51 protein-coding genes, 1 tRNA gene and 2 pseudogenes (1 of these 54 cut by a window edge) are annotated in these 56,756 nt (G+C 60.4%); 26 read left to right on the forward strand and 28 right to left on the reverse strand.

Annotated elements, in window-relative coordinates:
• The 3 genes from HU766_RS13170 to gloB form a co-directional block, all read right to left on the reverse strand.
• Positions 1-11, reverse strand: partial view of an extracellular solute-binding protein gene (locus HU766_RS13170; protein ID WP_202883658.1) — the 5' portion only. It extends 1,819 nt beyond the left edge of the window; only the first 11 of its 1,830 coding nucleotides appear in the window; its start codon is at positions 9-11; its stop codon lies off the left edge, out of view.
• Between the two features lie 165 nt (positions 12-176).
• Positions 177-1,607: a lytic transglycosylase domain-containing protein gene (locus HU766_RS13175; RefSeq protein WP_186657368.1), complete on the reverse strand. Its 1,431-nt coding sequence runs from the start codon at positions 1,605-1,607 to the stop codon at positions 177-179.
• A 100-nt stretch (positions 1,608-1,707) separates the two neighbouring features.
• Positions 1,708-2,487, reverse strand: coding sequence for a hydroxyacylglutathione hydrolase (gene gloB / locus HU766_RS13180; protein WP_186657510.1), 780 nt, complete (start codon positions 2,485-2,487; stop codon positions 1,708-1,710).
• A gap of 85 nt (positions 2,488-2,572) precedes the next feature.
• Here gloB and HU766_RS13185 point away from each other — a divergent pair, with 85 nt between their 5' ends.
• The 4 genes from HU766_RS13185 (at position 2,573) to HU766_RS13200 (ending at position 7,051) form a co-directional block, all read left to right on the forward strand.
• The gene (locus HU766_RS13185; RefSeq protein ID WP_186657371.1) at positions 2,573-3,346 is read left to right on the forward strand and encodes a methyltransferase domain-containing protein; all 774 of its coding nucleotides are present in this window, start codon (positions 2,573-2,575) and stop codon (positions 3,344-3,346) included.
• Positions 3,347-3,359: 13 nt separating this feature from the next.
• Positions 3,360-3,806, forward strand: a complete 447-nt coding sequence (gene rnhA / locus HU766_RS13190) for a ribonuclease HI (protein ID WP_186657379.1) — start codon at positions 3,360-3,362, stop codon at positions 3,804-3,806.
• Between the two features lie 51 nt (positions 3,807-3,857).
• The gene (gene dnaQ / locus HU766_RS13195; RefSeq protein ID WP_186657382.1) at positions 3,858-4,616 is read left to right on the forward strand and encodes a DNA polymerase III subunit epsilon; all 759 of its coding nucleotides are present in this window, start codon (positions 3,858-3,860) and stop codon (positions 4,614-4,616) included.
• A gap of 185 nt (positions 4,617-4,801) precedes the next feature.
• Positions 4,802-7,051, forward strand: a complete 2,250-nt coding sequence (locus HU766_RS13200; protein ID WP_186657385.1) for an Orn/Lys/Arg decarboxylase N-terminal domain-containing protein — start codon at positions 4,802-4,804, stop codon at positions 7,049-7,051.
• Here the strand turns inward: HU766_RS13200 and HU766_RS13205 are convergent.
• Positions 7,035-7,253, reverse strand: coding sequence for a hypothetical protein (locus tag HU766_RS13205; protein ID WP_033699199.1), 219 nt, complete (start codon positions 7,251-7,253; stop codon positions 7,035-7,037). The genes HU766_RS13200 and HU766_RS13205 overlap by 17 nt on opposite strands.
• Before the next feature lie 156 nt (positions 7,254-7,409).
• Here HU766_RS13205 and HU766_RS13210 point away from each other — a divergent pair, with 156 nt between their 5' ends.
• Positions 7,410-7,967 carry an NAD(P)H-dependent oxidoreductase gene (locus tag HU766_RS13210; RefSeq protein ID WP_033699197.1) on the forward strand — a complete coding sequence of 186 codons (558 nt, stop codon included), beginning with the start codon at positions 7,410-7,412 and terminating at the stop codon, positions 7,965-7,967.
• Positions 7,968-8,004: 37 nt separating this feature from the next.
• On the opposite strand, the gene HU766_RS13215 is transcribed toward HU766_RS13210, so the two are convergent.
• The 16 genes from HU766_RS13215 to HU766_RS13290 form a co-directional block, all read right to left on the reverse strand.
• Positions 8,005-10,056 carry a TonB-dependent receptor gene (locus tag HU766_RS13215; RefSeq protein WP_186657389.1) on the reverse strand — a complete coding sequence of 684 codons (2,052 nt, stop codon included), beginning with the start codon at positions 10,054-10,056 and terminating at the stop codon, positions 8,005-8,007.
• Between the two features lie 127 nt (positions 10,057-10,183).
• Positions 10,184-11,653 carry an NADH-quinone oxidoreductase subunit NuoN gene (gene nuoN, locus HU766_RS13220; RefSeq protein WP_033699194.1) on the reverse strand — a complete coding sequence of 490 codons (1,470 nt, stop codon included), beginning with the start codon at positions 11,651-11,653 and terminating at the stop codon, positions 10,184-10,186.
• Between the two features lie 7 nt (positions 11,654-11,660).
• Complete coding sequence (gene nuoM, locus HU766_RS13225; RefSeq protein ID WP_033699192.1) at positions 11,661-13,193, reverse strand: NADH-quinone oxidoreductase subunit M; 1,533 nt, start codon at positions 13,191-13,193, stop codon at positions 11,661-11,663.
• A 40-nt stretch (positions 13,194-13,233) separates the two neighbouring features.
• A complete protein-coding gene (nuoL, locus tag HU766_RS13230; protein ID WP_033699189.1) occupies positions 13,234-15,087 on the reverse strand; it encodes an NADH-quinone oxidoreductase subunit L in 1,854 nt (617 codons plus the stop codon).
• Positions 15,084-15,392 carry an NADH-quinone oxidoreductase subunit NuoK gene (gene nuoK, locus HU766_RS13235; protein ID WP_003251446.1) on the reverse strand — a complete coding sequence of 103 codons (309 nt, stop codon included), beginning with the start codon at positions 15,390-15,392 and terminating at the stop codon, positions 15,084-15,086. The genes nuoL and nuoK overlap by 4 nt, the downstream gene beginning before the upstream one ends.
• A 3-nt stretch (positions 15,393-15,395) precedes the next feature.
• Positions 15,396-15,896 (reverse strand): NADH-quinone oxidoreductase subunit J, encoded by a 501-nt coding sequence (gene nuoJ, locus HU766_RS13240; RefSeq protein WP_012313764.1) that lies wholly within the window; start codon positions 15,894-15,896, stop codon positions 15,396-15,398.
• 10 nt (positions 15,897-15,906) lie between these two features.
• Entirely contained in the window at positions 15,907-16,455 is a 549-nt protein-coding gene (nuoI, locus tag HU766_RS13245; protein ID WP_027592814.1) for an NADH-quinone oxidoreductase subunit NuoI, read from the reverse strand.
• Between the two features lie 11 nt (positions 16,456-16,466).
• On the reverse strand, positions 16,467-17,474 hold the full coding sequence (gene nuoH / locus HU766_RS13250) for an NADH-quinone oxidoreductase subunit NuoH (RefSeq protein ID WP_186657391.1): 1,008 nt from the start codon (positions 17,472-17,474) through the stop codon (positions 16,467-16,469).
• Positions 17,471-20,185 carry an NADH-quinone oxidoreductase subunit NuoG gene (nuoG, locus tag HU766_RS13255; protein WP_186657397.1) on the reverse strand — a complete coding sequence of 905 codons (2,715 nt, stop codon included), beginning with the start codon at positions 20,183-20,185 and terminating at the stop codon, positions 17,471-17,473. The genes nuoH and nuoG overlap by 4 nt, the downstream gene beginning before the upstream one ends.
• 132 nt (positions 20,186-20,317) lie before the next feature.
• Entirely contained in the window at positions 20,318-21,697 is a 1,380-nt protein-coding gene (gene nuoF / locus HU766_RS13260) for an NADH-quinone oxidoreductase subunit NuoF (RefSeq protein WP_186657409.1), read from the reverse strand.
• Complete coding sequence (gene nuoE / locus HU766_RS13265; protein ID WP_027592810.1) at positions 21,694-22,191, reverse strand: NADH-quinone oxidoreductase subunit NuoE; 498 nt, start codon at positions 22,189-22,191, stop codon at positions 21,694-21,696. Before nuoE ends, nuoF begins: the two co-directional genes overlap by 4 nt.
• Positions 22,192-22,193: 2 nt before the next feature.
• Positions 22,194-23,975: an NADH-quinone oxidoreductase subunit C/D gene (gene nuoC / locus HU766_RS13270; RefSeq protein ID WP_033699182.1), complete on the reverse strand. Its 1,782-nt coding sequence runs from the start codon at positions 23,973-23,975 to the stop codon at positions 22,194-22,196.
• Positions 23,976-24,054: 79 nt separating this feature from the next.
• Positions 24,055-24,732, reverse strand: a complete 678-nt coding sequence (locus HU766_RS13275; RefSeq protein ID WP_012313769.1) for an NADH-quinone oxidoreductase subunit B — start codon at positions 24,730-24,732, stop codon at positions 24,055-24,057.
• 10 nt (positions 24,733-24,742) lie between these two features.
• Complete coding sequence (locus HU766_RS13280; RefSeq protein ID WP_003251427.1) at positions 24,743-25,156, reverse strand: NADH-quinone oxidoreductase subunit A; 414 nt, start codon at positions 25,154-25,156, stop codon at positions 24,743-24,745.
• 722 nt (positions 25,157-25,878) lie between these two features.
• Entirely contained in the window at positions 25,879-27,204 is a 1,326-nt protein-coding gene (gene aceA, locus HU766_RS13285) for an isocitrate lyase (protein WP_033699180.1), read from the reverse strand.
• Positions 27,205-27,694: 490 nt separating this feature from the next.
• A complete protein-coding gene (locus tag HU766_RS13290) occupies positions 27,695-28,429 on the reverse strand; it encodes a secretin N-terminal domain-containing protein (RefSeq protein WP_033700171.1) in 735 nt (244 codons plus the stop codon).
• Positions 28,430-28,575: 146 nt separating this feature from the next.
• Between HU766_RS13290 and HU766_RS13295 the strand changes: the two genes are divergently transcribed.
• Positions 28,576-30,297, forward strand: a complete 1,722-nt coding sequence (locus HU766_RS13295) for a S8/S53 family peptidase (RefSeq protein ID WP_186657419.1) — start codon at positions 28,576-28,578, stop codon at positions 30,295-30,297.
• An 84-nt stretch (positions 30,298-30,381) separates the two neighbouring features.
• The gene (locus HU766_RS13300; RefSeq protein ID WP_186657421.1) at positions 30,382-31,824 is read left to right on the forward strand and encodes a SulP family inorganic anion transporter; all 1,443 of its coding nucleotides are present in this window, start codon (positions 30,382-30,384) and stop codon (positions 31,822-31,824) included.
• A 171-nt stretch (positions 31,825-31,995) separates the two neighbouring features.
• Here the strand turns inward: HU766_RS13300 and fusA are convergent, their stop codons facing one another.
• Together fusA and HU766_RS13310 are read right to left on the reverse strand one after the other, a co-directional pair.
• Entirely contained in the window at positions 31,996-34,107 is a 2,112-nt protein-coding gene (fusA, locus tag HU766_RS13305) for an elongation factor G (protein WP_033699174.1), read from the reverse strand.
• Between the two features lie 73 nt (positions 34,108-34,180).
• Entirely contained in the window at positions 34,181-34,606 is a 426-nt protein-coding gene (locus HU766_RS13310) for a hypothetical protein (RefSeq protein WP_186657424.1), read from the reverse strand.
• A 183-nt stretch (positions 34,607-34,789) separates the two neighbouring features.
• Between HU766_RS13310 and HU766_RS13315 the strand changes: the two genes are divergently transcribed.
• Complete coding sequence (locus HU766_RS13315; protein WP_033699169.1) at positions 34,790-35,092, forward strand: hypothetical protein; 303 nt, start codon at positions 34,790-34,792, stop codon at positions 35,090-35,092.
• Between the two features lie 3 nt (positions 35,093-35,095).
• Here HU766_RS13315 and HU766_RS13320 read toward each other — a convergent pair whose 3' ends face one another.
• On the reverse strand, positions 35,096-36,340 hold the full coding sequence (locus HU766_RS13320; RefSeq protein ID WP_047581219.1) for an aspartate aminotransferase family protein: 1,245 nt from the start codon (positions 36,338-36,340) through the stop codon (positions 35,096-35,098).
• Positions 36,341-36,473: 133 nt separating this feature from the next.
• Positions 36,474-37,370: a transcriptional regulator GcvA gene (gene gcvA / locus HU766_RS13325; RefSeq protein ID WP_033699165.1), complete on the reverse strand. Its 897-nt coding sequence runs from the start codon at positions 37,368-37,370 to the stop codon at positions 36,474-36,476.
• A 257-nt stretch (positions 37,371-37,627) separates the two neighbouring features.
• On the opposite strand from gcvA, the gene HU766_RS13330 reads away from it, so the two are divergent.
• The 3 genes from HU766_RS13330 to HU766_RS13340 all read left to right on the forward strand — a co-directional run bounded on the left by HU766_RS13330 (position 37,628) and on the right by HU766_RS13340 (position 40,490).
• Positions 37,628-39,010, forward strand: a complete 1,383-nt coding sequence (locus HU766_RS13330) for an amino acid permease (RefSeq protein WP_033699163.1) — start codon at positions 37,628-37,630, stop codon at positions 39,008-39,010.
• A 199-nt stretch (positions 39,011-39,209) separates the two neighbouring features.
• On the forward strand, positions 39,210-39,707 hold the full coding sequence (locus tag HU766_RS13335) for a PaaI family thioesterase (RefSeq protein WP_186657428.1): 498 nt from the start codon (positions 39,210-39,212) through the stop codon (positions 39,705-39,707).
• 87 nt (positions 39,708-39,794) lie between these two features.
• On the forward strand, positions 39,795-40,490 hold the full coding sequence (locus tag HU766_RS13340; RefSeq protein WP_186657431.1) for a glutathione S-transferase N-terminal domain-containing protein: 696 nt from the start codon (positions 39,795-39,797) through the stop codon (positions 40,488-40,490).
• 51 nt (positions 40,491-40,541) lie between these two features.
• Here HU766_RS13340 and HU766_RS13345 read toward each other — a convergent pair whose 3' ends face one another.
• On the reverse strand, positions 40,542-42,158 hold the full coding sequence (locus HU766_RS13345) for an inorganic phosphate transporter (protein ID WP_186657434.1): 1,617 nt from the start codon (positions 42,156-42,158) through the stop codon (positions 40,542-40,544).
• 128 nt (positions 42,159-42,286) lie between these two features.
• On the opposite strand from HU766_RS13345, the gene HU766_RS13350 reads away from it, so the two are divergent.
• The 7 genes from HU766_RS13350 to HU766_RS13380 all read left to right on the forward strand — a co-directional run bounded on the left by HU766_RS13350 (position 42,287) and on the right by HU766_RS13380 (position 46,894).
• The gene (locus HU766_RS13350) at positions 42,287-42,673 is read left to right on the forward strand and encodes a DUF488 family protein (RefSeq protein ID WP_186657438.1); all 387 of its coding nucleotides are present in this window, start codon (positions 42,287-42,289) and stop codon (positions 42,671-42,673) included.
• Between the two features lie 19 nt (positions 42,674-42,692).
• Positions 42,693-43,118 carry a GNAT family N-acetyltransferase gene (locus HU766_RS13355; protein ID WP_186657441.1) on the forward strand — a complete coding sequence of 142 codons (426 nt, stop codon included), beginning with the start codon at positions 42,693-42,695 and terminating at the stop codon, positions 43,116-43,118.
• A 121-nt stretch (positions 43,119-43,239) separates the two neighbouring features.
• Complete coding sequence (locus tag HU766_RS13360) at positions 43,240-43,629, forward strand: helix-turn-helix domain-containing protein (protein WP_186657444.1); 390 nt, start codon at positions 43,240-43,242, stop codon at positions 43,627-43,629.
• Positions 43,630-43,692: 63 nt separating this feature from the next.
• On the forward strand, positions 43,693-44,331 hold the full coding sequence (uvrY, locus tag HU766_RS13365) for a UvrY/SirA/GacA family response regulator transcription factor (protein WP_027916239.1): 639 nt from the start codon (positions 43,693-43,695) through the stop codon (positions 44,329-44,331).
• A 5-nt stretch (positions 44,332-44,336) separates the two neighbouring features.
• Positions 44,337-46,160 carry an excinuclease ABC subunit UvrC gene (uvrC, locus tag HU766_RS13370; protein WP_047581216.1) on the forward strand — a complete coding sequence of 608 codons (1,824 nt, stop codon included), beginning with the start codon at positions 44,337-44,339 and terminating at the stop codon, positions 46,158-46,160.
• A 33-nt stretch (positions 46,161-46,193) separates the two neighbouring features.
• Positions 46,194-46,754, forward strand: coding sequence for a CDP-diacylglycerol--glycerol-3-phosphate 3-phosphatidyltransferase (gene pgsA, locus HU766_RS13375; RefSeq protein WP_033699146.1), 561 nt, complete (start codon positions 46,194-46,196; stop codon positions 46,752-46,754).
• 64 nt (positions 46,755-46,818) lie between these two features.
• Positions 46,819-46,894, forward strand: a tRNA-Gly gene (locus HU766_RS13380).
• A 419-nt stretch (positions 46,895-47,313) separates the two neighbouring features.
• Here HU766_RS13380 and HU766_RS13385 read toward each other — a convergent pair.
• Both HU766_RS13385 and HU766_RS26205 read right to left on the reverse strand, forming a co-directional pair.
• Positions 47,314-48,600: pseudogene (locus tag HU766_RS13385) on the reverse strand (IS3 family transposase); the annotation flags it as partial.
• A gap of 75 nt (positions 48,601-48,675) precedes the next feature.
• Positions 48,676-48,817, reverse strand: a pseudogene (locus HU766_RS26205) (IS3 family transposase); the annotation flags it as partial.
• A gap of 381 nt (positions 48,818-49,198) precedes the next feature.
• On the opposite strand from HU766_RS26205, the gene HU766_RS13390 reads away from it, so the two are divergent.
• The 8 genes from HU766_RS13390 to HU766_RS13425 all read left to right on the forward strand — a co-directional run bounded on the left by HU766_RS13390 (position 49,199) and on the right by HU766_RS13425 (position 56,187).
• A complete protein-coding gene (locus tag HU766_RS13390) occupies positions 49,199-49,945 on the forward strand; it encodes an ArpA protein (protein ID WP_186657446.1) in 747 nt (248 codons plus the stop codon).
• A 13-nt stretch (positions 49,946-49,958) separates the two neighbouring features.
• Complete coding sequence (locus tag HU766_RS13395; RefSeq protein WP_186657460.1) at positions 49,959-50,414, forward strand: VOC family protein; 456 nt, start codon at positions 49,959-49,961, stop codon at positions 50,412-50,414.
• Positions 50,414-50,860 (forward strand): DUF3291 domain-containing protein, encoded by a 447-nt coding sequence (locus HU766_RS13400; RefSeq protein ID WP_186657462.1) that lies wholly within the window; start codon positions 50,414-50,416, stop codon positions 50,858-50,860. The genes HU766_RS13395 and HU766_RS13400 overlap by 1 nt, the downstream gene beginning before the upstream one ends.
• 9 nt (positions 50,861-50,869) lie before the next feature.
• Complete coding sequence (locus HU766_RS13405) at positions 50,870-51,748, forward strand: iron-containing redox enzyme family protein (RefSeq protein WP_186657465.1); 879 nt, start codon at positions 50,870-50,872, stop codon at positions 51,746-51,748.
• A complete protein-coding gene (locus HU766_RS13410) occupies positions 51,745-52,977 on the forward strand; it encodes an ATP-grasp domain-containing protein (protein ID WP_186657468.1) in 1,233 nt (410 codons plus the stop codon). Before HU766_RS13405 ends, HU766_RS13410 begins: the two co-directional genes overlap by 4 nt.
• Before the next feature lie 66 nt (positions 52,978-53,043).
• Positions 53,044-54,246, forward strand: coding sequence for a cation:proton antiporter (locus tag HU766_RS13415; protein ID WP_238338611.1), 1,203 nt, complete (start codon positions 53,044-53,046; stop codon positions 54,244-54,246).
• 40 nt (positions 54,247-54,286) lie between these two features.
• Complete coding sequence (locus HU766_RS13420; protein ID WP_186657486.1) at positions 54,287-55,150, forward strand: DMT family transporter; 864 nt, start codon at positions 54,287-54,289, stop codon at positions 55,148-55,150.
• Positions 55,151-55,236: 86 nt separating this feature from the next.
• Positions 55,237-56,187 (forward strand): LysR family transcriptional regulator, encoded by a 951-nt coding sequence (locus HU766_RS13425; protein WP_186657487.1) that lies wholly within the window; start codon positions 55,237-55,239, stop codon positions 56,185-56,187.
• Positions 56,188-56,650: 463 nt separating this feature from the next.
• Here the strand turns inward: HU766_RS13425 and HU766_RS13435 are convergent.
• The coding region (locus HU766_RS13435; RefSeq protein WP_186657489.1) for a transposase domain-containing protein at positions 56,651-56,756 on the reverse strand (106 nt) is incomplete at its 5' end.

The raw sequence follows: 56,756 nt of genomic DNA on the forward strand, positions 1-56,756 counted from the left end.
GGACGTATCAAGTCGGCATCCGATCCAGAGGCGTTGGGCTTTGATCGAGTACAGTAACAGCTTGGTGGGGTTGGAAAAAGAGAGGTTTTGAAGGCGGTTGATCGTTTGAGGAAAGCTAAACCTGCAGGAGCGGCCTTGCGTCGCGAAAGGGCCGCAAAGCGGCCCCTGGCATTACATCAGTGAGAGAGGTAAACGGTCAGCGTCTGCCCTGGCTTGAGCGCATGCCCGCTGCGCGGGTTCCAACGCTTGAGGTGTTTCATTTCGACATTGAAACGCTTGGCCACCAGGTACAGCGAGTCACCCTTGCGTACTTTGTACTGGGTCGAGCGTTTCGAGGACGCCGCCACCCGGTTACCGGCGGCACTCGGCGCATTGCCGCCGCGCAGAGCCAGTACCTGGCCGGCCCGGAGGCCGTTGCCGGACATACGGTTCCAGCGCTTGATGTCCCTGACCGATACGCGATTCGCCTTGGCAATGCTGCCCAGGTTGTCGCCACGCTTGACCCGGTAGCTGCGCGCTGCCACCGGGGCCTTGGCTTCGGCCACGGCGCGGGCGAACACGGCCTTGTTCGGCTGCAGGCTGATCAACTGCTCAGGCTTGAGGTTGGACAGGCTGGCGGACAGCAGTTGCGCCTTGGCGGTGGGCACCAGCAATTGCTGGGGGCCGTCTACAGTCATGCGCTTCTTGAAGGCCGGGTTTAGCTGGATCAGCTCGTCTTCGTCGATGTCGGCGAACGCCGCAACGCGCGAAAGGTCGAGGCGATCATTGATGGCGACCGCCTCGAAGTAGGGTTCGTTGGCAATCGGGTTCAAGTTGACGCCATAGGCGTCCGGAGTGGACACCACCTGCGACAGGGCCAGCAGTTTAGGCACGTAGTCGCGGGTTTCCTGCGGCAGGGGCAGGTTCCAGTAATCGGTTGGCAGGCCGAGCTTTTCGTTGCGTTCGATGGCGCGGCTGACCGTGCCTTCACCGGCATTGTAGGCGGCCAGGGCCAGCAGCCAGTCGCCGTTGAACATGTCGTGCAGGCGGCTCAGGTAGTCCAGCGCGGCGTTGGTCGAGGCGGTCACGTCGCGACGGCCGTCATAGAAGTTGGTTTGGCGCAGGTTGAAGTGGCGGCCGGTGGACGGGATGAACTGCCACATGCCTGCCGCATGGGCGCGCGAGTAGGCCATCGGGTTGTAGGCGCTTTCGATGGCTGGCAGCAGCGCCAGCTCCAGCGGCATATCGCGTTCTTCGAGGCGCTCGACGATGTAATGCAGGTAGAGGCTGCCGCGCTCGCCGGCGCTTTCGATGAAGCGCGGGTTGCTGGCGAACCACAGGCGCTGCTGCTCGATGCGCGGGTTGACGTCGATGCTGTCCTGCAGGGTGAAGCCCTGGCGCATGCGCTCCCACACGTCCTGCGGCGCCTGCTCGGCCGGCTTGATCAGCAGCGGGGCCGGCTTGTGCTTGATCCGCGCCTGATAGTTGTGCGCGCGAACGCTATCGGATTCGTCGAGCTGACGGGTGCTCTGGCAGCCCACCAACGTGGCGGCCAGGGCCAGCGCACTGATTTGGGCCAGACGCGTCAGGGCGACGGAATGAGAGGTTCTGCGGCTACGGGAAGACATCGGCTGGGACAGGTATCCGGGCGAAAAATTTCGGCGATTCTAGAAACCGCTACCGGCCTGGTCAACCTTTGACCCTCACATGCGATATATCTTGAGGTTATCAGAAGGTGTCCTTCCAAGACCTCAAGGCAGCAAAAACAGCGACATGCGTGGTGTTTGAATGTCCCTTCCATTCGTCTGCTTTTTGTTTAACGGATGTTTCAGTCGTGCGAATAAAGGGGTTGGTAAGCCGTTCCAGGCCAATCGTTGATGGCAATGTGATGCGATTGTCGGCGCGTAGCCGGGTAACCTCGTCGAAGCGCTGCAGAACGTGCGGGTTTTGTGGCTCCACCGCCTTGGCAAAGCGCAGGTTGCTCAGCGTGTATTCGTGGGCGCAATACACTTCGGTGTGCGCCGGCAGGGCGGCCAGGCGCTGCAGGGAAGGGTGCATCTGTTCGGCAGTGCCTTCGAACATGCGCCCGCAACCGGCGGCGAACAGCGTGTCGCCACTGAACAGCAGGGGTGTGGCTGGTTGCGCTGAGTAAAAGGCGATATGCCCCAGCGTATGGCCGGGTACGCCGATGACCTGGAACGCTAGGCCCAGCACGCTGATTTCATCGCCGTCCGCCAGTGCAGCATCGCGGGCGGGAATCTGCTCGTTGGCCGGGCCGTAGACCTTGGCGCCGGTCAATTGCTTGAGCCGTTCGACGCCGCCGACATGGTCGTTGTGATGGTGGGTCACGAGGATATCGCTCAATACCCAGTCGGGGTTGGCCGCCAGCCAACGTTCCACTGGGCCGGCGTCGCCGGGGTCGACCACCGCGCAACGGCGTTTGGCAGTATCCTGTAACAACCAGATGTAGTTGTCGGAGAAAGCGGGTAGAGCATCGATCTGTATCATGGTGCGGATCCGTATCGCCAAGCGTGGGACATGAGGGCATCTTAGCCGCGATGGCGTGGCACGAGAACCTTCGAGGGAGAACGCAATGACCGACCAAGCCTTTGCCCAGGCCGACCCCGATTGGGTCGAGCTGATCAGCCTGGCCCGTGAGTGGTTCAATGGCCCGCTCGGCCAGTTGATGCTCAAAGAAGAGGAAAAACTGCTGGAAGAAGAGCTGGGGCGCTTCTTTGGCGGTTACCTGGTGCACTATGGGCCCTGTGCCGAAGCACCGCCCAGCGCGCCCCAGGTGCAGCGCAACGTGCGCCTCGGGGCACCCTTGCCGGGCGTGGAAATCGTCTGTGAAGAGCAGGCCTGGCCATTGAGCGAGCATGCTGCCGACGTGGTGGTGCTGCAGCATGGCCTGGACTTCAGCCTCACCCCCCATGGCTTGTTGCGCGAGGCCGCCAGCGCCGTTCGCCCGGGTGGGCACCTGCTGATTGTCGGCATCAACCCCTGGAGCAGTTGGGGCATGCGCCACCTGTTCAGCCATGGCGCCCTGCGCAAGGCCCGCTGCATCTCGCCTTCGCGGGTTGGCGACTGGCTCAACCTGCTCGGCTTCGCGCTGGAGAAACGCCGCTTCGGGTGCTATCGTCCGCCGCTTGCCTCGCCGGCCTGGCAGCAACGCCTGGCAGGCTGGGAGCGGGTGGCGGGCGGCTGGCAAATTTCCGGCGGCGGCGTGTACCTGCTGGTGGCGCGCAAGATGGTGGTCGGCCTGCGGCCGTTGCGCCTGGAGCGCCGCGAACCCATGGGCAAACTGCTGCCGCTGCCGCTGGCCAAGGTCAACCGTACGGCGGCCAATCCTGATACTGAAAAGCACTGAACAAGAGTGGTACATGAGCGATAGCGTCGAAATGTTTACCGATGGCGCCTGCAAGGGCAACCCTGGCCCTGGCGGCTGGGGCGTGCTGATGATCTACAAGGGCGTCGAGAAGGAACTGTGGGGCGGCGAACGCGAGACCACCAACAACCGCATGGAGCTGATGGCCGCGATCCAGGGCCTGATGTCGCTCAAGCGTGAATGCGAGGTAGTGCTGACCACCGACTCGCAGTACGTGATGAAAGGCATCAACGAATGGATGGTCAACTGGAAGAAACGGGGCTGGAAGACTGCAGCCAAGGAGCCGGTGAAAAACGCCGACCTCTGGCAGTTGCTCGACGAACAGGTCAACCGGCACAAGGTGAGCTGGAAGTGGGTGCGCGGCCACATCGGCCACCCGGGCAACGAACGGGCCGACCAGCTGGCCAACCGCGGGGTCGATGAGGTGCGCACCCAGCGTTGAGCTGGGGTACAATCGCGTCCTTTGTAACTGATGCAAGTTGGAGCCCCCCGCGTGGAGCAGCAGCAAGATAAACGCCTGGTCATTCTCGATACCGAAACCACCGGCATGCCGGTCAGCGAAGGCCATCGCATCATCGAGATCGGCTGTGTCGAGGTCATGGGCCGTCGCCTGACCGGGCGGCATTTCCACGTCTACCTGCAACCGGACCGAGAGAGTGACGAGGGCGCCATCGGCGTTCACGGCATCACCGACAGCTTCCTGATCGGCAAGCCGCGCTTCGCCGAGGTTGCGGATGAATTCTTCGAGTTCATCCAGGGCGCCACGCTGGTCATCCACAACGCGGCGTTCGACGTTGGCTTCATCAACAACGAGTTCGCCCTGCTGGGCCAGCACGACCGCGCCGACCTTGCGCAGCATTGCACCATCCTCGATACCCTGCTGCTGGCGCGTTCCCGTCACCCGGGGCAGCGCAACAGCCTCGACGCGTTGTGCAAACGCTACGACATCGACAACTCGGGCCGCGAGCTGCACGGCGCACTGCTCGACTCGGAACTGCTGGCCGACGTTTACCTGGCAATGACCGGCGGCCAGACCAGCCTGTCGCTAGCCGGGCAAGGTGCTGACGGCGACAGTGACGGGCAGGGCGGTGGCGGCAGCGAGATCCGCCGTATTACCGGCCGTGCACCTGGGCGGGTGATCATGGCCAGTGCCGAAGAGCTGGAGGCGCATGCCGAACGGCTGGCGGCGATCGCCAAATCGGCGGGGGCGCCGGCGATGTGGCAGGCGTTGAGCGAGGCACCTGCATCTTGACCATGCGCCCTTTGTAGGAGCGGCCTTGCCGGGGCGCCGGACCGGTCGGAAAGGGGCGCGTAGCGGCCCCGTCAATCTCTGCAGCGACATAGAACCTGGGGCCGCTACGCGACCCTTTCGCGACGCAAGGCCGCTCCTACAACTACCCTGAAAAGGACACCCCGTCCTGCAGAGGTAGCTGCCTGATGTACAAGGACCTCAAGTTCCCCATCCTCATCGTCCACCGTGCGATCAAGGCCGACAGTGTTGCCGGTGACCGCATCCGGGGTATCGCCGAGGAGTTGCGCCAGGACGGCTTTGCCATCCTGGCCGCAGCGGACCACGCCGAAGCGCGCCTGGTCGCGGCCACCCACCACGGCCTGGCCTGCATGCTGATCGCCGCCGAGGGCGTGGGCGAGAACACTCACCTGCTACAGAACATGGCCGAGCTGATTCGCCTGGCCCGTTTGCGCGCACCTGACCTGCCGATTTTTGCGTTGGGCGAACAGGTCACCCTGGAGAACGCCCCCGCCGAGGTCATGAGCGAGCTGAACCAGTTGCGCGGCATTCTCTATCTGTTCGAAGACACCGTGCCGTTTCTTGCGCGCCAGGTGGCACGCGCCGCCCACAGCTACCTTGACGGCCTGCTGCCGCCGTTTTTCAAAGCCTTGGTGCAACACACCGCGCAATCCAACTACTCCTGGCACACACCGGGGCACGGCGGCGGTGTGGCCTACCACAAGAGCCCGGTGGGCCAGGCCTTTCACCAGTTTTTTGGCGAAAACACCCTGCGTTCGGATTTGTCCGTTTCAGTGCCGGAGCTGGGTTCGCTGCTAGACCACACCGGCCCCTTGGCCCAGGCAGAGGCCAGGGCTGCACGCAACTTCGGCGCCGACCACACGTTCTTCGTGATCAACGGCACCTCCACTGCCAACAAGATCGTCTGGCACGCCATGGTCGGCCGTGACGACCTGGTGCTGGTGGACCGCAACTGCCACAAATCGGTGGTCCACGCGATCATCATGACCGGGGCCATTCCCATTTACCTGTGCCCCGAGCGCAACGAGCTGGGCATCATCGGCCCGATACCCCTCAGTGAGTTCAGCCCCGCATCGATCCGGGCGAAGGTCCAGGCCAACCCCCTGGCGCGTGATCGCGGGCAGCGGATCAAGCTGGCAGTGGTCACCAACTCCACCTACGACGGCCTGTGCTACCACGCCGGGATGATCAAGCAGACGCTGGGGGCGAGTGTCGAGGTGCTGCACTTTGACGAGGCCTGGTTCGCCTACGCGGCGTTTCACGAGTTCTTCGAGGGGCGCTATGCCATGGGCACGGCTTGCGCGGCTGACAGCCCGCTGGTGTTCAGCACCCACTCCACGCACAAGCTGTTGGCGGCCTTCAGCCAGGCGTCGATGATCCATGTGCAGGAGGGTGCCAGCCGCCAGCTGGACCGTGACCGCTTCAACGAAGCGTTCATGATGCACATCTCGACGTCGCCGCAGTACAGCATCCTAGCGTCACTGGACGTGGCCTCGACCATGATGGAGGGGCCGGCCGGGCGCTCGCTGTTGCAGGAAATGTTCGACGAGGCGTTGAGCTTTCGCCGGGCGCTGGCCAACCTGCGCAAGCATATTGCCGCTGCCGACTGGTGGTTCAGCATCTGGCAACCGCCAGCGGCAGAGGGCATACAGCACCTTGCCGCGCAGGACTGGCAGCTTCAGCCGGGGGCTGAGTGGCATGGTTTTGGTGAAGTGGCGGGCAACTACGTGTTGCTCGACCCGCTGAAGGTGACCTTGGTCATGCCCGGCTTGAGCGCAGGGGGTGTGTTGGGCGAGCAGGGTATTCCGGCGGCGGTGGTCAGCAAGTTTCTATGGGAGCGCGGCCTGGTGGTGGAAAAAACCGGCCTGTACAGCTTCCTGGTGCTGTTCTCCATGGGCATCACCAAGGGCAAGTGGAGCACCTTGCTGACAGAGCTACTGGAGTTCAAACGCCACTATGACGGCAATACCCGGTTGAGCGCCTGCCTGCCGAGTGTGGTGGCAGCGGACACTTCACGTTATCAAGGCATGGGGTTGCGCGAGCTGTGTGACCAGCTTCACGAGTGCTACCGCGCCAATGCCACGGCCAAGCAGCTCAAACGGTTGTTCACAAGCTTGCCGGAGGTTGCCGTCAGCCCGGCACGGGCCTATGACCAGATGGTACGCGGCGAAGTGGAGGCGGTGCCGATCGAAGCGCTGCTCGGCCGTGTCGCAGCGGTGATGCTGGTGCCGTATCCGCCCGGCATTCCATTGATAATGCCGGGAGAGCGGTTCACCGAAGCGACCCGCTCGATACTCGACTACCTGGCGTTTGCCCGAGCTTTCAACGATGGCTTCCCGGGTTTCGTTGCCGACGTGCATGGCCTGCAGAACGAAAGCGGTCGCTACACCGTGGACTGCATCAAGGAATGCGAATGATCTCGACGCCGGTCTGTGCCAGCTCGAAACGGTTTTCGCCCAGGTGGTTGACGCGGTCGCCGATTGCCAGGCGGTAGGTGGTGATCGGTGCGCCCAGCGCGCTGCCGTCGACCTGGAGGGTGGACTCCTGGAACTCGTGGACGGGGTAGATGCGGCCTTCGGCGTCACGGGCGTGGAATTGGCCGACCATTACTGCTGCCATTTGGGTGAAAACCTCTGAATTACGTAGGAAATATCTGCAAACATAGACCGTACAAGATACCCGGAAGTTTTCCCCTCGTGGAAAAAAAACCAAAGCGGCGAGAAACGGTCATCTATAACTACAACGTCTCTTAGCCAGCAAAGGTTGGAAAACGCCATGAGCCAGGTGTATTCGGTAGCGGTTGTCGTCGGCAGCTTGCGCAAGGATTCCTACAACCGCAAGGTAGCCCGCGCACTTTCGGAGCTGGCGCCGTCCAGCCTTGCCTTGAAGATCGTCGAGATTGGTGACCTGCCCCTGTATAACGAGGACGTCGAGGCCAACGCACCTGAGCCCTGGCAGCGCTTTCGCGAGCAGATCCGCGGCAGTGATGCGGTGCTGTTCGTCACGCCGGAGTACAACCGTTCGGTGCCGGGTTGCTTGAAAAATGCCATCGACGTCGGCTCGCGGCCCTATGGTCAAAGCGCCTGGAGCGGCAAACCGGCTGCGGTGGTGAGTGTGTCGCCGGGGGCGATTGGCGGTTTTGGCGCCAACCATGCCGTGCGCCAGTCGCTGGTGTTTCTCGACATGCCCTGCATGCAGATGCCTGAGGCGTACCTCGGTGGCGCGGCCAACCTGTTCGAGGATTCGGGCAAGCTCAACGACAAGACCCGGCCGTTTCTGCAGGCCTTTATCGACAAGTTCGCCTCGTGGGTTAAGTTGAACAGGGCGGTTTGAGGGTGACGGCAATGGGCCGCACAGCGGCCCCGGCCGTTTATCGGAAGCTGTAGGACACCCCTGCATAGACCGCAAACCCTTCGCCCGGCGTCGACCGGGCGATGTCCTGCCCGCCATCGTTGTAACCCGGCGTCACTGTCGCGGCATAGCGTTTGTTGGTCAGGTTGCGCAGGTCCAGCCAGGTCTGCCAGTCCTGTTTCGGTGAGTCCCAACCCAGGCGTGCCCCCAGCAAGGCATAGGCATCGGCGTGGTAACTGTTGGCATAGTCGACCTGCACCTTGGAGGCCATCTGCGTATTGACCCCGGCATAGAACCCGCTCGGCCAGTCGTAGCGCAACTCGGCCTGGTAGTAATGCATGGGGATGCCAGGCAAGCGGTTGTCAGCGAAGGTGTCGTCGTCGCGGTAGTGGAAGTCACTGAAGGTGTAGGCCTGGCGCAGGCTCAGCTTGCCCCTGCCGGCTTGCTCCCACAAGGTGCTGTCCAGGCCCGCCTCGACACCTTGGTGTACGGTGGCGCTGGCATTGTATTCTTTGGCCGGCAGGCCCTGCACAATTTCCACGGCCAGCAGTTCGTGGCGCACTTGCGAGTAATACCACGCCAGGTCCCAGCGCCCCAGCGCAGAGTCGCCGCGTGCGCCCAGTTCAAGCGTGGTGGCTGTCTGGTTCTGCATTTCGACAGGTTGTGTCGCCGCCGTGGCGCTCCAGATCAGCGACCACGGGTGCGGTGGCTCGACGGACCGGCTCAGGTTGCCATAGACCTGCAGGTGCGGGTTGATGTCATAGCGCAGGCCCAGGCGCGGCGCGTAGTCCCAGTCATGCTGGCTGACCTTGCCGCCGGTGGCAGGGTAGCTGACGTCACTTTCACGTCGGGTATAAATCATCGCCAGGCCCGTGGTCAGCCACAAATCAGGGATCAGTTCCAGATCGTTGCCGACATGCAGCACGGTATCCGAGCCCTGGTAGCTGAAGTCGCGGCTGCGCGCGCCGAAGTTGTCGCCGCTGGTACGTGCAAATTGCGAGGCACCGCTGTTGGGCAGGTGTTTGGTGGTCCGCCAGCCCACGGTGGTCTTGCTCTCGTGGCCCAGCAGGGTATCGCGGCGCAGGTAGTTCAGGGTGCCGCTGACATCGGTGTAGGCGACCTTGAGGCGCATCGGGCCTTCGCGCAGGTCCATCGGGAAGTCGTGATAGACCAGCCCGGCTTCTACCCGGGCATCGTCCTCAAGGTAGAAGGTGGTCTTGTTGGCCACCCAGGTGCTGCCCGGTTGCGGCCGGCTGTCGTCGCGGGCCAGGTACGCCGCGTTGGCGGCACGCGGGTCGTGCTTGATCTGGTCCTTGGTCAGGCGCCCGGCCAGGTCGTTCTCGGTTTCGCGATAACGCAGGTAAAAACGTGTTTCAAGGTTCGGGTTGAACCGGTAGCCGACATTGGCGGCGATACCCTTGGCGCTGCCACTGCTGTGCGCCTGATAGCCGTCGTATTCCGAGTCGGTCAGCGCCACGTAGTAATCGAGGTTGCCCAGCACCTGGCCAGAACTGATGTGCCGATGTTGGTAGCCGCGGCTACCAACCTCGTAGCGCACCTGCAGTGGCGCGGCATCGTAACCGGTGTGGGTGACATAGTTGATGGCACCCCCCAGGGCCAGGGCGCCCTGATCGAAACCGTTGGCCCCGCGCAATACCTCGGCGCGGCTCAGCCATAGCGGCTCGAACAGTTCATAGGGGGTGCCGCCGGGGCCGGTCAGCGGCAAGCCGTCGAACATCGTGTAGACCCCGGAGCCATGCGCCCCCGGAGCGCGGTTGATGCCCGAACCACGGATCGACAGCTTGATGCCATCGTTGCCCGCCGACTGGGCGAACACCCCAGGCTGGTAGGCCAGCACATCCTGATTGCTGGCGACCCGGCCTTGCCCCACGCGGTTCATGTCCACCAGATTGCTGGCGCCAGGGATTTCCCGCAGGTGCTCGGCGGCAGCCTCCAGTTCGGTCTGTTGCTGATCTTCGATCAACACTTGGTCGAGTTCGACGCGGCCTGTGGCCTGGGTGGCGCTGGAGACCAACAGGGCCAGCAAGGAGAGGGGGAGGGTAGGGCGCATGGCAAGGGCTTCCAGATCGATAAGCGGGAATCTGACGCTGCAAGTGTCAGACGAAGCACAGCTTTCGTTCTGTAGCCCTGAAAAAGAACAACCCCGCCGAGGCGGGGTTGTTCAGGATCGCCGGAGGTCAGCCGATCAGTTGCAGGCCCGCCTGCTGAACCATTTCCAGCAGCGGTTGCGGGTAGACACCGAGCACGAAGGCCAGGATCGCGATAGCCAGCAGCATCACGCCGCCAGTGCGCTGTTCCCACTTCAGCGGGGCGTCGTGGCGACGCAGGTTCGGCTCGACCAGGTACAGGGTGACCATGACGCGCAGGTAGTAGTAAACGCCGATGGCGCTACCGATCACCAGGGCGCCGACCAGCCACCACAGGTGCGACTCGACGCCGGTGGCGATGATGTAGAACTTGCCGATGAAGCCCGCAGTCAGCGGGATACCGGCCAGCGACAGCATCATCACGGTCAGTACCGCAGTCAGGTACGGGCGGCGCCAGAACAGGCCGCGGTACTCGTACAGGGCATCGGCGTCACGGCCGCCGTAAGGCGAGGACATCAGCGTGATGACGCCGAAGGCGCCAAGGCTGGTGATCACGTAGGTGACCAGGTACACGCCCATGGCCTCCAGGGCCAGGCCCTTGCTGGCGACCAGGGCGATGACCAGGTAGCCGAAGTGGGCGATGGACGAGTAACCGAGCAGGCGCTTGAGGTTGCTCTGGGTCAGTGCCAACAGGTTACCGACCAGGATCGAGGCAACCGCGATCACCGCCAGTACGGTGCTCAGCACGCCGCTGCTGGCAGCAGGGGAGAGCATGAACAGGCGCACGACCACGGCGAACACCGCCACCTTGCTCGCGGTGGCCAGGAACGCGGCGACCGGCGCCGGGGCGCCTTCGTACACGTCCGGGGTCCACAGGTGGAAGGGGACCAGCGACAGCTTGAAGGCCAGGCCGACCAGCATCATGCCCAGGCCCAGTTGCGCAACCAGGCTTGGCATGTTGGTGGCTGCCAGGGCTTTGCCGATCTGGTCGAAGCTCAGGCTGCCTGCATCGGCGTACAGCAGTGCCATGCCGAACAGCAGGAAGGCCGAACCTGCGGCCGACAGCACCATGTACTTGATGCCGGCTTCCAGCGAGCGCTTGTTGAAGAAGGCGTACGCCACCAGGCCGTAGACCGGTACCGACAGCAGCTCCAGGCCGATGAACAGGCCGGCCAGGTGGTTGGCGCTGACCAGCACCAGGCCACCGAGGGCCGACATCAGCAGCAGCAGGTACAGTTCTTCGCGGTTGCCCGGGAAGCCCTTGGAGCCTTCGCCAAGGTAGGCGTGGGCGAGGGTGACGCAGGCCAGCGTAGCCACCAGGATGATCGCCATGTACAGGCAGGCGAACTTGTCGATGGTGATCAGCGAGGTGACCGCCAGCGGTGCAACCTTGAGGGCCGGCAGAATCGACAGCAAGGCCAGGTTAAGGCCGACGGTGGACAGCAGGAAGGTCTGCGAGTGGTTGCGCTTCCAGGCGATCGCCAGCATCACCACCACCGTGGTGATGGTGGTGATCAGCATCGGCGCCAATGCGATGAAGTGTTGAGTGGTGAATTCCATAGCGCTCTTACCGGGCCGAAGCGAGTTGAGTGAAAGCGGAGCCAAGCCACTGCTGCACACCGCTCATGGTGGCGGCAGAAGTGTCGAGGAACGGCTGCGGGTACACACCAAGCACGATCAGCAGCACCGCCAGGCCCAGCACCATGATCAGCTCGCGGCCGTCCATGCCGGCCAGCACGGTGTCGCTCTTGCTTGGGCCGAAGTAGGCACGGTGGATCATGATCAGCGAGTAGACCGAGCCGAAGACCAGGCCGGTGGTGGCGATCACGGTGATCCATGGCACGCTGGCGAAGCTGCCGATCAGGATCAGGAACTCGCCGACGAAGTTGCCGGTGCCTGGTAGGCCCAGCGATGCGGCGGCGAAGAACAGGCTGATTGCAGGCAGGTAGGCGATGCGGTGCCACAGGCCACCCATTTGACGCATGTCACGGGTGTGCAGGCGCTCGTACAGCTGGCCGGACAGAATGAACAGTGCGGCGGCCGACAGGCCGTGGGCCAGCATCTGGATCACCGCGCCTTGCAGGGCTTGCTGGCTGCCGGAGTAGATACCGATCAGCACGAAGCCCATGTGCGAGACGCTGGAGAAGGCGATCAAGCGCTTGATGTCGGTTTGCGCGAAGGCCAGGAAGGCACCGTAGAAGATACCGATCAGGCCCAGGGTCATGGCGATCGGCGCAAACTCTGCCGAAGCGTTCGGGAACAGCGGCAGGGCGAAGCGCAGCAGGCCGTAGGCCGCAGTCTTCAACAAGATACCCGCCAGGTCCACGGAACCTGCGGTTGGCGCCTGGGCGTGCGCATCAGGCAGCCAGGAGTGGAACGGCACCACTGGCAGCTTGACCGCGAAGGCGATGAAGAAGCCCAGCATCAGCACGTATTCGACGCCAGGCGGCAGCTCGGCCTTGAGCAGGTCGCTGTAGTTGAAGGTGAGCACGCCGGTGGTGTTGTAGTTGACCAGCACCAAGCCAAGGATCGCGACCAGCATGATCAGGCCGCTGGCCTGGGTGAAGATGAAGAACTTGGTTGCGGCGTAGATCCGGGTCTTCTTGCCGTCCGCCGAGCTGTGACCCCAGAGCGCGATGAGGAAATACATCGGCACCAGCATCATTTCCCAGAAGAAGAAGAACAGGAACAGGTCCAGGGCCAGGAATACACCGACCACGCCGCCGAGGATCCACATCAGGTTGAGGTGGAAGAAGCCGACGTGGCGCTGGATCTCTTTCCAGGAGCACAGTACCGACAGCACACCGAGCAGGCCGGTGAGCAGGATCATCAGCAGCGACAAGCCATCGAGGGCCAGGTGGATGCTGATGCCGAAGCGCTTGATCCACTCGACTTTGTATTCGAGTGCCCAGGCAGGTTCGGCACCCGGCGCAGGCGCCAGGGTGTAGTCGCCGGTGCCCCACAGGTACAGGCCGATGCCGAGCAACAGGGACATGGTCAGCAGCGCGATCCAGCGCGGCAGGGTGGCGCCGAAGCGCTCACCCAGCCAGCACAGGAAGCCGCCGATGAAGGGGATCAGGATCAGCCAAGGCAAAATCATGACGGGTTGGTTTCCTTTGGCAAAGTCGCAAGATTCATAGTCATACCGCAGCCACTACCACAGCACCGAGCACCAGCACGGCGCCGACGGCGATCGAGGCGGTGTACCAGCGCAGCTGGCCAGTCTCGGTCTTGCTCATGGCGACGTGGCCGCCACGCGCCATCCGAGGGATCAGGCCGATGCTGCGGTCTACCGGGTCCTTGCGCAGGATGTGGCAGATCAGCAGGTAAGGTTTGACGAAGAGCTTGTCGTAGATCCAGTCGAAGCCCCAGGCGGCGAACCACCAGGCCGACAGGACACGGCCGATGCCGCTGTTGGCGATCGCGCTGACGAAGCGGCGCTTGCCCAGGAACAGCAGGGCTGACAGCAGGATACCGGCGATGGCGATGGCGCCCGAAGCGATCTCCAGCGAGTGCTTGGCGTCACCACCGGCGTGACCGGCGCTTTCAGGCAGCACGCCTGCCAGCGGTGGGGTGATCCAGGCGCCGACGAAGGTCGACAGCACGATCAGCACGCCCAGCGGCAGCCAGTGGCTGATGCCGTGGCCGGCGTGGGCTTCGGTCTTGGCTTCGCCGTGGAAGGCGATGAAGATCAGGCGGAAGGTGTACAGCGAGGTCATGAACGCACCGACCAGGCCGGCGTACAGCAGGCCGGTATTGCCGCTGGCGAAGGCTTCCCAGAGGATCTCGTCCTTGGAGTAGAAACCCACGGTCACGATCGGCAGGGCCGCCAGGGCGGCGCCACCGACCACGAAGCTGGCGTAGGCCAGCGGCAGCTTCTTCCACAGGCCGCCCATCTTGAAGATGTTCTGCTCGTGGTGGCAGGCAACGATCACCGCACCGGACGCAAGGAACAGCAGGGCCTTGAAGAAGGCGTGGGTCATCAGGTGGAAGATCGCCGCGTCCCAGGCACCCACGCCCAGCGCCAGGAACATGTAGCCGATCTGGCTCATGGTCGAGTAGGCGAGGATACGCTTGATGTCGGTCTGTACCAGCGCGGCGAAGCCGGCCAGCACCAGGGTCACACCACCGACCACACCCACCAGGTGCAGGATGTCCGGGGCCAGCAGGAACAGGCCGTTGGTACGGGCGATCAGGTACACGCCCGCAGTCACCATGGTTGCCGCGTGGATCAGTGCCGAAACCGGGGTAGGGCCTGCCATCGCGTCGGCCAGCCAGGTCTGCAAGGGCAACTGGGCCGATTTACCGACCGCGCCACCCAACAGCATCAGGGTCGCCAGCACCATCCAGGTGTCGCCCGCCTGGAACTTCTGCGGTGCCAGTACCAGCAGTTCCTGCACGTTCAAGGTACCCAGCTGGGCGAACAGGATGAACAGGCCGATGGCCATGAACACGTCGCCGATACGGGTGACGATGAAGGCCTTGAGTGCCGCGTTACCGTTGTTGCGGTTGCTGTAGTAGAAACCGATCAACAGGTACGAGCACAGGCCCACGCCTTCCCAGCCGAAGTAGATGAACAGCAGGTTATCGCCCAGGATCAGGAACAGCATGCTGGCGATGAACAGGTTGGTGTACGAGAAGAAGCGCGAGTAACCGGCTTCGCCACGCATGTACCAGGACGCGAACAGGTGGATCAGGAAGCCCACGCCAGTGACCACGCCGAGCATGGTGACCGACAGGCCGTCCAGGTGCAGGGTGAAGGTCGGCGCGAAGCCGTCCACCGACATCCACTGCCACAGCAGCTGGCTGTACGCGCCGCCTTCAGGCGGTGCGACGTTGAATTGCCAGATGACGTAGGCGGCTGTCGCGGCCGAGAGGCCGACCGAGCCGACGCCGATCAGGGCGGACAGGTTCTCCGAGAACCGCCCGCGCGAGAACGACAGCAGCAGGAAGCCGATCAGGGGGAAGACGAAAGTCAGGAAGAGAAGGTTCATCCGCGCATCTCACTGGCAGCATCGATGTCGAGAGTGTGGAAGCGGCGATACAGCTGCAGCAGGATGGCCAGGCCAATGCTGGCCTCGGCGGCTGCCAGGCTGATCACCAGAATGAACATCACCTGGCCGTCGGGCTGGACCCAACGGGCACCGGCGACGACGAACGCCAGGGCAGAGGCGTTCATCATGACTTCCAGGCTCATGAGCACGAAGAGGATGTTGCGGCGGACCATCAGGCCAACCAGACCTAAGCAGAACAGGATGCCGGCGACCGCCAGACCATGCTCGAGAGGGATAGCACCCATGATTTACTCCTTCGCCTCGTTGCGGCCCAGGTGGAAGGCGGTGACGGCTGCGGCGAGCAGCAGCATCGAAGCCAGTTCGACCACCAGCAGGTACGGGCCGAACAGGCTGATGCCCACTTCTTTCGGGCCCACGGTGGTACCGCTGATGCCGGCACCGCTCGGGGTGACGAACAGCACGTACAGCAGCTCCAGCAGCAGCAGGGTGCCCAGTATCACCGGCCCCGCCCATATGCCGGGCTTGAGCCAGCCGCGTTCCTGGGCGACCGAGGCCGGCCCCAGGTTGAGCATCATCACCACGAACACGAACAGCACCATGATGGCGCCAGCGTAGGCGATCACTTCCAGGGCGCCGGCAAACGGCGCACCGAGGGCGAAGAAGATCATTGCCACGGAAATCAGCGAAATGATCAGGTAGAGCAGGGCGTGCACGGGGTTGGTGCCGGTTACCACCCGAAGGGTGGAGACCACGGCGATCCCGGATGCGAAGTAGAAAGCGAATTCCATCTTTCTGTCCTTATGGGAGCAAGCTCTTCACGTTGATCGGCTCGGCCTCGTTCTGCGCAGAGCCCTTCGGCTTGCCAGCGATCGCCATACCCGCAACACGGTAGAAGTTGTAGTCAGGGTTCTTGCCGGGGCCGGAGATCAGCAGATCTTCTTTCTCGTACACCAGGTCCTGACGCTTGAACTCGGCCATTTCGAAATCCGGAGTCAGCTGGATCGCGGTGGTCGGGCACGCTTCCTCGCACAGGCCGCAGAAGATGCAACGCGAGAAGTTGATGCGGAAGAACTCAGGGTACCAACGGCCGTCCTCGGTCTCGGCCTTCTGCAGCGAGATGCAGCCGACCGGGCAGGCCACCGCGCAGAGGTTGCACGCCACGCAGCGCTCCTCGCCGTCGGGGTCGCGGGTGAGGACGATGCGGCCGCGATAGCGCGGCGGCAGGTACACAGCTTCTTCGGGGTACTGCAGGGTGTCGCGCTTGCGGAACCCGTGGGAGAACACCATTGCCAGGCTGCGCAGCTGAGTGCCGGTGCCTTTAACGATGTCGCCGATATATTTGAACATGGGTCAAATCCTCACTGGGCCGCGACGGCTGGCGTGTTGTAAAGCACGATCGCAGCGGTCACCAGCAAATTGATCAGGGTCAGCGGCAGGCAGAACTTCCAGCTGAAGTCCATCACCTGGTCATAGCGTGGGCGCGGGATCGAGGCGCGCAGCAGGATGAACAGCATGATGAAGAACGCGGTTTTCAGCGCGAACCACAGGAACGGCACCTGCGGCAGGATACCGAACGGGCCGTGCCAGCCGCCGAAGAACAGGGTCACCAGCAGCGCCGAGATGAGGATGATGCCGATGTACTCACCGACGAAGAACATGCCCCATTTCATGCCGGCATACTCGATGTGGTAGCCGTCGGCCAGTTCCTGTTCCGCTTCTGGCTGGTCGAACGGGTGACGGTGAGTCACGGCGACGCCAGCGATGAAGAAGGTGCAGAAGCCGAAGAACTGCGGAATGATGAACCACAGGTTCTGGGCCTGGTATTCAACGATGTCGCGCATGTTGAACGAACCCACCTGCACCACCACGCCCATCAGCGCCAGGCCCAGGAACACCTCGTACGAAACGGTCTGTGCCGACGCCCGCAGGCTGCCCAGCAAGGCGTACTTGTTGTTCGACGACCAACCGGCGAACAGTACGGCGTATACCGACAGGCCAGCCATGGCGAAGAAGAACAGCAGGCCGATGTTCAGGTCGGCAACGACCCAGCCCGGTGTGATCGGGATGATCGAGAAGCCGATCAGCAGCGCGCTCATGGCCACGACCGGCGCCAGGGTGAAAATCATCTTGTCGACGAAGGGCGGGTTCCAGTCTTCCTTGAAGAACATCTTCAGCATGTCGGCGGCGATCTGGAACATGCCGAACGGGCCGACACGGTTAGGGCCGTAGCGATCCTGCCACCAGCCCAGCAGGCGGCGCTCGACGAAGCTGAGCAGGGCGCCGCAGACCACGACGGCCAGCAGCACCACGATAGCCTTGACGACCTGGATGATCACATCGATCACTTCGGGGGTGAACCAGCTCATTGTGCTGCCTCCTGCAGGCCTTCTACGGGTGCACCGAAGATGGCAGGCGGAATGCCGGCCAGGCCTTTCGGCAGCGCGACCAGGCCTGCGCCCAGCTCTTCATTGATACGCAGCGGCAGGCGCAGGGCCACGCCAGCCACGTTCAGGCTCAGCAGCGCTCCTTCGTTGACACCCAGGCGGTCGGCTTCGGACTTGGCCAGGCCGACATAGGCGGCTGGAATCCGCGTTTGCACCGGGGCGGCGCGCGAGGAGCTTTCTTCGCTGCCGAACAGGTGGAAGAACGGTACTGCAGTCCAGGTGCCACGGGCCGGGTTGAAGGCGCCCGGGATGGCGTTGAACCAGTTCAGGCGATCGCCTTGCGATTCGATCAGGCGCACGCCCGGGTCACCGGCACGCAGGTGGCCGCCAACCTCGTCCTGGAACTTGTTCCAGGCTTGCGGCGAGTTCCAGCCCGGCGACCAGGCGAACGGCACTTGCTGGCGCGGTTCGGCGGAGCCCGAGTAGCCTTCCATCGAGAAGGCGAACGCGGTGTCCTTGTCTTGCGGGGTGCGTGGCTCGTGCACGCTGATGTTGGCGCGCATGGCGGTACGGCCGGAGTAGCGCAGCGGCTCACGGGCAAGCTTCATGCCCTTGATGCGGAAGGCGGCGCTTGGCGCAGCGTTGACGATGCCAGCCAGTTGCGGGGCGGCTTCGGCGCAGGCGCTGGTGACGTGGTCCAGCTGGGTCCAGTCGACCGGCTTGTTCAGCAGGGTGGCACGCAGGGCGTGCATCCAGCGCCAGCCTTCGTGGACCAGGATGCTGCTGTCCAGGTACTGCGGGTCGAACACCTGGAAGAAGCGCTGGGCACGGCCTTCCTGGCTGACCAGGGTACCGTCGCCTTCGGCGAACGAGGCCGCTGGCAGCACCAGGTGCGCACGCTCCAGGGTCGCGGTGTGGGAGTGATCGGCGACGATCACCACCTTGGCTGCGGCCAGTGCGGCATCGACCTTGGCGGCCGCTACGCGGGTGTACAGGTCGTTTTCCACGATCACGATGGCGTCGGCCTTGCCGCTGATGACCGCATCCAGCGCGGCATCGACGGACTCACCGCCAAGCATGGCCAGGCCGAGGCTGTTGGCCTCAGGCACAACCAGGCTCAGCGAACCGTTCTTGTCGCGCAGCTTCAGGGCCTTGGCGATGTTGGCGGCGGCTTCGATCAGGGCAGGGTCGGCCAGCGAAGTACCGGCAACCACCAGCGGGCGCTTGGCCGCGACCAGGGCGTCGGCGATGCGCTGGGCCAGGGCCTTGGCTTCGTCGTCCAAGCCAGCAACGGCCGGGGCGCTCGGGTCGATGGCGTGGGCCACGGCGAAACCGATGCGGGCCAGGTCGGCCGGGGCTGCGTGCACGCATTCTTCGGCAACGTCGTCCAGCTTGGTTTCAGCCAGGGACGCGATGAACAGCGGGTACAGCGCGTGCTGGCCGATGTTCTTCACCGCAGCGTCCAGCCAAGGCTGCACTTTCATTGCCTCGGCCATGGCTTCGGCCTTGCCTTTGGTGGCCTGACGTACGGCCAGGGCAACGCGGGCGGCGGTCTGGGTCAGGTCTTCACCGAGCACGAACACTGCGTCGTGGTCTTCGATGTCGCGCAGGGTCGGCACGGGCAGCGGGCTGTTGTTCAGCACGTTCAGGGCCAGGCGCACGCGGGCCAGTTCGCCTGCTTCCATGCCGGAGTAGAAGTACTCGGCACCGACCAGCTCGCGCAGGCCGTAGTTGCTTTCGAGGCTGGCGCGTGGCGAGCCGATGCCGACGATGGTGCGGCCGCGCAGCAGGTCGGCGGCCTTGTCCAGGGCGGCGTCCAGGCTCAGCTTGGTGCCATCGGCCAGGCGTGGCTGGCGTGGGCGGTCGGTGCGGTTGACGTAGCCATAGCCGAAGCGGCCACGGTCGCACAAGAAGTACTGGTTGACCGAGCCGTTGAAGCGGTTCTCGATGCGACGCAGTTCACCGTAGCGCTCGCCCGGGCTGATGTTGCAGCCGCTGGAGCAACCGTGGCAGATGCTTGGGGCAAACTGCATGTCCCACTTGCGGTTGTAGCGCTCGGAGTGGGTCTTGTCGGTGAACACACCGGTCGGGCAGACCTCGGTCAGGTTGCCGGAGAACTCGCTCTCCAGCACGCCGTCTTCAACGCGGCCGAAGTACACGTTGTCGTGGGCGCCGTAGACACCCAGGTCGGTGCCGCCTGCGTAGTCCTTGTAGTAACGCACGCAGCGGTAGCAGGCGATGCAGCGGTTCATCTCGTGGGCGATGAACGGGCCGAGGTCCTGGTTCTGGTGGGTACGCTTGGTGAAACGGTAACGGCGCTCGTTGTGGCCGGTCATTACCGTCATGTCCTGCAGGTGGCAGTGACCGCCTTCCTCGCACACGGGGCAGTCGTGCGGGTGGTTGGTCATCAGCCACTCGACGACGCTGGCGCGAAACGCCTTGGACTCGTCATCTTCGATGGAGATCCAGGTGCCGTCGGAGGCAGGGGTCATGCAGGACATGACGATACGACCACGGGTGTCGTTCTCGTCGGTGTACTGCTTGACCGCACATTGCCGGCAGGCGCCAACGCTACCAAGCGCCGGGTGCCAGCAGAAATAAGGGATGTCGAGGCCGAGCGACAGACACGCCTGTAACAGGTTGTCTGCACCGTTGACTTCGAGCGCTTTGCCGTCTACGTGGATAGTGGCCATTGTTCAAAGTTCTTCGTTGGCCCGCGTGAGCGGGCGTGGCTAATGGAAATCTGTATGCCTGCGGCCCGCCTCGAATCGTTCGGGCCGGCCTGCAGGCTGGCGGGTGGCACGGACCACCCGCAGCTCATCTTGTTATGCGCCGACCACGATCGGCCCGCTTGGCACTGGCTTGGCCAGGTTCGGGCGCAGGGTGTCGGCAGCACTGGCTGGGGCGACACCGGCCTCGAATTCGGAGCGGAAGTATTTGATGGCACTGCCCAAGGGCTCGACGGCACCCGGTGCGTGAGCACAGAAGGTGCGGCCTGGGCCGAGGAAGTTGACCAGACCCAGCAGGGTCTCGATGTCTTCGGCGCGGCCCTGGCCGTTTTCCAGCGCGCGCAGCATCTTCACGCTCCACGGCAGGCCGTCACGGCAAGGGGTGCACCAGCCGCACGATTCGCGGGCGAAGAACTCTTCCATGTTGCGCAGCAGCGAGACCATGTTGACGCTGTCGTCGACCGCCATGGCCAGGCCCGTACCCATACGGGTGCCGACCTTGGCGATGCCGCCGGCGTACATCTGGGCGTCGAGGTGCTCGGGCAGCAGGAAGCCGGTACCGGCGCCGCCTGGCTGCCAGCACTTGAGCTTGAAGCCGTCGCGCATGCCACCGGCGTATTCTTCGAACAGCTCGCGGGCGGTGACGCCGAACGGCAGTTCCCACAGGCCCGGGTTCTTCACCTTGCCGGAGAAGCCCATCAGCTTGGTGCCGTGGTCCTCGCTGCCTTCGCGGGCCAGCGACTTGTACCAGTCGTTACCGTTGGCGACGATGGCCGGGACGTTGCACAGGGTCTCGACGTTGTTCACGCAGGTCGGCTTGCCCCACACGCCAACGGCGGCAGGGAAGGGCGGCTTGGAGCGTGGGTTGGCGCGGCGGCCTTCGAGCGAGTTGATCAGTGCGGTTTCTTCACCGCAGATGTAGCGACCGGCGCCGGTGTGCACGAACAGCTCGAAGTCGAAGCCCGAACCGAGGATGTTCTTGCCCAGCAGGCCTGCGGCCTTGGCTTCGTCGATGGCGCGGTTGAGGTTCTTCGCTGCGGTGGTGTATTCGCCACGCAGGAAGATGTAGCCGCGGTAGGCCTTCAGGGCGCGGGCGCTGATGAGCATGCCCTCGACCAGCAGATGGGGCTGTTGCTCCATCAGCATGCGGTCCTTCCAGGTGTTCGGCTCCATTTCATCCGCGTTGCACAGCAGGTAGCGGATGTTCATGGATTCGTCTTTGGGCATCAGGCCCCACTTCACACCAGTGGGGAAGCCCGCACCGCCACGGCCCTTGAGGCCGGAGTCTTTGACCGCCTGGACGATGTCGTCCTGCGACATCTGCGCCAGTGCCTTGCGGGCAGCGGCGTAGCCGTTTTTGGATTCGTACTCGGCAAGCCATACCGGCTCGCCGTCGTCACGCAGGCGCCAGGTCAGTGGGTGGGTTTCGGCCGAACGCGCGATGCGGTTGGCCGGGCCGAAGGAAGTAATGGTCATACGTAACCCTCCAGCAGTTTGGAAACGCCAGTCGGCTGCACGTCGCCAAAGGTGTCGTCGTCGATCATCAGTGCCGGGGCCTTGTCGCAGTTGCCCAGGCAGCACACTGGCAGCAGGGTGAAACGCCCGTCTGCGGTGGTCTGGCCGAGGCCGATGCCCAGTTCGCTCTGGATCTGGCTGACCACGGACTCGTGGCCACCGATGTAGCAGACCATGCTGTCGCACACGCGGATGATGTGGCGGCCGACCGGCTGGCGGAAGATCTGGCTGTAGAAGGTGGCCACGCCTTCGACGTCACTGGCAGGGATGCCCAGCACTTCGCCGATCGCGTGAATGGCGCCGTCCGGCACCCAGCCACGTTCCTTCTGGACGATCTTCAAGGCTTCGATGGACGCCGCGCGCGGGTCCTCGTAGTGATGCATCTCGTGCTCGATGGCCGAGCGCTCGGTTTCGCTGAGGGCGAAACGGTCTGTCTGGATAAGCGTGCTGTTCATGCTTAGCGGTCCACGTCAGCCATAACGAAGTCGATACTGCCCAGGTACGCAATGAGGTCGGCGACCATGCTGCCTTTGATCACCGAAGGGATCTGCTGCAGGTGCGGGTAGCTCGGGGTACGGATCCGGGTGCGGTAGCTCATGGTGCCGCCATCGCTCGTCAGGTAGTAACTGTTGATGCCCTTGGTCGCTTCGATCATCTGGAACGACTCGTTGGCCGGCATGACCGGGCCCCACGAGACTTGCAGGAAGTGCGTGATCAAGGTTTCGATGTGCTGCAGGGTGCGCTCTTTCGGCGGCGGCGTGGTCAGCGGGTGATCCGCCTTGTACGGGCCTTCCGGCATGTTGCGCAGGCACTGGTCGATGATGCGGATACTCTGGCGCATCTCTTCGACACGGACCATGCAGCGATCGTAGGCATCGCCGTTGTGGGCCAGCGGCACTTCGAACTCGAAGTTCTCGTAGCCGGAGTAAGGGCGCGCTTTACGCAGGTCGAAGTCGCAACCGGTGGAACGCAGGCCGGCACCGGTAGTGCCCCATTCCAGCGCTTCCTTGGTGTTGTACGCGGCAACGCCGACGGTACGGCCCTTGAGGATGCTGTTCTGCAGGGCAGCCTTGGTGTACTCGTCCAGGCGCTTTGGCAGCCAATCGACGAAGTCCTTGACCAGCTTGTCCCAGCCGCGCGGCAGGTCGTGGGCGACGCCACCGATGCGGTACCAGGCCGGGTGCAGGCGGAAACCGGTGATCGCTTCGATCACGGTGTAGGCGCGCTGGCGGTCGGTGAAGGTGAAGAACACCGGGGTCATGGCGCCGACGTCCTGGATGTAGGTACCCAGGAACAGCAGGTGGCTGGTGATGCGGAAGAACTCGGCGAGCATGATGCGAATCACGTCGACCTTCTGCGGCACCTTGATGCCGGCCAGCTTTTCCACCGCCAGGACATACGGCAGGTTGTTCATCACCCCGCCGAGGTAGTCGATACGGTCGGTGTAGGGGATGAAGCTGTGCCAGGACTGGCGCTCGGCCATCTTTTCGGCACCACGGTGGTGGTAACCGATGTCTGGCACGCAGTCGACGATCTCTTCACCGTCCAGCTGCAGGACGATACGGAACGCACCGTGGGCAGACGGGTGGTTGGGGCCCAGGTTGAGGAACATGTAGTCCTCGTTGGCGCCCTGACGCTTCATGCCCCAGGCTTCCGGGTTGAAGCGTGCCGATTCCTCTTCAAGCTGCTGCTTGGCCAGGGTCAGGCTGTAGGGGTCGAACTCGGTGGCACGGGCTGGGTAGTCCTTGCGCAGCGGGTGACCTTCCCAGGTGGGCGGCATCATGATGCGGCTCAGGTGTGGGTGGCCGGCAAAGTCGATGCCGAACATGTCCCAGACTTCGCGCTCGTACCAGTTGGCGTTTGGCCAGATGCCGGTCACGGTCGGCAGGTTCAGGTCGCCTTCGCTGAGCGACACCTTGATCATCACGTCGCTGTTACGTTCGACCGACAGCAGGTGGTAGAACACGCTGAAATCGGCGGCGGGCAGGCCACGGCGCTGTGTGCGCAGGCGCTCGTCGACACCGTGCAGGTCGTACAACATGCTGTAGGGCTTGGCTACGCCGCGCAGGAAGCTGAGCACCTCTTTGAGCTGCGCACGCTTGACCCACAGCACGGGCATGCCGGTGCGAGTCTCCTGGGCGACGAATGCTTCGGCGCCAAAACGGTTGTTCAGTTCGACGACCACATCCTGGTCGTCAGCCTTGTAGGGCGGAATGAAAATAGCGTTGTCCGCTGTCATGGTCTCGGTCGCTTTGGGTCAACGTTAAGAATGAAGCCAGGCCGCCGGCTCCTTGGGGAGCGGGCGGCAGGTCGCTGGATCAGACTTCGTCGGGGCTGCGCAGGTTGGTTACTGCAATGCGCTGCTCACGACGCAGGTCTTTCTGGGCTGGCATCTCGGCACGGTAAATACCTTGATCACCAACAACCCAGGAAAGCGGGCGTCGTTCTTGGCCGATCGACTCCTGCAGCAGCATCAAGCCTTGCAGGAAAGCCTCAGGGCGTGGCGGGCAGCCAGGCACATAGACATCCACGGGGAGGAACTTGTCGACCCCCTGAACGACCGAGTAGATGTCGTACATGCCACCGGAGTTGGCACACGAACCCATGGAGATGACCCACTTCGGCTCGAGCATCTGCTCGTACAGGCGCTGAATGATCGGCGCCATCTTGATGAAGCAGGTACCGGCGATGACCATGAAGTCGGCCTGACGCGGCGAGGCCCGGATGACTTCGGCGCCGAAGCGGGCGATGTCGTGGGGCGCCGTGAAGGCCGTGGTCATTTCCACGTAGCAGCAGGACAGGCCGAAGTTGTACGGCCACAGGGAGTTCTTGCGACCCCAGTTGACCGCGCCACGCAGCACATCTTCGAGTTTCCCCATGTAGATGTTCTTGTGGACCTGGTCCTCTAGCAGCTGGTCGGTGACGGTTTCCCGTTCACCGACCGGGTACTGCTCGTTGGGCGCATCCGGATCGATTCTGGTGAGATTGTATTGCATTGCCAAAGCCTCATTGTTTCAGCTTCGCTTGCCGCTTGCGGCGACCTTCGGGAGCCCAATCAAGTGCCCCGACGCGCCAAAGGTAGACAAGACCTGCCAACAGAATTGCTATGAAAACGAGCGCTTCGACGAACCCGGTCCAGCCGCTTTCGCGGACGGACACAGACCATGCAAAGAGAAAGAGGGCTTCGATATCGAAGATCACGAACAGCATCGCGACCAGATAGAATTTGGCGGACAGGCGCAGGCGGGCGCTGCCGACGGGCAGCATGCCGGATTCGAAGGGTTCGTTCTTGGCGCGGCCCCAGGCCTTGCTACCGAGCAGGCTGGACAGGCCGAGCATGAAGGCACACAGGCCGACGACACCCAAAAGGAAGATGGCAAAGCCCCAGTTGTGGGCGATGAGTCCTGCCGAATCGGACATGCTAGAGATCCTTATACAGAGACCCAGCTCTGCAGTCTGAAATAAGTAGAGCGGCGACTTGGTGTCGCACATGCAGTGACCAAATGTCGCAGCTGAATCAATCGCGCTGATTTTATGGGTAAACCCGGTGCAAGTAAAATTTCTGTGGCAAATTTATTCGTAGGATTAAGAACAAAACTCTTTCGTAACTGGCTGAAAGCCTTGAAATTCGGGCATTGCGTGCGCTTTTGTTAATTATGTTTCTTGCGCGGCGTAACGAATTCGTAAGTTCGTAATGATAATTAATCGCATTAAATTTGATGCGTTGAAATTCTCCTTTAGTGAGCCTTGCAAGTTCATCGGGCTGCAGCGCTACTTGCAAATGAGAAAAACTCTCGTTCTAGCAGCTTCCAAACCCTCGCGCACCGCTCTGGGTCAATACTTTATCGGTTGAGCCATTGTGGGCTGACGAAGTGATTGAGAGGGCATGGGGGTGGCGGGTGGCGGCTGCTACTGGGCTGCCCCAAGCATAGTCCGGATTCTGGGTTTTGCTTTTACCTGCCTTGGCGAAGGGGGTGGGGTTGGCAGGTGCTTGGCGTGAGGGGGTGGTGGCTATGAGATCGAGCGCCGCCCGCGCGGCGCTCGATCTCATAGCCGCTGAAAATATCGTGGCAAGCCCTTCTACAATAAAAAAGCCCGGGGTCCTCACGAACCCCGGGCCTCGCTTCACCAGCCCACTGCTATCAGTGGAACTGCTCTTCCTCGGTCGAACCAGTCAGTGCAGTCACCGACGAAGCCCCACCCTGAATCACGGTGGTCATGTCATCGAAGTAGCCAGTGCCCACTTCCTGCTGGTGCGCCACGAAGGTGTAGCCCTTGCTGGCATCGGCGAATTCCTGCTCCTGCAGCTTCACGTAGGCGGTCATGTCGTTGCGGGCGTAGTCGTGCGCCAGGTTGAACATGCCGTGCCACATGTTGTGGATGCCGGCCAGGGTGATGAACTGGTGCTTGTAGCCCATGGCCGACAGCTCGCGCTGGAACTTGGCAATGGTGGCGTCGTCCAGGTTCTTCTTCCAGTTGAAGGAAGGCGAGCAGTTGTACGACAGGATCTGGTCCGGGTACTCCTTCTTGATCGCTTCGGCGAAGCGGCGGGCTTCGTCCAGGTCCGGCTTGGCGGTTTCGCACCAGATCAGGTCGGCGTACGGAGCGTAGGCCAAGCCGCGGGAGATCGCCTGGTCGAGGCCGGCGCGCACCTTGTAGAAGCCTTCACGGGTACGCTCGCCGATCACGAACGGTTGGTCGTACGGGTCGCAGTCGCTGGTCAGCAGGTCGGCGGCGTTGGCGTCGGTGCGGGCCAGAATGATGGTCGGCACGCCCGAGACGTCAGCTGCCAGGCGCGCGGCAACCAGCTTCTGTACGGCTTCCTGGGTCGGTACCAGTACCTTGCCACCCATGTGGCCACATTTTTTAACCGAGGCCAGCTGGTCTTCGAAGTGCACGCCGGCGGCGCCCGCTTCAATCATGTTCTTCATCAGCTCGTAGGCGTTCAGCACGCCGCCGAAACCGGCTTCGGCGTCAGCCACGATGGGCGCAAAGTAGTCGATGTAACCGTCGTCGCCTGGGTTCTTGCCGGCTTTCCACTGGATCTGGTCAGCGCGGCGGAACGAGTTGTTGATGCGCTTGACCACGGTCGGTACCGAGTCGACCGGGTACAGCGACTGGTCGGGGTACATGGACTCGGCCGAGTTGTTGTCGGCGGCAACCTGCCAGCCAGACAGATAGATGGCCTGGATGCCGGCCTTGACCTGCTGCACTGCCTGGCCGCCGGTCAGGGCGCCCATGCAGTTGACGAAATCTTTTTCTGGGCGGAAGGACGGGTGGGCACCTTGGGTGACCAGCTTCCACAGTTTTTCTGCGCCCTGGCGAGCCAGGGTGTGCTCCGGCTGCAGGGAGCCACGCAGGCGAACGACATCAGCGGCGGTGTAGGTACGGGTCACGCCTTTCCAGCGCGGGTTCTCGGCCCAGTCTTTCTCGAGGGCTGCAATTTGCTGTTCGCGTGTCAGTGCCATGGAAATAAACCTCGTCGCATCGATCTTGGGGTAATTGTGCTGATGCTCGGGTGCAGATCAGAGGCCTGACGGCTGTCCTGTCCGGGGGAGTGCGGCGGCGAACGCGAAGGCTCGAAGGGGAAGGAGGGGCAGGCCAGGCGAAGGTGTGCCCTGCAGGTCGGCTCGTGGTTGCCTTGCTGCGGTGCGACGCGATTGCCAGAACTGCGGTGATGCGCTTCCGTCCCTCGGGACAACTTCTTCGTTGCAGTCGCAATCCCGTCGAACCGCCTTGTGGGCCGTATAGACACGAGGCGCCTCCAGGGGTGGGAGGAGCACGCCTCGAAGGCCCTTGCCAGGGCCCCTGATTAGCGGGAGCGAGGCCATCATGCCCTTGGGAAAAAGTGCCTGTCAAATGTTTTGTAGTGACTTTTTTAGGTTACTACATCTTTGGTCTAATACGACTCGGCAGTCAGTTTCAAGGCCTTTGGTCGAGGCCTTGAATTGCCTGGGATCAGTCCAGAAGGTCGACTTTTACCCGTAAAGTCATGTTTTCGCCGCGCTGTGTGCTGTAGGTGTGGCTGGATGCGCTTCGATCGGCTTGGCTCTGCTGATTGAACCCCGCCAGGGTGATCCACTCGCCGAGCTTGCCGGTGACGGTCGTGTCGGTGCTTTGCACTTTCACTACATCGGCACGTTCCTGGCTGATACGGTCATTATTGGTGCTTATTTGCAGACGAACCGTCTCGCCGCTCAAGCTTGGGGTGACGTAGAAACCTTGGGTCACATTGCGGTATTCGGTGTTGCTCTGGATGCGCCCGTAACCGTCGGTGCTGGTACTGGTCACCGGTATGCTCTGGCCCACCTGGATCAGCGCCGCCTGGCCTTCGCTGGCCTGCACCTGTTGCAGGCCGCCTTCACGGTTGCTGGTGCCGTAGCGGATGACATGGGCGTTGCCGCGGTTGTCCTGGAAGTTGCTGTCGTTGTTGTCGACGCTGATCAGCAGGCGCTTGGGCGCGGTGTCCAGCTGTTGCAGCAGGCTGCGCAGGTCGTCGATGCGCTCGGGGCTGGCATTGACGATCAGCTTGTTCTCGAAGGCGCTGACGGTGCCGTCCTTGCCGATGAACGATTGCGCGGCGGGCAGCAACTCGGCACTGCTGCGGTACTGCAGCGGCATGACTTCGGTGGCGGCTTGAGCGCTCAGGCTCGCCGCCAGCAGCAGCGAGGCGAAAAAGGGGCGTAGCGGCATGTCCATGATCTCCGCAGGGGGAATCAACATGATGGCAAATTTGCTCAGGTTGTGCAGGCTGCACATCAACGACTGACATTGGGCTGCGGCTGAACCTTTGATTTGCCCCGGCAGTCGCAACCTCAGACGCCGCCGGGAGTGACCGCATGAAGCGCTGTGCCACGTTGTTGTTGTGCCTGTTCGCCAGCGTTGCCGGTGCGGCCGGCGACACGCTGCGCATCAAGCAACTTCAGCGTTGCGGTGACCTGCTCGATGCCAGGCGCCTGCAATGGTGCTTGCGCAGCGAAGGACTGGGGCCGCAGGTGCCTGCGGTCTGGCTCGGCGACGCGCAATTGGCGCAGGCCGATATCGAGCGGCAAGGCGATAACCTCAAGCTGACCTTGCACAGTACCGCCCAGCGCAGCGCGCCGCTGTGGATCGAGGCCGCAGGGCGCAAGAGCAACCCCGTCTGGCTCAGCCGCCAGGGCAGCCATGTGCTCGCCGCTGGCCCCGGGGAAGTAGCGAAGAACATGGATGGGCTGACCACGTACCTCGACCTGGTAAGCCTGTTGATCGAAGAAAAACACGACGGCCGCAAAGAAGCACAGCGTATCGCCGACAAGTTTGGCGCCAAGGTGGTCGGCGCCATCCCACCACTCAACGTCTATCAACTGCGCTTGCCGGTGCACGACCTGGTGCAGCGCGACGCGATGATCCTGCGCATGGGCAGTGAAGTCAGCGTCGATGCCGTGATTGTCGAAGAGTCCGCCCCCGAACATGCAGAGGAAGGTGACGGTCGCAGCCGCCAGGCCATGGACCAGGCAGACGAGTGGGCGGCCAACCGCTTCATGGATGCGCTGTATTTCTACCAGCGGCGCATCCCTGCTTCCAAGGTGGCGGTACAGAGCATTCGCGTCGGGGTGATCGAGCGCGATGTGGATTTCGACGCACCGGGATTCATCGGCTATCGCGGCGCCTGTGCGAAGGGCAATACCTGCCTGTATGGCCGGGATGGCAACCGTGCCGACAGCCACGGCAGCCATGTCGCCGGCATTCTCGCGGCTCAGGGTAAAGGCGTGGAAGGCGGGTTTCTGCCGGGGTTGGGCAAACCCAGCCCGGGCTTCGAGGTTATTGTCGAACGCAATTCGGATGCCGGTATCACCGCCAACATCGCGGCTTCGGTCAACCTTGTCGAAGACGGCGTGCGCGTTCTGAACTGGAGCTGGGGCATCCATCGGGTGGGCGCGAAAAATGTCGCGGGTGATGAAGTCGATTCGTTGGTCCGCTCGGGCCTGGCGATGAGCGGGTATGAGGAGCTGCTGGAAGAGTTCTTCCTCTGGTTGCGGGCCGAGCACCCAGACGTGGTGGTCATCAACTCGGCGGGCAACGGCGCCTCGTGGTCCGGCACTGACGAATACCGTTTGCCATCGTCGTTCATTACCGAGCAATTGCTGGTGGTGGGCGGCCACCAGCGCAGCGACAAGGCGGTGCCGGTCGAGGACCCGCAGCATGTGCGCAAGCGCCGCAGCTCGAACATCGACATGCGTGTCGATGTCAGCGCCGCGGCCTGCATCCGCCCCGCGGGTGCCAAGAGGCCACACTGTGGCACCTCGTATGCCACGCCGCTGGTGAGCGCGACGGTGGCGGCGATGTTGTCGATCAACCCGGCACTGACACCCGAGCAGGTCCGCATGTTGTTGCGGCGCAGTGCATTGACCTTAGGTACCGAGCAGGACTTCGAAGCCATGGATGCCGAGGACCTGACTGCGCCGATTTTGCCGTCTGAGCGGGGCGGGCGGCTGAACCACCCGGACCTGGGCCGCTCGGCGCGCCTGGACATGCAGCGTGCGCTGGACCTGGCGGTACAGAGCCTTGACCGGGTGCGTTGAGCGGTGGCCGCTGTTAGACAAATTCCGTAACATTGCGCCCCTTGCTTGCCAGCCCGTCCGCCTGGACCGACTCACAGGAACGCCATGAAACCCGCCCGACTCCGCGCCGACGTGCTCGCCGGCCTCACCACTTCGTTCGCCTTGGTGCCCGAGTGCATCGCCTTTGCCCTGGTGGCGCACCTCAACCCGTTGATGGGCCTGTATGGCGCCTTCATCATCTGCACCCTGACCGCGCTGTTTGGCGGCCGCCCCGGCATGATCTCTGGCGCTGCCGGCTCGATGGCGGTGGTGATCGTCGCGCTGGTGGTGCAACACGGGGTGCAGTACTTGCTGGCCACGGTGCTGCTGGGCGGGGTGGTGATGATTCTGTTTGGCGTGCTGCGCCTGGGCAAACTGGTGCGCCTGGTGCCGTACCCGGTGATGCTCGGCTTCGTCAACGGCCTGGCGATCGTCATCGCCCTGGCCCAGCTGGAGCACTTCAAGCAGGGCGATCACTGGCTCAGTGGTGCACCGCTGTACCTGATGATCGGCCTGGTGGCGTTGACCATGCTGGTGGTCTACGTACTGCCGAAGCTGACCCGCGCCGTGCCGCCCGCGCTGGTGGCCATCCTTGGGGTAGGCCTGCTGGTGTACCTGCTCGGTTTACCGACCCGTACCCTCGGCGACATGGCGCATATCGCCGGCGGCTTGCCGGAACTGGCACTGCCGAGTGTGCCATGGAACCTTGAAACACTTCAGATCATTGCCCCGTACGCAGTGCTGATGGCCATGGTCGGCTTGCTGGAAACCCTGCTGACACTCAACCTCACCGACGAGATCACCGAGAGCCGTGGCTTCCCGGACCGCGAGTGCGTGGCCCTGGGGGCGGCCAACATGGTCTCCGGGCTATGTGGCGGCATGGGCGGCTGCGCGATGATCGGGCAGACGGTGATCAACCTCAGCTCCAACGGCCGTGGTCGGCTGTCTGGGGTGGTCGCTGGGGTGATGATCTTGCTGTTCGTGCTGTTCCTGTCGCCGCTGATCGAGCGCATCCCGCTGGCGGCCCTGGTAGGGGTGATGTTCGTGGTTGCCCAGCAGACCTTTGCCTGGGCCTCGTTGCGCGTGTTGCACAAGGTGCCGGTCAGCGATGTGCTGGCGATCATTGCGGTGACCGTCGTCACGGTGTTCACCGACCTGGCCATGGCCGTGCTGTTCGGTATCGTCATCGCGGCGGTGAACTTTGCCTGGCAGCATGCCCGGGAGTTGTATGCCGACAGCCACGAGGACGGCGAGGGGGGCAAGCGCTACCAGGTGCATGGCACGCTGTTCTTTGCCTCGGTCACGCCGTTTCTCAACCAGTTCGATGCGGCGGGCGACCCGGCCAAGGTCACCCTGGATTGCCAGCACCTGAGCTTTGTCGACTACTCGGCAATTGCGGCGTTGAAGACCTTGCGCGAGCGCTATGCCAAGGCGGGCAAGCAGTTGCGGGTGGTGCACCTGTCCGAGCGCTGCAAGAAGCTGCTGAAACGGGCCGGCGAACAGCACTGAGCGTTGTCATGATCCGCGGTGGCAGCGGGCTCGCCCCGCGAATACCGGCGAAGCCGGTGCCAGGCAGCGGCAGTGTCTGGGCCGGCCTGTTCGCGGGGCAAGCCCGCTCCCACTGAGATCACGCCGGCTTTGGGCATCTGAGCAAGGCAGTTGCTGGGACTGGGCGCACGATCATTCGCCGCGGTTTTTCTTCACTATGCCGTCGGCGATGCTGGCCGGCGCCTCGGCATAGCGGGTGAACTCCATCGAATAGCTGGCCCGCCCCTGGGTCATCGAGCGCATCGACGTGGCATAGCCGAACATCTCACCCAGCGGCACCTCGGCACGAATCACCTTGCCGGCTGGCGTCTCGTCGCCATCCTGAATCATCCCGCGGCGTCGGCTCAGGTCGCCCATGATGTCGCCCTGGTATTCCTCCGGCGTCACCACCTCAACCTTCATGACCGGCTCCAGCAGCACCGCCCCGCCTTTTTGCGAGAGTTGCTTGGTGGCCATGGAGGCGGCGATCTTGTAGGCCATCTCGTTGGAGTCGACGTCGTGGTAGGAGCCGTCGAACACCGCCGCCTTCAGGCTGATCAGCGGATAACCGGCGAGCACGCCGTTCTTCATCTGCTCCTCGATGCCCTTCTGGATGGCCGGGATGTACTCGCGTGGCACCACGCCGCCGACGATCTCGTTGATAAACTCCAAGCCCTCCTGGCCTTCGTCGCCAGGGGCGAAGCGGATCCAGCAGTGGCCATACTGGCCGCGCCCGCCGGACTGGCGGACGAAGCGGCCTTCGATCTCGCAGGTGTTGCGGATCTTCTCGCGGTACGCCACCTGCGGCTTGCCGATGTTGGCCTCGACGTTGAACTCGCGGCGCATGCGGTCGACGATGATGTCTAGGTGCAACTCACCCATGCCAGAGATGATCGTCTGGCCGGTCTCTTCGTCGGTGCGTACCCGGAATGACGGGTCTTCCTGGGCCAGCTTGCCCAGGGCAACGCCCATTTTCTCCTGGTCGGCCTTGGTCTTGGGCTCTACCGCCACGGAGATGACCGGGTCGGGGAAGTCCATGCGTTCGAGGATGATCGGCTTGTCCATGTCACACAACGTGTCGCCGGTGGTCACGTCCTTCATGCCGATCAGCGCGGCGATGTCGCCGGCGCAGACGTCCTTGATCTCGGCGCGTTGGTTGGCATGCATCTGCACCATGCGGCCGATGCGCTCCTTCTTGCCCTTGACCGAATTGAGCACGGCATGGCCAGAACTGAGTACGCCGGAGTACACCCGGGCGAAGGTCAGGGTGCCGACGAACGGGTCGGTGGCAATCTTGAAGGCCAGGGCCGAGAACGGCTCGTTGTCGTCGGCGTGGCGTTCCAGGTGTTTTTCTTCATCGTCTGGGTCGGTGCCCTTGATGGCAGGGATCTCGGAGGGCGCGGGCAGGTAGTCGATCACCGCATCGAGCATCAGCGGCACGCCCTTGTTCTTGAACGAGGAGCCCAGAATCGTCGGCACGATCTGGTTGGCGATGGTGCGTTGACGCAAGGCGGCCTTGATCTCGTCGATGGTCAGTTCTTCGCCGTCGAGATATTTCTGGGTCAGTTCATCATTGGCATCGGCGGCCGCCTCGACCAGGTGTGCGCGCCATTCGTCGGCGAGCGGCCGAAGCTCGGCAGGGATCTCTTCTTCCCGATAGGTGGTGCCCTGGTCGGCGTCGTTCCAGTAGATGGCCTTCATCTTCACCAAGTCGATCTGGCCGATAAAGTGCTCTTCGCTGCCGATCGCCAGCTGGATCGGTACCGGATGATGCCCCAGGCGCTGGTCGATCTGCTTGACCACACGCAGGAAGTCGGCGCCCTGGCGGTCCATCTTGTTGATGTAGGCCAAACGCGGCACATGGTACTTGTTGGCCTGGCGCCAGACGGTTTCCGATTGCGGTTCGACCCCGTCGGCACCGCTGAACACCACCACGGCGCCATCGAGCACGCGCAGCGAGCGCTCCACTTCAATGGTGAAGTCGACGTGGCCTGGGGTATCGATGATGTTGAAGCGGTACTTGTCGGCAAACTGCTTGGTCGAGCCTTGCCAGAAGGCTGTGGTCGCCGCCGAGGTGATGGTGATGCCGCGCTCCTGTTCCTGGGCCATCCAGTCCATGGTCGCGGCACCATCGTGCACCTCGCCCATCTTGTGGTTGACCCCGGTGTAGAACAGGATGCGTTCGGTGGTGGTGGTCTTGCCGGCATCCACGTGGGCGACGATGCCGATATTGCGATACAGCTCGATGGGCGTTGTACGGGCCATGGCCGACTACCTGCGGGGATGCGGATTCTCCCAAGGTAGCAGACCGGAAGAATCCTGCTTTACCGCCGGGCCGTCAGTCGGCCTGGGCTTGCAGCAGCCATTGGCCGTCCACTTCGCGGGCCAGGCCGCTGGCGGGCAGCAGGGCCAGCAGGCGCTCGTGCAGGGTGGCGTCGGTAAAGGTCTTGAGCTTGGCCAGGTCCAGGGCGCCGACCAGGTTCAGGTCTTCCTTGTGGTACGACAGCCAGGCTTTTTTCAGCACCAGCAGCACGTCGCTGCCTGCGGTGGTGGCGAAGCGGCGGTTGAGCGCTCGGCCTTCGAGGGTGAAGTTGTGCTGATGGCTGTAGCTGTTCTGGTCGCCACCGTCACGGCAGCGGTGGCACTGGCACGGGCCTTCGGCGAACGCGTTGCGCAGGTAGTTGTTGAAGTCCACGACGGGCTTGAGGGACAGGCGTTTGTCGACCTCGAACAGGTCGGCGATCAGGGGTTCTTCGGCGCTCACTCGGGATCCTCGTGTGGTGTGGCGTGCATCGGCGGGCACCCTAACAGATCGGGGCATTCAGATCACCTGTTGGCGGCGGTGCGGCGATCCGAGTTGCCCGCGATCAGGCCAGTAGAGACAACAACGAAAGGCTGCCGTACTCTACGCGCCCACACGCCTACCTATCCTATTGAGGTAACCCGCTTGAGCAGCAAGTACCCGTACATCGCCACCGTGACCGTCAGCACCGAAGACCGTGGGGGCGATGTCGAGGCATCGGAGAACGCCAACATCCGTGTTGGCCTTGAAGCGGTGACTGAAACCCTGAAAAAGGTGCACTTCGTCGGCGCGCTCGCGGCCCCCGAAAAGCCCGCCACGCACATCTGCGTCACCCTGGAAAACGGCCTGACCTACTACGGCCCGATCGTCAACGGCCACGCCGAACTCGAAGGCGGCTGGATCGCCTTCGAGTCCGACATGCTCACCCCCGAAGAACTGGGCCTGTAACCCTCAGTTCAGCTCGGCCAGGCATTGCTCGAGGATATCCAGCCCTTCTTCGAGCACATTGGCTTCGATGGTCAGTGGTGCCAGCAGGCGAATGATGTGCCGCGCCTTGCCGCTGGGCATCAGCAGCAAACCCTTGGCCCGCGCCGCTTCCATCACCTTGGCCAGTTGCGCGGGGGCTGGGCTGCCGTCGGCATTGACGAACTCGATGCCGCGCATTGCACCGACGCCGGTCAGGCGGCCGATGAAGGGGTGCTGTTTTTTCCAGCGCTCCACGCGGCTGACGATGGCCTGCTCCTGGCGCTCGCCCCAGGTGGCGACGTTTTCGTCGGTCATCTGCGCCAAGCTTGCCAGCGCCGCCGCGCAGGCAATCGGGTTGCCCGAGTAAGTGCCGCCCAGGCCGCCCTTGGGCAGCGCCGCCATCAAGGGCTGACGCCCGACTACCGCACCCAGTGGCATGCCGCCGGCGATACTTTTGGCCAGCAGCAGCAGGTCTGGCTCGATACCCAGGCGAGGGAAGGCGAAACGCTGGCCGGTACGACCAAAGCCCGACTGGATCTCGTCGATGATGATCAAAATCCCGTGTTGGTCGCAGAAGCGGCGCAGTGCCTGGGCGAATGCCGGGTCGAGGGCGAGGAAGCCACCTTCGCCTTGCACCGGTTCAAGGATGAACGCTGCCACGTCTTCGACCGCCAGCTCGACGCTGAACAGCCGGTCCATGGCCTTGAGCGCCTGCTCGCAGGTGACGCCGGTGTCGGCGCTGGGGTAGGGCAGGTGGTAGACCGGGCCGGGTAGCTCGCCGACCCGTTGTTTGTAGGGGGCGACCTTGCCGTTGAGGTTCAGGGTGGCCAGGGTGCGGCCATGGAACCCCCCGTCGAAGGCAATGATGGCGCGTTTGCCGGTGGCACCGCGGGCTACTTTCAGGGCGTTTTCCGCCGCTTCCGCGCCGCTGTTGGTCAGCATGCCGGCCAGCGGGTAGCTGACGGGGACGAACTGGCTGAGGCGTTCCATCAGCTCAAGGTACGGGCCATGGGGCGCGGCGTTGAATGCATAGTGGGTCAGGCGGGTGGCCTGGGTTTGGATCGCCTCGACCACGGCAGGGTTGCAATGCCCCAGGTTGAGTACGCCGATGCCGCCGACGAAGTCGATATAACGTTTACCGTCGGTGTCCCAGACTTCCGCATTCTTGCCATGGGAAAGTGTGATGGGGTGAACGATGGCAATGGACTGGCTGATACTTTCCTGATTCATGGGGCACGCGGACCTTGTTCGAGTTTCTTATTATCCAAGCGTGCCAGCGGGTTATTCCGCAAACGAATTATTCGATTGCGGTCATTCCCTGGATTCATGATCTGGCCAGTTTTTAGGGTTTGGACGGGCAACCTCAATCGCCCTCGGCCACCCGCTCGCGAATCCACTGCACGAACGCTCTGATCTTCGGCACCTCGGCCGCATGCTCGGCATGGGCGATGAAGTGCCGGCCGTTGCTCGGCACCGGGTGGTCCCAGGCCACCACCAGCTTGCCTTCGCTCAGCTCTTCGGCCACCAGGTAGCGAGGGATCAGGGCAATGCCGCAACCGGCGATGGCGGCGCGGATGCACAGGTAGAACGTGTCAAAGCGCGGCCCGTGGTAGCTGTTCTGGCTGTGCAGCCCCAGCCCCAGAAACCATTCATGCCAGGCCTCCGGGCGGGACACGCACTGCAGCAGGCGGTGTTCGGTCAGCGCCTCGGCGCTGCTGAAGTGGTGGCTGGCCAGTAGCTCCGGGGCGCACACCGGCAGCACTTCTTCGCTGAACAGTTCGATGCAGGTCGCCCCGGGCCAAGTGCCCTGGCCGAAGAAAAAGGCGATGTCGGCCTTGGCCTGCACCAGGTCGAAGGGTTCCAGTTCGTTGCGAATATCCAGGTGGATGCGCGGGTAGCGATCGCCAAAACCCTTGAGCCTGGGCACCAGCCAGCGGGCGCCGAAGGTCGGCTGGGTGGCGATGCGCAGCACTTCGGTCTCGTCGCCATAGCTGAGGATGTAGCGGCTGGAAATGTCGATCTGGGTGAGGATCTTGTTCACCTCGGTCAGGTACAGCGCACCGGCCGGGGTCAGGTGCAGGCGCCGGCGAATGCGCTGGAACAACGAGTGCGACAGCATCTCTTCAAGTTGCGCGACCTGTTTGCTGACCGCGCTCTGGGTCAGGTGCAGCTCTTGCGCCGCGCGGGTGAAGCTGAGGTGGCGGGCAGCCGCTTCGAAACACTGGAGGGCGGTGGTCGAGGGCATCAGGCGTTTGGACATGACAGGCGCGTACCGAGCAAAAAAAGGATGAAGTTCATTCCAAATCGGAATCATGTGCTTCGAAAAGGTCGTTTGTTGACCCAGACCTATAGATTAATACTGACCTGGATCAACGATTACAACCGGTCGTGCGAAGAGGAGGGAAGTAGCCAGTACCGGCATCTTCAGAACAACAAAAAAACCAACATCAGAAATTGATAAGAATTCTGCTCCAATTTTTAGCCGCCCCCGCGCGGCGACCCATTCGAGGGTTCTCCATGGCTTCGCTAGACAACAAGAAACAGCGTTCCTTGCAGCACGGCCTGACGTCCCGTCAGGTGTCCATGATCTCCATCGCCGGCATCATCGGTGCCGGCCTGTTCATCGGCTCCTCCAACGCGATTGCCACCGCCGGCCCGGCCATTCTCATTTCCTATGCCATGACCGGCCTGCTGGTGCTGCTGGTGATGCGCATGCTGGGCGAAATGGCCATCGCCAACCCCAACAGCGGGTCGTTCTCCACCTACGCCTCCGAGGCCATCGGCCCATGGGCAGGCTTCACCATCGGGTGGTTGTACTGGTGGTTCTGGGTACTGATCATCCCGGTCGAGGCCATCGCTGGCGCAGACATCCTGCATACCTACTTCCCCGCTGTGCCATCGTGGCTGTTCGCCTTCCTGATCATGGTCTTGCTGTCGGGTACCAACCTGATCAGCGTGAAGAACTTCGGTGCCTTCGAGTACTGGTTCGCACTGGTCAAGGTGATTGCCATCATTGCCTTCATCGTTGTCTGCAGTCTGGCCGTATTCGGTTTCTGGCCGCTGGCCGAGGTGTCGGGTGTGAGCCGGCTGTGGGACAACGGCGGCTTCATGCCCAATGGCTTCGGCACCGTGTTGGGCGGCGTGCTGATCACCATCTTCTCGTTCTTCGGCGCCGAAATCGTCACCATTGCCGCTGACGAAACGGCAAACCCGAAAGACAAGATTCGCCGCGCCACCAACCTGGTGGTGTACCGCATCGCCATCTTCTACCTGGCCTCGATCTTCCTGGTGGTGTCGCTGGTGGCCTGGAACGACCCGGCCCTGAAAGCCGTGGGCTCGTTCCAGCGGGTACTGGAAGTACTGAATGTGCCGGGCGCCAAGCTGCTGGTCGACCTGGTGGTGCTGGTGGCGGTGACCAGTTGCATGAACTCCGGCCTCTACACCGCGTCGCGGATGCTCTACTCCCTGGGTGCCCGTGGCCAGGCGCTGAGCATGACCAAGCGTATCTCCGGTGCTGGCGTGCCGACGGTCGCGGTCATCTTCTCGACCTTGGCAGGCTTTGCCGGTTGCCTGGTTAACTATGTGTTCCCCGGCAAGGTGTTCGGGTTCCTGCTGTCCACCACCGGTGCCATCGCCTTGCTGGTGTACCTGGTGATCGCCGTGTCCCAGCTGCGCATGCGGGCACGTGCCGAACGTGAAGGCACACCGCTGGAGCTGAAGATGTGGCTGTTCCCCTGGCTGACCTGGCTGGTGATCGGCACCATTGTCATGGTGTTGGGCTACATGCTGTTCAGCGATGCCTACCGTTACGAGACGCTGATGACGGCGGGGGTGACGCTGTTCATCCTGCTGGTGTCGCTGACCCAGCGGCGTGGCAAGGTGGTTGCGCAGACCGCGTGATCCTTGGGGGCGCTTTGCGCCCCATTCGCGGCACAAGGCCGCTCCCACAGGTACTGTGCTGTCGTGTACAGACTGCTGGGAGCGGCCTTATGCCGCGATGGGCTGCAACGCAGCCCCGGCATTCTCATTGGCGCTGGCAAATCGCGGCGCTACCATCGACGCTTGCATCCCTTCCCATTCCAACAAGCACAGGAAGCGTATGAACGAGCAAACCCTTTCCCTCCAGCAACTCGCCGCGCCAGAAGGCAGCTGCTACGGCTGTGGCTGTGCCCACCCCAGCGGCCTGCACCTGCAAAGCCACTGGGACGCCGATGGCATTCACCTGTTGTGCCGACACTCGCCCGACAGCAGCTTCATCGGCTGGCCCGGCCTGGTCTACGGCGGCTTGCTGGCGATGTTGGTCGACTGCCATTCCAACTGGACCGCCATGGCCTACCACTACCGCAACGAAGGCCGCGAAGCGGGCAGCTTGCCACGCATCGATTGCGTCACCGGCACGCTCAACCTCAGCTACCTGAAACCGACGCCCATGGGGGTCGAGCTGCTGCTCAAGGCGCGCGTAGAAGGCGAAGTAGGGCGCAAGAGCCGGGTCATCTGCGAGGTCTGGGCGGACGATGTGCTGACGGTGACCGCCGACTCGGTATTCGTGCGGGTCGACACCGAAAAGCTCAAGCTCAAGGCCCATGGCCAGGCGTGATCGGCCAGTGCCGATGAGTGGTCGGTGATGGTCAGCGGGCGGGGATGTCACTAGAGTGACAAGCCCATCCCGCAGGCAAGGTAGACCATGACCGATCTGAGTGCATTCCCCATCACCCGCAAATGGCCCGCCCAACACCCCGAGCGCCTGCAGCTGTATTCGCTGCCCACGCCCAACGGCGTCAAGGTGTCGATCATGCTGGAAGAGATCGGCCTGGCGTACGAGCCGCACAAGGTCAGCTTCGACACCGATGACCAGATGAGCCCTGAGTTCATCTCCCTCAGCGCCAACAACAAGATCCCCGCCATCCTCGACCCGAACGGCCCCGGCGGCCAGCCGCTGGGGCTGTTCGAGTCGGGCGCGATCCTGCAGTACCTGGCCGAGAAAAGTGGCCAGTTGCTCAGCCAGGACCCTGCCGTCCGTTACCAGACCCTGCAGTGGTTGATGTTCCAGATGGGCGGCATCGGCCCGATGTTTGGCCAGGTCGGGTTCTTCCACTTCTTTGCAGGCAAGGAATACGAAGACAAGCGCCCGCGCGACCGCTATGTCAACGAATCGAAGCGCCTGCTGGGCGTGCTGGATCGGCACCTTGAAGGGCGGGAGTGGATGGTCGACACGTACAGCATCGCCGATATCGCCATCTTCCCCTGGGTGCGCAACCTGGTGGAGCGCTACAACGCCCGTGAGCTGGTGGGCTTCGATGCGTTCAAGGAAGTGCAACGGGTGCTGGCCAACTTCCTCGAACGCCCTGCCGTTCAGCGGGGCCTGAAAATCCCGGGCTGAACGCCAGGTACTTAACCTGTGGGGCTTGTTCCCACAGCCTCATCTTGCAGACTAGAAAATCTGATTCAGCACCCAGTACAGGCTACCCGCCAGCAGCATCGCCGCTGGCAGGGTCAGCACCCACGCCATCAGCAGGTTGATCAGCGTGCGCTTCTGGATCCCCGAGCCATTGGCGACCATGGTCCCGGCCACACCAGAGCTCAGCACATGGGTGGTCGACACAGGCAGCCCGAACATGTCCGCCGCGCCGATGGTGCACATCGCCACCACCTCGGCCGAGGCGCCCTGGGCGTAGCTCAGGTGGGTCTTGCCAATCTTCTCGCCCACCGTCACCACGATGCGCCGCCAGCCGACCAGGGTGCCCAGCCCCAGGGCGATGGCCACGGCCACCTTGACCCACAACGGGATGTAGCGCGTGGCGTCGTCCAATTGGGTCTTGAACAGTTGCACATGGCTGCGGGTGTCGGCATCAAAGGTTACCAGCTGGTTTTTCTCGATCAGGCGGATGGCTTCGCTGGTCAGGTACATGTCGTTACGCACGTTGGCCATGGCCTCGGCCGGCACGCGCTTGAGCGAGCCATAGCCTTTGACTTCTTCGCCGATCATGCCGGTCAGTGCGGCGAGTGCGGGCACCAGTTGCGGGGTGGGCTTGGGCTCGGTGATGAACAGGGTCAGCACCTGGCGAGGGTCTGCCGGCACCGGTTGCGGATCGCTGCGCACCAGCGCCTGGCGCGTCACCTCGGCAACGGCCGAAAACTGCAAGGACTGCTCGCTGGGCATGGTCTTGTTCAGGGCATACGCCATCGGCAGCGTGCCGACCAGAATCAGCATGATCAGCCCCATGCCTTTCTGGCCATCGTTGGAGCCGTGGGCAAAGGACACCCCGGTGCAGGTCAGGATCAGCACGCCGCGGATCCACCACGGCGGCGGTGTCTGGCCTTCGGGTGCCTGGTACAGCGCCTTGCGCTTGACCAGTGCGCGCAGGGCTAGCAGCAACAGGGCGGCGCAGGCAAAGCCGATCAGCGGCGAAAACAGCAGGGCATAGCCCACCTTGCTGGCCTGGCCCCAGTCCACTCCGCTGGTGCCGTCGCGCCCGTGCATCAGCGCATTAGCCACCCCTACGCCGATGATCGAGCCGATCAGCGTGTGCGAAGACGAGGCCGGCAGGCCCAGCCACCAGGTGCCCAGGTTCCAGATGATCGCGGCTAGCAGCAAGGCAAAGACCATGGCGAAACCGGCCGAAGAGCCGACTTGCAAAATCAGCTCTACCGGCAGCAAGGCGATGATGCCGAACGCCACCGCACCGCTGGAGAACAGCACGCCGAGGAAGTTGCACAAACCCGACCAGACCACGGCAACCGGTGCCGGCAACGAGTGGGTATAGATGACTGTGGCCACGGCGTTGGCGGTGTCGTGGAAGCCGTTGACGAATTCGAAACCCAGGGCAATCAGCAACGCCAGGCCCAGCAGCAGGAACGGCGTGACGGTGGTGATTACCGTGCCGCTGGCGCTGACGTCCTGTTTCAGGCTCCAGGCGGTATAGGCGAGGCCGGCCAGCAGCAGGCCGAAGAACAGAACCACGGTGGCGCGGCCGGGCTTGTGAGACAGCTGCGGGCGCGCATCGCGTTGGGCCAGGTGCGGCTGGCTGGCCAGGGACGGGGTTGCCATGGGGGCTCCGATTGGCGTCGGGCGAAGGTGCCGAAGGCTGTGAGCATAGAAACAATTCGTTACTGGCCCGTGACCTCGGTCAATGAATTATCTAGGCTCAAGACAGACGGCAATGGCCGGAGAAGCCCATGATCCGCTGCAAACGTGTCTACGAAGCGCTCGCCGAGGAAGACGGCCAGCGTGTGCTGGTCGACCGCCTGTGGCCGCGCAACAAGCGCAAGGATGACCTGCATGGCCAATGGCTGCGCGAGGTGGCGCCCTCGCAGGGTTTGCGCAAGGCATTTCACCAGGGCGAGGTGGATTTTGCCGGTTTCACCCAACGCTACCGGCAGGAGCTGACCGCACACCCCGAGTACTGGTACCCGCTGCTGGGCCTGGCCGCCAGGGGCACGCTGACCTTGCTCTATGCCGCCAAGGACACCGAGCACAACAACGCCCAGGTACTCGCCCAATGGCTGGAAGATGAGTTGGAGCGCCATGGCCCGGGCAGTTCGCCCGTGTGCTATGCCACCTAAAGCGGTGCACAATAACGGCATGAAGCTCATACCCGCCACCGATGCCCACCGCAGTTTCGCCCGCGACCTCACGCGCCGGGCCATGCTGCCGTACTACCGCGAATTCGACCTGCTGTGGATCGAAGAAGCCTTTGACCAGGCCTGGGCCTGGCGCGAGCAGTGGCTGGTGATGGAGGGTGAAGAGGTGCTGGGCTACTGCAGCCTCAGCCAGGACCGCCAGGCATTGTTCATTCGAGAGCTGCACCTGCTGCCTGAGCACCGCGGGCGCGGCATCGGCGGCCGGGTGCTGGAGGCCCTCGCCGGCTGGGCGAAACAGCGGCGTTTGCCACTGCTGCGCTTGATGGTGTTTCGCAGCAACCCGGCTCGGTTGTTGTATCAACGCAGGGGCTTTGCGGAGGTGGGCGAGGATGAATGCTTCGTGCGCATGCAGCGCGTCATCGACTGATAGCGCAGTGATGGCTTGTCGCGGCTGGTGACCATGGGCATAGTGGGGTCTGAAATTTACCGCTGCTTACAGGACGGTGGGCGGCGTTGGATGATGTTCAAGGACAAAGGAGAAACGTGAGATGAATGGATTCGGTCCGCGACTGCGCGAAGAGCGCGAACGGCTGGGCATGACCCAACGGGTGTTTGGTGACATCGGTGGGGTCGAGCCCAATGCCCAAGGTAAGTACGAGAGCGGTGAGCGCACGCCCCGCGCCGATTACCTCGCAGCACTGGCCGCCCAGGGCATGGACGCGCTCTATGTGCTTAGCGGTGTGCGCACCCCGGCACCGCTGGGCAACCTGACCCAGGACGAGGCCGACTTGCTGGGCGCTTTTCGGCAACTGCCGGTCGACGATCAAGCCGCGCTCTGGCACTTGCTTGGGCGTTTGTCAGGTGAGGCTAAAAGCCGTGAAACAGTGAGGCCTTTCACACTTGGCCGTCAGGCGTATCTGACAGAAGTTTTGCGTTAGGCCCGCCATGAAAAATTTTGTTAAGGTGGCGGGATCCAATCGCCCTGCAGACGAGGTGTGTGCTTGATTAGGGTCTTAGTGGTCGATGATCACGATCTGGTACGAACCGGTATTACCCGCATGCTGGCCGACATCGATGGCCTGCAAGTGGTGGGTGAGGGGGATTCGGGGGAGTCGGCGCTCAAGCTGGCGCGGGAACTCAAACCCGACGTCGTCCTGATGGATGTGAAAATGCCCGGCATCGGCGGCCTGGAGGCCACCCGCAAACTGTTGCGCAGCCATCCCGACATCAAAGTGGTCGCGGTCACCGTGTGCGAGGAAGATCCGTTCCCCACGCGCCTGCTGCAAGCTGGGGCTGCCGGTTACCTGACCAAGGGCGCCGGGCTCGACGAAATGGTCCAGGCCATCCGCCTGGCCTTTGCCGGCCAGCGCTACATCAGCCCGCAGATCGCCCAGCAACTGGCACTCAAGTCGTTCCAGCCACAAGGCTCGCCGTTCGATGCGTTGTCAGAGCGCGAAATCCAGATCGCCTTGATGATCGTCGGCTGCCAGAAAGTGCAGATCATCTCCGACAAGTTGTGTCTCTCGCCCAAGACCGTCAATACTTACCGTTATCGGATCTTTGAAAAACTCTCGGTCACCAGCGACGTCGAACTGACCTTGCTGGCCGTTCGCCACGGTATGGTTGACGCAAGCCTGTAAACCTCATGTCCCAAGCTTTTGATGCCAGCGCGTTTCTGGCGACCTGCAGCGGTCGCCCGGGCGTTTATCGTATGTTCGACGCCGAGGCGCGGCTGCTCTATGTGGGCAAGGCCAAAAACCTCAAGAAGCGCCTGGCCAGCTATTTCCGCAAAACCGGCCTGGCGCCCAAGACCGCTGCGCTGGTGGGCCGCATCGCCCAGGTCGAGACCACCATCACCGCCAACGAGACCGAGGCGCTGCTGCTGGAGCAGAACCTGATCAAGGAATGGCGGCCGCCGTACAACATCCTGCTGCGCGACGATAAATCCTACCCCTACGTGTTTATGTCTGACGGCGACTTCCCGCGCCTGGGCATCCACCGCGGTGCGAAAAAGGCCAAGGGCCGATACTTCGGCCCATACCCCAGCGCCGGTGCCATTCGCGAAAGCCTCAGCCTGTTGCAAAAGGCCTTTTCGGTGCGCCAGTGCGAAGACAGCTACTACGCCAACCGCACCCGGCCCTGCCTGCAGTACCAGATCAAGCGCTGCAAGGGGCCGTGCGTCGGCCTGGTCGACAAAGACGAGTACGCCGACGATATTCGCCACTCGGTGATGTTCCTCGAAGGCCGCAGCCAGCAGTTGGGCAACGAGCTCAATGCCGAGATGGAAAAGGCCGCCATGGCCCTCAATTTCGAGAAGGCCGCCGAGCTGCGCGACCAGATCGCCTTGCTGCGCCGCGTGCAGGACCAGCAGTACATCGAGGGCGGTACCGGTGACGTCGATGTGATCGCCGCCTTCGTCAACCCCGGTGGCGCCTGCGTGCACCTGATCAGCGTGCGCGGCGGGCGGGTGCTGGGCAGCAAGAACTTCTTCCCCCAGGTGGGCATCGAGGAGGAGGTGGCCGAGGTCATGGCTGCGTTCCTGTCCCAGTACTACGTGGGCAATGCCGAACGCGAACTGCCCGGTGAGCTCATCGTCAACGTGGTGCACGAAGACTTCGAAGCCATCCGTGAAGCCCTGCAAACCCTGCGCGGCCGCGAGCTGACCATCACCCACCGGGTGCGCGGCACCCGGGCCCGCTGGCAGCAGTTGGCAGTGACCAACGCCGAGCAGGCCCTCAACGCCCGCCTGGCCAACCGCCAGCACATGGCCGCCCGTTTCGAGGCCCTGGCCCAGGTGCTTGGCCTGGACGAAGTACCGCAGCGCCTGGAGTGCTACGACATCAGCCACTCCAGCGGCGAGGCCACCGTGGCCAGTTGCGTGGTGTTCGGCCCGGAAGGCCCGATCAAGTCCGATTACCGCCGTTTCAACATCGAAGGCGTGACCGCCGGCGACGACTATGCGGCCATGCACCAGGCCCTGACCCGCCGCTACGGGCGCATCAAGGACGGCGAGGGCAAGCTGCCCGACGTGTTGCTGGTGGACGGCGGCAAGGGCCAGTTGAACATGGCCCGCGACGTCATGCAGGAGCTGGCCTTCACTGACCTGACCCTGCTGGGCGTTGCCAAGGGCGTGACCCGCAAGGCCGGTTTCGAGACCCTGTACCTCAACGACGTGCACCACGAGTTCACCCTCAAGGGCGACTCACCGGCCCTGCACCTGATCCAGCAGATCCGCGACGAAGCCCACCGTTTCGCCATCACCGGCCACCGCGCCCGGCGCGGCAAAGCCCGTCGCGTGTCCAGCCTGGAAGACGTGGCCGGGGTCGGCCCCAAGCGCCGTCGCGACCTGCTTAAACACTTCGGCGGCCTGCAAGAGCTCAACCGCGCCAGTGTCGATGAAATCGCCAAAGCCCCTGGTATCAGTAAAAAGCTTGCCGAGTCGATTTATGCCAGCCTGCATAGCGAGTAGAATGCCTGGCTCAACCCGCAGCCAGTCGTACCGATGAATATTCCAAACCTGCTCACCGTTCTACGCGTCCTGCTCATCCCGATCTTCATCCTGCTGTTCTATGTGCCCTATCACTGGAGCTACATGGCCGCCAGCAGCGTGTTCGCCGTCGCCGCCGCCACTGACTGGCTGGACGGCTACCTGGCGCGCCGCCTGCAGCAGAGCACACCGTTCGGTGCCTTCCTGGACCCGGTGGCAGACAAGCTGATGGTCGCCGTGGCCCTGGTGTTGCTGGTGCAGGTGCACGCGAACTTCTGGCTGACCTTGCCGGCGGCGGTGATCATCGGCCGCGAGATCGTGGTGTCGGCGCTGCGCGAGTGGATGGCCGAACTGGGGGCGAGGGCGCATGTGGCAGTGTCCAACCTTGGCAAGTGGAAAACTGCGGCGCAAATGCTTGCGCTGGTGATCCTGCTGGCCAACCCGCCGGGTGTGACCTTCTGGGTCATTCTGGGTTACGGGCTGCTGCTGGTGGCGGCAGGCTTGACCCTGTGGTCGATGGCGCATTATCTGCTGGCCGCCTGGCCACACCTGCGCGAAGGCTCGGAGCAGAAATAAAAACTTTTTTGAATCAAGGGGTTGACGCCGTTTTAGATATTGCTAGAATGGCATCCATCACGACGCGGGAATAGCTCAGTTGGTAGAGCACGACCTTGCCAAGGTCGGGGTCGCGAGTTCGAGTCTCGTTTCCCGCTCCAAATTCGATCCTCAGTGCGTCGCTGGGATCACAAAAAAGAGGCCTTAGGGCCTCTTTTTTTGTGCCTGGAATTTGGTGTGTGCCGAACTTTGGTATTCCCGCTGTACCTGTAGGTGCTGGCGCGTCGAGGCGCCGAACCGCTGTGATCGGCTGCAAAGTTGCCGTGTCGGTCTCGAATGTGAGGTGCTTCATTCTCGCGAAGCGTCGCTCGCCGCAAGTGAGATGGATATCCGTCCTCGGTGTCACTTGTTCAGCAGTTCCTTGAGCAAAGGGCTGTGGGAATTGATTGTTCTCTCTAGGTGAGTGACTGCCGGCGTTTTTCAAGGTAGTTGTCGCGTCAACCGTCTAACTATGCCGCTCTCTTCTCGACCTGTGGTGCTCGTTGTTGTACCAACGCATGAAGTCCCTCACCCATGCTCATGCGGCGTCCAGACTGGCAAAACCATTCTGCGGCCATTGCGGGCAGTACTTCAGCGTTCTAAACAGCGACTCCGAGTAGGGATTGTCGTTGCTGACCCGCGGTCGGTCTCGCGAGGGCGTGATCCCCAGTTCGTACATCTTGCTCAACAGCGTCACCGATTTCATCGGCGCTCCGTTGTCCGGGTGCAGCACAAGCGGTTCGCGTAAACATTGCTCACCGATCACGCTACGTTGCAGCAGCTCGGCGGCTTTCTCGCCGCTTTCCACGTCGTAGACCTCCCAGCCCACGGCCTTGCGACTGTAGATATCCTCGATCAGATAGAGGTAGTAATACTTGCCGCGTATCGGCGACGGTAGATACGTGATGTCCCATGACCACACCTGATTCGGCCCTTTTGTCGCATGTGTCGTCGGCGCCGCCTGCCGCCTGGGGCGCTGACTGCGACCACGATGATGCTGTTGACCCGTCATGCGCAAGACGCGATAAAACGTCGCCTCCGACGCCAGATAACGCCCTTGATCGGCCAGGCGCGGCACGATCTGGCTGGGTGGCAAGTGAGCATAATCAGCGCTGTTGCACAGCGTCACAATTGCCTGTCGCTCGACCTCACTCAGCGCATTACACGGCGCTGGTCGCGCGATAGTCGTTCGCCCATCGGCCTGAACGATCTCGGGGCCAGTCCAGCGTTGCAGGGTACGCAGCGACAGGCCAACCTCCCGGCAAGCCTTGATTTTTCTGGCTCCCGCCGCGACGGCTTCGCTCAGCCAGTCAATGAACAACTGCCGTTGCGGCAAAGAAGTCAGTTGCCCCCCAGTAGTCGTTGAGCTTTTTTCGCAGCACCAACAACGCGGCTGTTTCAGCGAGCGCCTTGTCTTTGCGGCGCAGTTCGCGCTTAAGTTCATGGATACGTTTCTTGTCTTTGTGCGACTGCTCCCGATCTTCTTTTTGCTGAGCCTTCTCCGACTTCTGGCCGGCGATGAAGGCTTGCCGCCAAGCCGTGATTTGCTCGGGGTAAAGGCCTTTACGACGGCAATACTCGCCCAGGTCGATCTCGGACAAGCCGGCCGCTTCGAGAACGACGGCAAATTTGGTTTCGGCTGGCTAGCTCTCGGCCGATGACTTGTTTTCGGACACTGCACTTCCTTCAGAACTGAGCTGCTTGCGCCAGTTGGACAAAGACATTTCGCTGACCCCTTGCGCCGGGAAACCTCGGCCATCGACAGGTTCAGCGGGGGAAGCAGCATCTTGAGTAATGCGGCTCTGCGTTCAGGTGAATAGTACGGCACGATCCGTCTCTTTCCGCCCCCGATGTGTTTTGTTAGGAAAAATCGGAGAGGCGACAACTATCCTGACACCGGGGGCTTGCAAAGCTCAGCCTGCTGATCATCGCTTGTCGCCGCTGTTCTTGGGGCTTGCTGTAGAGCTTTATCTTGGAGTCGAGGCTGTGAACGGATACGCCCAGGCGCTGGGCAAAATCGATAGCAGGTTTTCCTCTATCGGCACTTACTTGACCGATAAACTCTTGAATTCTTTGGGGTAGCGGTGAGGGCTCATGTTACCTCCTATTTGGGCCTCATTATTAGGCATGGAGGTATGTAGGAATACGTGAACCCTTATTCGATCATGCGGATCCCTCAAATTACCTATGCTCCGATCCGGAATCGTAAGCGGTTTATCAGTCGTCCTTAGCTCGCCTTTCTTGATGTGTCTAGTGGAATTGGGTGAGTAAATATAACTCAAAATTCCCTTTGGGTTTTGCGCGTCAATTCCAGTGTTTTTGGAAATTGTAAACTGCCGCGCAGCCACTTTATTGATTTGCTCTGTCGATTGTAGGATTCGTTCAATGTCGCTGAGGCATTCAGCAATCAAAAGGGAGCGATGAATATGTCAGATCAATCAGATAAATTTGAACATGTAAAAACAAGCGATCTGCTAAAGGAAAATCCATTTGCTGGGCGTGACTTTTTTTGGGAGCAGCACCGTTTTGAGCGTGATGGATATCTTAAGATAAATCACTTGATAGACAGTGAGGTCAATCAAGAAATCACCAGCGATGTTAAGTATCTCCTCTCGAACTTCGCAAAGCGGAGAGATTTTCTTATTGAATCAACCGGGAATACCCCTCGATATTTGAGTAATGTCCCCCAAGAGACCATAGAGCAGGAGGGTAGATATATTCCGAGGGCGTATAGGTCTAATTATTTGGCGGGTTTGATCAGTGGTATAGTTAAGGAGGATGTGATTCCGACTCCCTGGAAATGGGATAACTATATTATCAATAGCCAGCATAAGGTCGGTGATACTCACGGTTGGCACTGGGGCGACTACCCGTACACTATTATTTGGGTGGTAGAAGCGCCCGATATCGAGTGCGGAGGACTATTGGAATGTGTGCCTCACACTCGCTGGGATAAAAGTAATCCACGAGTGGAAAATCTCTTGCTCGAAAATAAAATAGACTCGTATTTTCATTCATCAGGAGATGTCTATCTACTGAAAGCTGATACGACATTGCATCGAGTGAAGCCCCTTACTAAAAATGTACGAAGGATTATTCTGAATACGACATGGGAGCGTGCACGAGATAAGGATCGTCACGTGGAACATGAAACATTCGTCTTTCGAGATTGATGGGTGAGTGAGCATGAGTGCTATTAAGTTCTCACATACAAATCTGATTACTCCAGACTGGAAGAAGCTATCTCAGTTCTATATTGACGTATTCCACTGTGTGCCGTCTGGTCCAGTTAGGCAGCTATCGGGGTGCTCCGTTGCTGAAGGCACTGGAGTTTCAAGGCCACAGATCGAAGGATTGCATTTACGCTTACCAGGATTTGGGAGCGATGGACCTACACTGGAAATATTCCAATACAGCAGGCACATTCGGCAACCCTTAAAGCACGCAAATACTCGTGGCATCACGCATTTAGCATTTGAAGTTACAGATCTTGATTCTGTGTGCGCAAATGTAGTTCGTTATGGTGGGACGATGCTGGGGCGGTTGGCAAAGCTCCCGGTTGAGGGGGTCGGAGTATGTACTTTTGTGTATGTTCGGGATCCTGATAGAAATATCATTGAAATCCAAAGCTGGGAGGATTGATGAGTAAGGTATTGGCGCAATTTGATTTGGTGAAGCCGAGATTTCCAAAAGAATCAGTGGAGATGGCAGGGTTTTATGCGAATGTTGATCGCATCAATAGCATTGCAGAGAGTTCAGATGGTTTTATTTGGAGAGAAACTAACGAGGATCAGGAAGGGCTTCAAGCTTTATGGGGCGAAGGATATCTATATACGCTATCAGTTTGGGATGATGTTGCGTCTCTGAAGAAATTTCTCTATCACACGCCACATGCTCAAATGCTGAGTAAAGGCCATGAATGGTTCCACAAAATTATGCACCCTAGGATGGTCTTGTGGTGGGTGAGGAGGGGGCATGTCCCTAGTCTTTTGGAAGCACATGAACGATTGACTTGGTTGTTTGAAAAAGGTGCTTCTTACAAAGCATTCGATCTGAAAAATTCTTATGGGCCAATTTCCATTTATTGAGAGGGAACTATGGGTGCTCTGGTTTATGAGGATCAAAAACAGCTTGCTGTATATTACAAAAAGGCATTTGGTGCGCCCGAAAGCATAATCGGTCTTGGCAGGGATGCTGAAACGCTGAGGCGTTCAGTATATTCATTGGAAAATAATTGGAATGCGGTTGAAGAGGGTTGTATTGACTTGGCTGGACTGCCTAAGGTCAAGGCAGAGTTCATTAACTGGTATTTGGTTATGGAACGGAGGATGAATTCCGATATCCGATTCTTCATCGAGTTTTTGAGGCGGAAAGCAAGTTTAGAGCAAATAGCCTATTACATATGCATGGAAGAGCTAGTGGATGGGGCATTCGATGATTTAATGGCTATGGTGCAGCTGGGGATGCCAATAAAGCCGAAGATGGTGGCGGCGGAGAACTATTGGGATGAAATGGGGGGTGGCAATGCCGCTGCGGTCCACACTGTGATGTTCAAAGATTCCTCTATCTTCATGCGAGATATCCTGCGGCAGGCAAACATAACAGCAGAGCAACCAACGTTAGAGTGCCTTATGAATGGTAATGTTCTGTTGATGTGGGCGCTGAGGCGGGAATACAATGTAAGACTGATCGGTGCTATAGGGATCATTGAAGGTTCGGCCCCTGTCCGTTTTCGGGCAACTACAGAAGCTCTTGAACGGCTACAGGTGCCGAAAAAAGTAATAGCGTATCACCAGTCTCATATTAGTATCGATACCCGGCATAGTAATGCGTGGCTAGAGGTTGTTCTGGATTATTATGCCGGTAGTGGGGAGGAGGTTGTCCGAGAACTAGCGCTGGGTGTTAGCATTCGTTATAACGTGGCGCTGCGTTATTATCATCACATGTACCAGATGATGCGGAGTATCTCTCAATGACTAAGCTTTCAGCTGTGGTTGTTGTGGATCCGATAAGTTCTGCGTGTTATTACGGTGCGGAGATTCAAAAGCACGGCTACTTGAGTATAGCTTTAATCAGCGTAAAGCGGTTGTCTGAAGCGGTTCGTCGTCTACAAAACCTAAATGAGTTTGAATCTATTGTTTATGCAGGTGACCTTGATGAAGCAATGCAAGCGCTTTCTCGGTACAGTATTCGTGCAGTTATCCCGGGGTCTGACGTAGGTATTAAGTTTTCCGATGCGCTCAGTAGTATGTATGGTTTACTTGGTAATCCCGTCGAAAGCTCCCAGACCCGACTAAATAAATTAGAGTTGAAAAAAAAGTTAATTGCTGCAGGCGTACCGGCTACTTGGGCTCGTGGAGTCAGGCTAGAGGAGCTTAAGATTGATACATTTAAGAAAAATGACTACCCGTTAGTCGTGAAGCCGGCTCAGGGCACGGGTAGCCGCAATGTCAAAGTTTGCCGCAATCATCGAGAGTTGTACGCGGCAGTTCAGGCTGTCGAAAAAAATAGAGAAATCCAATCTGATGGCGAGCTTTATGCGCTGGTCGAAAAATACTTGGCGGGTGATGAGTATTTTGTTGTGACTGCGAATTGCGGTCTGAGTGGGCATAAGATAATGCTGTGCTTTGCTAGGTACGAGAAGGTCGAGGCAGATGGCAATCCAAGTATCTATAAAAATATACGCTCACTTTCTCTTAATGATTGTCGGGCGCTTCTCGCATTCTCATATGCGTCAGAGGTTAATAGCGCTCTTGAATTTTTTTGGGGTATTAATGATATCGAGTTAAAGATCGGCTCGAATGGGCCGCTGATTATTGAGCAGAATGGCCGATTGCCTGGGGCGAATGTTCCGAGGTTGATAGAGGCTTGTTCTGGTGTGAATTGCTATGAGCTAAATATAGATATCTTTCAGGGTGGATTTTCGAGTGTGCTTGAATCGGTGGAGTTTAGCAGGCACTTTTGTATTTGCTGCTTGATTTGCAATGTGTCTGGAGTGGTAAAAAATATAACCGGATTGGAGAAGGTGGAAGGCCTTGACTCATTTTATATGTTGGAACTGTCAGTGGCGGAGGGCGAAGTTGTAGGGCGGACGCGAGATTTTCTATCATCTTGGGGCATGGTTTACCTTGTTCATGAAAGTCAGGAGGTATTGGCTAGAGACTCTGACTTTGTACATAAAACACTTGCGCTGATTTGCGACTGAGTTAACGAGGTTTGTTTTTTTGGAGGTGATCAGCACGGTGTTATTATGTCTAAGTTGATAGTTGTAATGTTGGTTTTATTGTTTGTGTGCGTGGTCTGTAGAAGGGCGGTAGTAGCGCTCGGACAACCTAGAGTGCTTGGTGATATAGTTACAGGTATGCTTATGGGGCCGGCTATATTTGACGCCTATCTACCAAGCATCTCATTCCGCATAGGCTTACCTGAGACTAGGGGGCTGTTGAATGCCCTTGGTGAGCTCGGCTTGATAATAATCTTAGTAGAGATATGCTGGCACGGTATTTCTCGAAGAGAAGGAGATCTCAGTAATAGTAAAATTGCTTTGGTTGCATTCTTTGGTGTTGTAACGTCTTTTGCTGTTGGTGGGGTTTTGGCCTTCTATTCTAGTGAGGATATGGGGTTGCAGCATACCCTGCTTGGTTATATTTTGTTTTGTGGTATTGCATTCTCAGTTACTGCGCTCCCTGTTCTGGTTTTGCTTCTGGATGATATTGCGATAGTTGAGGCTAAAGCAGGGCGCGTTGCTGTTGTTGCAGCAGTGTATACAGATGTTTTTGTCTGGTGTGCGTTGGCTGTTATTTCAATTGTGTTGGGCGCTGGGGTAGGAGGCGGCATTGCATTAAATTTTGGGGTTGGGCTTATTTATGTCGCGACTATGCTGCTTGTAGTGAGGCCGATAATAATGAAGTCCCAGTTAGTGGCTGGGCTTGGTGATGGTGTGAAGGTGGTGGTGACAGTTATAATTGTGCTTGGCTCCTCGCAGTTGACAGAATTTTTTGGGGTTCATAGCTCAGTTGGCGCTTTATTAGCTGCTTATGTGGTGGGTGATGTAGCTGGGGTCAAAGGTGCTTGGGATAAGTACCTGTTTGGTATCAGGCAGCTTGTTATTCCTATGTTTTTTATAGCTTCTGGGGGGATGATTTCTGTAAGTGGCCTTTCGCAGGTGCATATTTGGTTCTGGTTATTCGTGTTTTTATTGGGGGCCACAATTAGCAAAATTATCAGCTGCTATATTGCGGGATTACTTGTAGGCATGAGGCAGCGTGCGTCAATGCAGCTCGGGATATTAATGAGTACGAAAGGTACTGCTGAGTTGGTTGTGCTGGCTGTAGGATATCGAGAGGGGCTCTTGTCAGACGATTCCTATACTGTGCTATTGATCCTTTCTGTCGCATCCATGATGTTGACAGTTCCAATGTTGGCCTTCTTAAATAGTTATTTTGGGCAGCATGGCGGATGTCCAAAGGGGTGACGATAATTCGCCTTTTGGCGCAACTTAAGAAGGTCGAAAAATGGATGTGATAATGGGGCTTGTGGCCGCTTTGTGTTGGGGGGTTACTGATTATCTAGTAGGAGTGAATGCGCGAACCTTTGGTGTGAAATATTCTGTATTCTTCAGTCAGTTGGTAGGGTTTCTCATGCTGAGTGGTTTCGTATTCATCTCCAGCAGTGGGTTCTCATTTATCATTAGATTGCCTCTGGATGTTGTCCTTATATGTGCATCGGCCGCAATTCTAACCTTAATTGGTGCCGTTTCACTTACTAGAGCCTTCGAGCATGGAAGAATCGCAATAATTGCTCCGTTGGTAACGTCGTACGGTATTTTTACGACATTATTGGCGTGGATGAGTGGGGAGAATCTGACCTTTTACCAGATTCTTGGGTTAGGTGTGTGCGCGTTCGGTGTAATGCTTGTAGGGTTGGGGCATAAGTCTCATGGGTTTATGGGCAATAGGAAGGAGGGAGGTGCAATCTGCTTTGCTCTGATAGCTGCCATCCTTTATGGGAGCAGTTTCTGGGTCCAAGGAAACTACGCGTTGCCTGCTGTCGGTGCCGTGAATATGTTGTGGATGAATTACTTGGTTGGAGCTTTGCTTCTGATGCCACTGGTTTTCAGTGTGAAGACTAAAAAAAGTATTGGGTTGAGTTCTTATGGGGCGCTAGGTGGCGCTAGTCTATTTAATTTAGGGGGGTTTACAGCTTTTTCATATGGAGCGCTCAGCGGGTCTGTTGCGATTGTGACAGTAATTAGTACGCTTTCAGGAGGGGTGGCTGCTGTTCTTGGTTACATATTTTATAGGGATAGATTAACTTTGTTGCAATGGCTGGGTATTGTCTTGGTCTTAGCTGGTGCGGTAGTGTTGCATTTGGTTTAATGGCTGGGTCTTGGGGTTTGTAAATTAGAGGTGAAGGCGGTGCGATGCAGTAGCGCCACATTTACATAAAAGTGAGTGGTCAAGAAATGGAATCTAAAGGCTACCTACCAAAAAGTCATGTTGATATTTTACCCTGCATGGCGACATTTGCTGTGGTTGTTGAAAGTGGGAGTTTTGTCGAAGCTTCCGTCAGGCTGGGTGTCACTGCCTCTTCAATTAGTAAGCAAATTACAAAGTTGGAGAGCGTATTATCTTTGAGGCTGCTAGAGCGAACGACGCGAAACTTGAAATTAAACCCGGAGGGAGAGGAGGTTTATGGGTACTGCAAAAGTGTGCTTGAATCGTCAGCTAATGTTTTTAGATTAAAGGATAAGCTTACAGATAACCCCCAGGGCTTGCTACGCATTGCAGTGACAAAATCATTGTATGCGGCGTGTAGTAAGTTGATTCCTGCTTTTTTGTCTCGATACAGAGAAGTGGATGTCCAAATGCTGTGTGGTGAAAGGTTTGACTTTATATCAGATGGCATTGATCTGGGAATAATAATAACTGATAGACCTCCGGAGGGCATGATCGCGCGCAAGCTCTGCGAGATTGACTTTGTGATTTGTGCGGCTGAAAATTATTTCAGGGAATCTAGTAGGCCTAATCATCCTTCAGACTTGACCTCGCATAGCTGTATTCCTTTCGTGGGGGACCCTGATAAACAATGTTGGAGATTCTCATCGGTCTCAGAAAGCTGTGATGTAGTAATTCCAGGTAGATATTTGTCAGAGTGTCCTGAGGCTACGTTAACTGCCACACTTTCGGGTGTTGGTATCTCGTGTTTGCCTGTGTGCTTGGCTGCAGAAGCAATTGGAGACAATAGGTTGCAGGTTTTGCTGCCTGATTGGGTTTTTAAAGGGGAACCACAGGGTACTGCATGGGTCGTTTATCAATCTGGAAAGTTTCTGTCGAAACGAGTTAAAGTCATGGTTTCATATCTTTTGAGTGAGCTCGCAGCCGCTAGTCAGGGTTGGAAAAAAACACGCTTATGAATCTTTCTTCTTTAGCGGGGTTGTGAAAATATGAAGGAAGGACGATATATTTGTCACAAGTGTTGGTATGAATATGAAGGGGTTCAGGTGTGCCAAGAGTCAGGCGTTTGGGTTGAAATAGATTTTATGGATCTCCCTGGTGACTGGGTTTGTCCGGATTGCGGAGTAAACAAAGCGTACTTTTCTAAATGTATGGTTGATACGAGTGGAGAGAGTGGATAGATCAAGCTCTATTTAACGTATGGTTAGAGATGCCTGGTCAATCTGTTGCTGTGGCTACCTTGCTTCTCGGTTTTCTTTCTAATATGTTGCAGGTTGAAACTTGAAATTATTGGATGTTTTAGGGGGGTGAGATCTGTAGTGAGTTTTTTGTTCCCAGCATCACCTTGGCAAACGCCTCGCGAACCGCTGTATGTCCGAGTGCGATCCATGAACCCCACCTACCGCCAGATGGAGCTTCGATTTACCGTTGCATCTCCGGTGAGCAGTTCCACGGCAGCAGCGCTTCGTAGTCCTCTACCGACGAGGCATGCGGCAACCGCTCCAGTACGTGGCGCAGCCACGTATAG

The organism is Pseudomonas sp. SWRI77 (assembly GCF_014269105.1).
In the GTDB taxonomy this organism is placed as follows: Bacteria; Pseudomonadota; Gammaproteobacteria; order Pseudomonadales; family Pseudomonadaceae; genus Aquipseudomonas; species Aquipseudomonas capeferrum.

What these genes read in the sequence shown, in the direction of transcription:
- nuoN (WP_033699194.1), bottom strand. Translation starts at nt 11,653, where the DNA reads ATGGAATTCACCACTCAACACTTCATCGCATTGGCGCCGATGCTGATC.
- HU766_RS13205 (WP_033699199.1), bottom strand. Translation starts at nt 7,253, where the DNA reads ATGGCAGCAGTAATGGTCGGCCAATTCCACGCCCGTGACGCCGAAGGC.
- nuoK (WP_003251446.1), bottom strand. Translation starts at nt 15,392, where the DNA reads ATGGGTGCTATCCCTCTCGAGCATGGTCTGGCGGTCGCCGGCATCCTG.
- HU766_RS13405 (WP_186657465.1), top strand. Translation starts at nt 50,870, where the DNA reads ATGGGTGCTCTGGTTTATGAGGATCAAAAACAGCTTGCTGTATATTAC.
- HU766_RS13210 (WP_033699197.1), top strand. Translation starts at nt 7,410, where the DNA reads ATGAGCCAGGTGTATTCGGTAGCGGTTGTCGTCGGCAGCTTGCGCAAG.
- HU766_RS13290 (WP_033700171.1), bottom strand. Translation starts at nt 28,429, where the DNA reads ATGCCGCTACGCCCCTTTTTCGCCTCGCTGCTGCTGGCGGCGAGCCTG.
- HU766_RS13215 (WP_186657389.1), bottom strand. Translation starts at nt 10,056, where the DNA reads ATGCGCCCTACCCTCCCCCTCTCCTTGCTGGCCCTGTTGGTCTCCAGC.
- nuoF (WP_186657409.1), bottom strand. Translation starts at nt 21,697, where the DNA reads ATGACCATTACTTCCTTCGGCCCGGCCAACCGCATCGCGCGTTCGGCC.
- HU766_RS13275 (WP_012313769.1), bottom strand. Translation starts at nt 24,732, where the DNA reads ATGCAATACAATCTCACCAGAATCGATCCGGATGCGCCCAACGAGCAG.
- HU766_RS13345 (WP_186657434.1), bottom strand. Translation starts at nt 42,158, where the DNA reads ATGGCAACCCCGTCCCTGGCCAGCCAGCCGCACCTGGCCCAACGCGAT.
- nuoL (WP_033699189.1), bottom strand. Translation starts at nt 15,087, where the DNA reads ATGAACCTTCTCTTCCTGACTTTCGTCTTCCCCCTGATCGGCTTCCTG.
- HU766_RS13295 (WP_186657419.1), top strand. Translation starts at nt 28,576, where the DNA reads ATGAAGCGCTGTGCCACGTTGTTGTTGTGCCTGTTCGCCAGCGTTGCC.
- HU766_RS13425 (WP_186657487.1), top strand. Translation starts at nt 55,237, where the DNA reads ATGGAATCTAAAGGCTACCTACCAAAAAGTCATGTTGATATTTTACCC.
- HU766_RS13185 (WP_186657371.1), top strand. Translation starts at nt 2,573, where the DNA reads ATGACCGACCAAGCCTTTGCCCAGGCCGACCCCGATTGGGTCGAGCTG.
- HU766_RS13335 (WP_186657428.1), top strand. Translation starts at nt 39,210, where the DNA reads ATGAACGAGCAAACCCTTTCCCTCCAGCAACTCGCCGCGCCAGAAGGC.
- HU766_RS13280 (WP_003251427.1), bottom strand. Translation starts at nt 25,156, where the DNA reads ATGTCCGATTCGGCAGGACTCATCGCCCACAACTGGGGCTTTGCCATC.
- aceA (WP_033699180.1), bottom strand. Translation starts at nt 27,204, where the DNA reads ATGGCACTGACACGCGAACAGCAAATTGCAGCCCTCGAGAAAGACTGG.
- HU766_RS13350 (WP_186657438.1), top strand. Translation starts at nt 42,287, where the DNA reads ATGATCCGCTGCAAACGTGTCTACGAAGCGCTCGCCGAGGAAGACGGC.
- HU766_RS13175 (WP_186657368.1), bottom strand. Translation starts at nt 1,607, where the DNA reads ATGTCTTCCCGTAGCCGCAGAACCTCTCATTCCGTCGCCCTGACGCGT.
- rnhA (WP_186657379.1), top strand. Translation starts at nt 3,360, where the DNA reads ATGAGCGATAGCGTCGAAATGTTTACCGATGGCGCCTGCAAGGGCAAC.
- nuoJ (WP_012313764.1), bottom strand. Translation starts at nt 15,896, where the DNA reads ATGGAATTCGCTTTCTACTTCGCATCCGGGATCGCCGTGGTCTCCACC.
- HU766_RS13400 (WP_186657462.1), top strand. Translation starts at nt 50,414, where the DNA reads ATGAGTAAGGTATTGGCGCAATTTGATTTGGTGAAGCCGAGATTTCCA.
- HU766_RS13320 (WP_047581219.1), bottom strand. Translation starts at nt 36,340, where the DNA reads ATGAATCAGGAAAGTATCAGCCAGTCCATTGCCATCGTTCACCCCATC.
- HU766_RS13340 (WP_186657431.1), top strand. Translation starts at nt 39,795, where the DNA reads ATGACCGATCTGAGTGCATTCCCCATCACCCGCAAATGGCCCGCCCAA.
- nuoH (WP_186657391.1), bottom strand. Translation starts at nt 17,474, where the DNA reads ATGAGCTGGTTCACCCCCGAAGTGATCGATGTGATCATCCAGGTCGTC.
- fusA (WP_033699174.1), bottom strand. Translation starts at nt 34,107, where the DNA reads ATGGCCCGTACAACGCCCATCGAGCTGTATCGCAATATCGGCATCGTC.
- HU766_RS13410 (WP_186657468.1), top strand. Translation starts at nt 51,745, where the DNA reads ATGACTAAGCTTTCAGCTGTGGTTGTTGTGGATCCGATAAGTTCTGCG.
- HU766_RS13420 (WP_186657486.1), top strand. Translation starts at nt 54,287, where the DNA reads ATGGATGTGATAATGGGGCTTGTGGCCGCTTTGTGTTGGGGGGTTACT.
- HU766_RS13200 (WP_186657385.1), top strand. Translation starts at nt 4,802, where the DNA reads ATGTACAAGGACCTCAAGTTCCCCATCCTCATCGTCCACCGTGCGATC.
- HU766_RS13390 (WP_186657446.1), top strand. Translation starts at nt 49,199, where the DNA reads ATGTCAGATCAATCAGATAAATTTGAACATGTAAAAACAAGCGATCTG.
- uvrC (WP_047581216.1), top strand. Translation starts at nt 44,337, where the DNA reads ATGTCCCAAGCTTTTGATGCCAGCGCGTTTCTGGCGACCTGCAGCGGT.
- gloB (WP_186657510.1), bottom strand. Translation starts at nt 2,487, where the DNA reads ATGATACAGATCGATGCTCTACCCGCTTTCTCCGACAACTACATCTGG.
- nuoC (WP_033699182.1), bottom strand. Translation starts at nt 23,975, where the DNA reads ATGACAGCGGACAACGCTATTTTCATTCCGCCCTACAAGGCTGACGAC.
- HU766_RS13415 (WP_238338611.1), top strand. Translation starts at nt 53,044, where the DNA reads ATGTTGGTTTTATTGTTTGTGTGCGTGGTCTGTAGAAGGGCGGTAGTA.
- nuoM (WP_033699192.1), bottom strand. Translation starts at nt 13,193, where the DNA reads ATGATTTTGCCTTGGCTGATCCTGATCCCCTTCATCGGCGGCTTCCTG.
- HU766_RS13300 (WP_186657421.1), top strand. Translation starts at nt 30,382, where the DNA reads ATGAAACCCGCCCGACTCCGCGCCGACGTGCTCGCCGGCCTCACCACT.
- HU766_RS13360 (WP_186657444.1), top strand. Translation starts at nt 43,240, where the DNA reads ATGAATGGATTCGGTCCGCGACTGCGCGAAGAGCGCGAACGGCTGGGC.
- nuoI (WP_027592814.1), bottom strand. Translation starts at nt 16,455, where the DNA reads ATGTTCAAATATATCGGCGACATCGTTAAAGGCACCGGCACTCAGCTG.
- nuoE (WP_027592810.1), bottom strand. Translation starts at nt 22,191, where the DNA reads ATGAACAGCACGCTTATCCAGACAGACCGTTTCGCCCTCAGCGAAACC.
- gcvA (WP_033699165.1), bottom strand. Translation starts at nt 37,370, where the DNA reads ATGTCCAAACGCCTGATGCCCTCGACCACCGCCCTCCAGTGTTTCGAA.
- HU766_RS13330 (WP_033699163.1), top strand. Translation starts at nt 37,628, where the DNA reads ATGGCTTCGCTAGACAACAAGAAACAGCGTTCCTTGCAGCACGGCCTG.
- pgsA (WP_033699146.1), top strand. Translation starts at nt 46,194, where the DNA reads ATGAATATTCCAAACCTGCTCACCGTTCTACGCGTCCTGCTCATCCCG.
- nuoG (WP_186657397.1), bottom strand. Translation starts at nt 20,185, where the DNA reads ATGGCCACTATCCACGTAGACGGCAAAGCGCTCGAAGTCAACGGTGCA.
- HU766_RS13395 (WP_186657460.1), top strand. Translation starts at nt 49,959, where the DNA reads ATGAGTGCTATTAAGTTCTCACATACAAATCTGATTACTCCAGACTGG.
- HU766_RS13355 (WP_186657441.1), top strand. Translation starts at nt 42,693, where the DNA reads ATGAAGCTCATACCCGCCACCGATGCCCACCGCAGTTTCGCCCGCGAC.